The organism is Microbacterium sp. (assembly GCF_035687345.1).
In the GTDB taxonomy this organism is placed as follows: Bacteria; Actinomycetota; Actinomycetes; order Actinomycetales; family Microbacteriaceae; genus Microbacterium.
This window is the reverse complement of sequence record NZ_DASRXZ010000035.1, coordinates 1-53,882: the sequence shown is the minus strand read 5'-3', so window position 1 is coordinate 53,882 and position 53,882 is coordinate 1. Positions and strand designations below refer to the sequence as shown.

Genomic DNA, 53,882 nt, shown 5'->3' with positions numbered 1-53,882 from the left:
GACGGCGGCGTGGTGCCTCTCGCGACCCGCGCTGCGCGACATCGCGCTCGTGGGGTGGACCGCCGGACCACAGCGGGGCGACGAGGCGCTCGCCGCGCAGCTGCGGTGGGAGAAGGGCGAGCCGTACCCGGCCGAGCTCGCACAGATCATGTGGGGAGAGGGCGCCCAGCCCGAGCCGCGTCGCCTGCTCGATGCGCTCGCGGTGATCCGTGCGGTGGCCGCCCTCGCGCCGGAGTCGCACCGGGCAGGGCCGCTCGCCGTGTGCGCGTGGCTGTCGTGGGCGGCGGGCCGATCGACGCACGCGGAGTCGTACGCGAAGCGGGCCGTCGAAACCGAACCGGAGCACGGTCTCGCCGAGATCGTCCTGTCGTTCGTGACCGCGGGTCACCTGCCCGACTGGGCGTTCCATCGCGGCTCTGCGCGATGAAGCGCCGATCACTTCACGAGAGGGAAGAGGATCGTCTCGCGGATTCCGAGGCCCGTCAGCGCCATGAGCAGCCGGTCGATGCCCATTCCCATGCCGCCGGTGGGCGGCATGCCGTGCTCGAGCGCACGCAGGAACTCCTCGTCGATGCGCATCGCCTCGAGGTCGCCCTTCGCCGCGAGCTTCGCCTGCTCGACGAATCGCTCACGCTGGATGACCGGGTCGACGAGCTCCGAGTATCCCGTCGCGAGCTCGAACCCGCGCGTGTAGAGGTCCCACTTCTCGACCACTCCGGGGATCGAGCGGTGCTCGCGCACGAGCGGGCTCGTGTCGAGCGGGAAGTCCATGACGAACGTGGGGCGAGTGAGGGTGGGCTTCACGAAGTGCTCCCACAGCTCCTCGACGAGCTTGCCGTGGATCGGATGCGGCGGCAGCTCGACACCCTCGGCCTCGGCGAGCGCGACGAGTTCGTCGAACGGCGTCTCGGGCGTGATGCGGCGGCCCGCGGCATCCGACAGCGAGTCGTACATCGGGAGCCGATCCCACTGGCCGCCCAGGTCGTACTCGGTGCCGTCGGCGAGGACCACCGTCGTCGAGCCGGTGACCGCGATCGCGGCGTTCTGGACGAGCTCCTGCGTGAGGTCGGCGATGCCGTTGTAGTCGGTGTACGCCTGGTACGCCTCGAGCATCGCGAACTCGGGGCTGTGCGTCGAGTCTGCGCCCTCGTTGCGGAAGTTGCGGTTGATCTCGAAGACCCGCTCGATGCCTCCGACGACGGCGCGCTTGAGGTAGAGCTCCGGCGCGATGCGCAGGTACAGGTCGGCGTCGAACGCGTTCGAGTGCGTGATGAACGGACGAGCGGATGCGCCGCCCGGCTGCACTTGGAGCATCGGGGTCTCGACCTCGAGGAAGCCGTGCTTCGCGAACGTCTCGCGCAGGCTCGCGTTGACCTTGGCGCGCGCGACGACGGTCTCGCGCGCACGCTCCCGCACGATGAGGTCGAGGTACCGGCTGCGCACGCGGCTCTCTTCGCTGAGCTCGCGGTACATGTTCGGCAGCGGCAGGATCGCCTTCGAGGCGATCTCCCACTCCGAGACCATGATCGACAGCTCGCCGCGGCGGCTCGAGACGACCTCGCCCTTGACGAAGACGTGATCGCCGAGGTCGACGAGCTCCTTCCACCGCTGGAGCGATTCCTCTCCCACGACGGCGAGCGACACCATGGCCTGGATGCGGCTTCCGTCACCGGCCTGCAGCGACGCGAAGCACAGCTTGCCGGTGTTGCGGCTGAACACGACCCGCCCCGACACCGCCGCGATCACGCCCGTCTCGGCGCCGGCCTCGAGGTCGCCGAAGCGCTCGCGCAGTTCGGGGATCGTGTCGGTGATCGGCACGGCCACCGGGTAGGCGCCGCCCGCCGCATCCGCACGCTCCGCGATCAGCCGCTCGCGCTTGCCCAGCCGCACAGCCTTCTGTTCGAAGACCTCTTCTTCGGTCGGCTCGGCGGGCGCGTCGTTCTGCGCGTTGGCGTCGGTCATGGGGGCTCCTCAGAAGGCGGACCCTCAAGTCTATCGGCGGCCTCCTGGACGCTCGATGCGGGCGAATCACACGGATGTGACTTCCTCGAGGAAGTGGGCTATGGTCTCGGGCAATCGCCAACTGTGATAGGGGAAGCGAGGACGACATGGCGAAGCAGCAGCAGAAGAAGCCCGCGAAGATGTCGCTCAAGGAGAAGCGCGAACAGAAGCGGGCGAAGGCCCAGGAGGGCATGGTCCGGGTTCGCAAGGGCTCGTAGCCGCAGCGGACCGAGCGAGCGCAACGGCGCGCTCGGCTCCCGCGCCCAGCTGCTCGCGACGCGCGCGGCTGGGCGCGGCGAGCGCGCCGCTCGCTCAGTGGATGTAGATCTCGGCGTTGTCGACGAACCGGTGTCCGCCTACGGTCGCCGCGATCAGCGCGATCGCTCGGCCCTCGTGTCCTTCGTCGACGGGAAGGAACGTCTCGGGATCCACGACGCTCAGGTAGTCGAGCGCGATGCGCGGCTCGCCCATGAGGGCGGACTGCGCTGCGGCGATGCAGGCGTCCACGCCGCGATCGGCGTTGGACGCGGCGGCGTCGAGCGCCTGCGGCAGCTTGGCGGCCGCTGCGAGGTCGGCGTCGTCGAGCATGCCGACGCGGGTCGACACGGGAAGGCCGTCATCGCCGCGCACGGTCTCGACCTCGACGACCTCGACTCCGACGAAGAGGTCGCGGATCATGCGCTTGACGAGGAACACGCGCTGGCGGTCGCGCAGCCCGTACACCGCGACGTCGGGACGCACGAGGTTCAGCAGCTTGGCTTCGACCGTCAGCAGTCCGTCGAAGTAGAACGGCCGCGAGCGCCCCTCGTACCGGAGTCCGAGATCACCGGCGCTCACCTTCGTGCCCGAGCCCGGCGGCAGGAGCTCGTCTCTCGTCGGTGCGAAGACGACGTCGACGCCGAGCGAGTCCAGGAGTGCCTCGTCTTCGTCGGGCGTACGGGGGTACGCGTCGAACTCCGCGACCGTCGCGAACCGAAGGGGGTTGACGAAGAGCGAGACGACGACGACGTCGGCGGTCTCGCGCGCCGTGTGGATGAGGTCGATGTGGCCGTCGTGCAGGGAGCCGATGGTCGAGACGAGCGCGACACGGGCCCCTTCGCCGGCTGCGACTCTGGCTTCGGCCAGTCGGGTGCGCAGTCCGTCGATGGTCGTGATCATCCATCGATGCTATCGGCGGGTCCACCCGCCAGACCGCCACCGGGAAGCCCCATGTCGGCGGACGCCCCGTCCGCGAGTGCGTGGTCGATCGTCGAGTGCACGAGCGTGCGGAGATACGACCCGGGGTCGGACACGCCCGCGTCCGAGAGCAGAGACATCGACTGGGCGACGATCGAGCGCGAGAACGCCGTCGCCGTCGCGATCGCCTCGCCGTAGGCGGCGCGATCGGACTCCGCGATCACGACGGGCTCACACCCGAGCTCGACCGCGAGCGCCTGCGCGATCGGCAGCACGGGTGCCGGGGCGGTCACGGCCGCGTATGCCCCGGAGAGCTGGCGCAGGTCCATCGACGTGCCGGTGAAGGCGATGGCCGGATGCAGCGCGAGCGGTATCGCGCCCTTCGCCACCGCGGGCGCGAGCACCGCGGTGCCGAACGCGGGATCGGTGTGCAGCACGAGCTGCCCCGGCTGCCACGCGCCGACATCGGCGAGGCCGCTCACGAGGGCGGGGAGCTGATCGTGCGGCACCGCCACCACGACGAGTTCCGCGCGGCGCGCGACCTCGACCGCGTCGAGCACCGGCAACCCGGGGAGCAGCGCCTCGACCCGCTCGGGGTCGGAGCCCTTCGTGATCCCGACGAGTGCGTGCCCCGCGCCCGCGAGGGCCGCGGCGAGCACGGGACCGACACGTCCCGCGCCGATGACGCCGACCCCGAGGCGTCCGTCGCGCGTCACGCGCTGTCCCCGTCGGCCGGTGGTGATGCGGAGGTTTTCGGTGCGACCTCGGCGCCGGACTCGACCCCGGCAGCCTCGGGCTGCGGGCGCAGCGTCGGCGAGGCATCCGCCACGTCCACACCGGCCTCGACACCACCCGCGCCCGCCTCGACCTCGGCCGCGGCGGCCTCGGCCCACCGGTGTGAGCGATCGACCTCGGCCGCGTGCACGGCTGCACGGGCGACGTCGTCGAAGAGCTCGAGGGCCCGGTCGCGGTCGACCGCCGCGACCGACGCGTACACGGGTCCGCTCACGACGTGGGCGCGGACGGAGGCCACGCGCAGCGCGCGATCGACGGGACCCTGGTTCACGCCGAAGCTCTGCATTCGGGCCAGCGGCACGAACGCGAGCTTGCGCCAGATGAAACCTCGCCGCAGCAGCAGCAGATCGTCGGTGAGGCGGAAGCCGTTGCGCCGCCACGACAGCGGCCGGATGATCCGCGCGCGCTTCGGCGTCGTCGTGAACGAGTCCTCGCCGGTCGGGCCGACGATGCCCTCGCGCACGATGAGGGCCCATTCGTCCTCGCCGACCGTCGGCTGGAGCAGGCGCAGCACTCGCTCGACGTCGAGGGCCGTGCCGACAGGGAGCGCGGTCGTGAACTGGTCGGTGTTGCCCTCGCTGGCGCTTCGGCCCGACAGGCGGTTGATGCGGATCTTCCACCAGCCGAACGGCCGCCACAGGATCGGCTGCTCGACCTCGACCGCGTGCACGCGTCCGGGAGGGACGATCTCCGTGATCGTCGTGAGGAGGCCGAACGTGATGCGCACGCCGTCGGGCGTCGGCGCGATCGAGTAGCGCAGCGAGCGGAAGATCGTGCGCACCCACAGCGCGCCGAGACCGATGAGCGCCGGCACGTACGCGAAGAGCACCCACGTGATGCCGAACGACGCCGCGACGCCCACGGCAATGAGCGCGACGATGAACGCCACCGTCGACATGCTCACGACCTGCGACAAGACGATGCGTCCGACCGGGATGCTGACGACCGACTCCGGCTCCGCGACCGGAGCCTCGTCGCCCTCGATGAGTCCCGTGATCCCGCGACTCACGGTCTCGGAGAGAGCGTGAGCACGCGAGCGCGCGCCGGACGGTCCCGCGGCGCCGGGTCCGGCATCCGTCAGTCGTCGACCCGACGCGAGCCGCAGGATGTCGGCCCGCACCGCCTCGGCGTTCGCCGTCGAAAGGTACTCGAGCTTGACGTTCGCGTCGGTGCCCGCGCCGACGACCTCGAGCTTCGCCATGCCGAGCAGCCGCGCGACCATCGGACGCACGAGGTTGACGCCCTGCACGCGGTCGAGCGGCGCGCGCCGCTGCGTACGGAAGAGCACGCCGCTGCGCACCTCGACGTCGTCCTCGGTGATGCGGAACGTGTGGAACCGCCACGAGAGGTAGAACAGCACGACGAGCAGGATGAGCACGACGAGCACGACGACGCCCGCGAGGAAGTACAGGTTGTTCGCGACGATCCAGTCGATCGGGTCGCCGGTGTCCCAGTCCTGGATCTCGGCGTCGGGCGCGAACCACGGGAGGAACAGGAACACCAGCCGGTCGCGCAGGTTCGCGACGATGACGCCGATCACGACGAGCAGGAAGATGCCGCCGCGCAGCAGCGGGGTGAGCGGATGCAGCCGGTGCCAGTCCCCGTCGCTGAGCGGCGACCGAACGGCGCCCGCGACGACCGGTCCGTCCGCGAAGGCCTGCGGTTCGGTCATAGCCCCGTGCGCCGGCTCTCGGCGACCTGGATGAGGTGGTCGCGCAGCGTCTCGGCGGTCGCCTGTTCGAGTCCGGGGATCGTGACGCCAGTCGTCGCCGCGGCCGTCACGAACTTGAGCTGCGCGATGCCGAAGCCTCGGTCGAGCGGCCCGTGCGTGATGTCGACGAGCTGCATGCGGCCGTACGGCACGGCGACGAAGCGCTGCCACAGGATGCCGCGCCGGAACACGAGATCGTCGTCGCGCAGCTGGTAGCCGATCGCGCGCGCCTGGCGCGGCATGATCGCGAGCGTCCACGCGAGGATCACCGTGAGGATGCCGCCCGGGATCCACGCCCACACCTGGTGCATCACGAGCGTGAGCACGAGGGTCGCCGCGATCACGATCAAAAGGAACGACCCCGTCGAGATGAGCTGCACCCACACGTACTTCGGCGAGATCTGGTGCCACCTGCCGCTCTCGAGCACGAGCCGGTTCTCGGACCTCGGCTCGATGAGTCGCCCGAACGTGCCGTGATCGAGGGTCTCGTCAGTGGTGGTGGGCTTCGAGTCCGGGGTCTTCGCCTCCGGGCTGTTCGTCATCGTCGTCCTTCCGGATGATGCACAGGTGCTCGGCCACGAGGCCGGCCGCGATCAGCAGCGCGCCCGCGGCGGCGGTCGCGAGGATCGTGCCCATCGAGCCTAGCGAGGGCGTGACCGGCCGCGTGACGAGGAAGAGGGCGAGGCCGAGACCGACCCCTCCGACCGCGGCACCGACGATGCTCGACGCCTTCGCGAGCATCGCGATGCGCACCGCGCGGAACGGGTTCACCGCCTGAGCGGACCTGCCGTGTATCGCACGGCGGATCGGCACGGCGAGCGCCACGACCACAGCACCGAGAAGCACGAGGAGGATCGGCAGCGTCACCGCGGGCGTGAACGTCGGCCTCCCGGCGGACGTGAGCACCTGGTCGATGAGGAAGCCCACGCCGATGCCGATGACCGCGGCGACGATGAGGATGCCGGCGCTCGTGCGCTTCACGAGGCATCCCCCGTTCGCACCCGTTCGAGGAGGGCGTCGACGCGTCCGACGCCGGGCAGGTCGGCATCCGGGTCGATTGCGAGCCAGGGCGCGAGCACGAACTCGCGCTCGGCGGCGCGCGGGTGCGGCAGCGTGAGGGCGGGGCTCGTCGACTGCACGTCGCCGTACGACACGAGGTCGAGGTCGAGGGTGCGGTCACCCCACCGCTCGCGACGCTCACGCCCGTGACGTGCCTCGATGCGGTGCAGGTACTCGAGCAGCACCGACGGCGCGAGCCGCGTGGTGAGGATCGCGACGGAGTTGAGGTAGGCCGGGGCGTCCTCGTCGGGTCCTTCCGGCTTGACCGCGACCGACTCGATCGGCGTCGCCACGCGCACCTCTGCGACCAGCGGAAGCCTCGCGAGATCCTTCACCGCGGCGTCGAGCGTCGCCTCGCGATCGCCGAGGTTGGCGCCGAGCGCGACGACGGCATCGACCCACGGCCGGTCGTGCCGCGCGGGCATCTCGTCCCGAGGCCCGTCGGCGAGTCGGCGGCTCACAGCGCCACTCCCCTGTCTCCCGCGGGCGACGCGGATGCCGCGCCCTTCGCACGCCGGATCGTCACGGCCACATCGACGAAGGTCAGGGGGATCGGGGCATCCGGCTTGTGCACCGTGACCTCGGCCGACCGCACCGGGGCGGGTTCGAGCAGGGCGTCGGCGATGCGCGCCGCGAGCGTCTCGATCAGGTCGACGGGCTCGCCCTCGACGATCGCGGCAACGCGCTCGGCGAGCTCCCCATAGTGGACGGTGTCGGCGACGTCGTCGCTGTGCGCCGCGGGGCGCGTGTCGACGCCGACCGCGAAGTCGATCACGAACCACTGCCCGTCGCGTCGCTCGTCGGGGTAGACGCCGTGACGGCCGAAGACGCGCAGGCCCGTCAGGCGGATCTCGTCGAGACCTTCCACCGGTCCTCTCCCCTCCATGCTTCGGCGATCCGCAGCGCGTCCTTCGTCGCGCCGACGTCGTGCACGCGCACCGCCCACGCGCCGGCCTCGGCCGCGAGCACGCTCGTGACGGCGGTCGCGAGGTCGCGGCGGTGCTCCGAGACGGTGTCGCCGCCGGGCTCGTCGGGGCCGAGCGTCTCGGCGAGGAACCGCTTGCGGCTCGCGCCCACGAGCACGCGCGGTCCGATGCCGACGATGCGCTCGAGGCCACGCAGCACGTCCCAGTTCTGGTCGCCCTGCTTGCCGAAGCCGATGCCCGGATCGACGATCATGCGCGCGGGCGGGATGCCCGCCTTCGCGGCGGCCTGGATGCGCGCGACGAGCTCGTCGACGACCTCGCGGATGACGTCGTCGTACCGGGCGTTCGCATACATGTCGGCGGATGCCCCGCGCCAGTGCTGCAGCACGATGTCGGCCCCCGTGGCGGCGATCGCCGGGAGCATCTCGGGGTCGGCGAGGCCGCCCGACACGTCGTTCACGATGCGGGCGCCGGCCTCGACGGCGGCGACCGCGGTCGAGGCGTTCATCGTGTCGACGCTCACGGTGACTCCCGCGGCGGCAAGGGCCTCGATCACCGGGAGGACCCGTGCTCGCTCGACCTCGGGCGACACGCGCTCCGCACCGGGGCGCGTGGACTCGCCGCCGATGTCGACGATGTCGGCCCCCTGAGCGCTGAGCGCCAGACCGTGGGCGATCGCCCGTTCGGTGTCGTCGTACCGGCCGCCGTCGCTGAAGGAATCGGGCGTCACGTTGACGATCCCCATGATGAGCGTCATTCGCGCCCCGCCGTGGTCATGAGGGTGATGAGCTCGGCTCGCGCGACCGGCTCGGTGAACTCGCCGCGCGCCGCGATCGTGACGGTCGACGCCTCGCGCTGGCGCTCGCCGCGCATGGTCACGCATCCGTGGGTCGCCTCGAGCACGACGAGCACGCCGCGCGCCTCGAGCGACTCGGAGATCGTGTCGGCGATCTGCTCGCCGAGCCGCTCCTGCACCTGCGGACGAGCGGCGAGGATCTCGACGACCTTCGCAAGCGCGCCGAGCCCGACGACCTTGTCACCCGGGAGGTACGCCACGTGCGCCTTGCCGCGGAACAGCAGCAGGTGGTGCTCGCACACCGAGCGGAACTGGATGTCGCGGAGCATCACCGCTCCGGACGGCTGCGTCTCGGGTGCCGGTCCGTGCGCGATCGAGATCGTGTGGGCGAGCGGCTCCGCGGCATCCGCCTGGACCCCCGCGAAGAACTCCGCGTAGGCGTCGGCGACGCGTCCGGGGGTCAGGCGCAGGCCGGGACGGTCCGGATCCTCCCCGATCGCGTCGAGGATCTCGCGGATCGCCGCGGCGACGCGCTCACGGTCGACAGCCATGCCGACGACCCTACGCGGTCGCGGGACGCGCCTGCCCGGTCGGGCGGCGACGCGGCTTCTTCTCGGGCGTGCCCTGCTCGGCCTCGACGCTGGCCGCCACGCCCGCGGGCTCGTCGCGTCGCGGGATCTCGACGGGGGGCAGGGCCGAGACCGGCCGCCGGGCGCTCGAGAGCCACTGCGGGCGTGGCGGGAGCTTCTTGACGTCCTTGAAGATGTCAGCGAGCTCGATGTGGTCGAGGGTCTCCTTCTCGAGCAGCGCCAGCGCGAGCCGGTCGAGGATCTCGCGGTTCGCGTTGAGCACCTCGTACGCCTCGTCGTGCGCCTGCTCGATGAGCGCGCGCACCTCCTGGTCGACACGCTCGGCGACGGTCTCGGAGTACTCGCGGCCGTGGCCCATGTCGCGGCCGAGGAACATCTCACCCGACGCGGAGCCGAGCTTGACCGGCCCGACCTCGGTGGTCATGCCGTACTCGGTCACCATCTTGCGGGCGATGTTCGTCGCCTTCTCGATGTCGTTGGATGCACCGGTGGTCGGGTCGTGGAACACGATCTCCTCGGCGACGCGCCCGCCCATCGCGTACGTGAGCTGGTCCTGCAGCTCGTTGCGCGTGACGGAGTACTTGTCGTCGAGCGGCAGCACCATCGTGTACCCGAGGGCCTTGCCGCGCGGGAGGATCGTGACCTTCGTGACGGGGTCGGTGTGGTTCATCGCCGCCGCCGCGAGCGCGTGACCGCCCTCGTGGTAGGCCGTGATGAGCTTCTCCTTGTCTTTCATCACGCGCGTGCGCCGCTGCGGACCGGCGATGACGCGGTCGATCGCCTCGTCGAGCGCACGGTTGTCGATGAGCTGCGCGTTCGAGCGCGCCGTGAGCAGAGCCGCCTCGTTGAGGACGTTCGCCAGGTCGGCGCCCGTGAAGCCCGGGGTCTTGCGCGCGACGACCTCGAGGTCGACGCCGTCGGCGAGCGGCTTGCCGCGGCCGTGCACCTCGAGGATCTTCTTGCGGCCCTGGAGGTCGGGCGCGTCCACGCCGATCTGCCGGTCGAAGCGGCCCGGACGCAGGAGCGCGGGGTCGAGGATGTCGGGGCGGTTGGTCGCCGCGATGACGATGACGTTCGCCTTGGGGTCGAAGCCGTCCATCTCGACGAGCATCTGGTTCAGCGTCTGCTCGCGCTCGTCGTGACCGCCGCCGAGGCCGGCGCCGCGGTGGCGACCCACGGCGTCGATCTCGTCGATGAAGATGATGGCCGGGGCGTTGTCCTTCGCCTGGTTGAACAGGTCGCGCACGCGGCTCGCGCCGACGCCCACGAACATCTCGACGAAGTCGGAACCCGAGATCGAGTAGAACGGTACGCCCGCCTCGCCCGCGACCGCGCGTGCGAGGAGCGTCTTGCCCGTGCCGGGAGGGCCGTACAGCAGCACGCCCTTGGGGATGCGGGCGCCGACCGCCTGGAAGCGAGCCGGGTCCTTGAGGAAGTCCTTGATCTCCTGCAGCTCCTCGATCGCCTCGTCGGCACCCGCGACGTCGGCGAACGTGACCTGCGGCATCTCCTTCGTCACGAGCTTCGCGCGCGACTTGCCGAACTGCATGACCTTGCTGCCGCCGCCCTGAGCGGACGAGAGCAGGAACCAGAACAGCACGCCCAGCAGCAGAAGCGGGAGCATGAGCGACAGGAATCCGTCGAACCACGTCGGGCGCGGCACCGCGTCGTTGAAGCCGTCCTCGGGGGCGGCGGCGTCGATCGCCTGCACGACCTCCTCGGCGCGCGCCGACACGTAGTAGAACTGCACCTCGGTCGCGCCCTCGAAGGGCTTCGACAGCGTCATGTCGACCCGCTGGTCGCCGTCGGTGTTGAGCACCTCGGTCACGGTGTCGCCTTCGAGCAGCTCGAGGCCCTGCTGGGTCGAGATCTGCTTCGCCCCGCCGAGAGTGGAGATCAGCGAGAAACCGACGATGAGGAAGACCCCGATCAGCAGAACATAGAAGAGCGGGTTGCGTGTGATCTTCTTCACGTCCATCGTTCGGGCGCGGCCCGTTACCTTTCGTCGGCGATCCGCCGCCGGGTCGTCCGGATGCCTCGGCAACGGTGGATTTCAGGGTATCGCGGCGTTGCTCGGCGCGGCCTGTGCATTCGCCCAGGGCTGAACGCACGTTCAGGCCCGAGGCATCCGCTCACACCCCGTCCTCTCGCGAGGAGACGCGGAGATCTCCCGCGTCAGGAGTAGACGTGCGGGGCGAGCACCGCGACGTCGCGCAGGTTGCGGTACCGCTCCGCGTAGTCGAGGCCGTAGCCCACGACGAAGTCGTTCGGGATGTCGAAGCCCACGTAACGGCAGTCGACCTTGACCTTCGCGGCCTCCGGCTTGCGCAGCAGTGCGAACACCTCGATCGATTCCGCTCCGCGGGATTCGAAGTTCTCGAGCAGCCAGCTCAGCGTGAGGCCGGAGTCGATGATGTCCTCGACGATGAGCACGTGCTTGCCGGTGAGGTCGGTGTCGAGGTCTTTGCGGATCTGCACGACACCGCTCGACTTCGTGCCCTTGCCGTACGACGAGACCGCCATCCAGTCAATGGGCGCCACGCGCTTGAGCGCGCGCGAGAAGTCGGCCATGACCATGATCGCGCCCTTGAGCACGCCGACGAGCAGAAGGTCCTTGTCGGCGTAGTCGGCGTCGACCTGCGCCGCGATCTCCTTCAGCCTCTCGTGGATCTGTTCCTCGGTGACGAGTACTTCGGTGATGTCACTCTGAACTTCGGCGGCGCGCATGGCTCCGAGTCTAGAGTCGGCGGGCCGTTCTCGAAGACCCTGTCGGGCGGTCGTCCCGGTCAATAGGCTGAGCGCGAGCCCCGGGGGCACCGGAGCCCCCGCGGACCGATCCGGAGGTGGCTGCGATGGCTGGACTGGACGACATCCTCAAGATGATCCCCATCGATCAACTCGCGTCGAAGCTGGGGGTCGACCCAGACACGGCCGCGCAGGCGGTCGAGCAGGGCGGAGGCGCGATCCTCACCGGCCTGCAGAAGAACGCGCAGTCGCCCGACGGCGCGGCAGCGATCCAGAAGGCGCTCGGGCAGCACCAGGGCCTCGGCGACTCCGTCGACGTCGACAGCGTCGACACCCAGGACGGCGAGAAGATCCTCCAGCACGTGTTCGGCGAGCGGGAGCAGGCCGTCAAGCAGACGCTCACCGAGGCGCCCCAGACCGCGGGCATCGACTTCGGCAAGCTCTTGCCGATGCTCGCGCCCATCGTGATGGGCCTCCTCGCGAAGAAACAGCAGCCGGCGGGCGAGGCGCAGGCCCAGGCCCAGCCGCAGGAGTCCTCGGGAGGCGGCATCGGCGACCTCATCGGCGGACTGCTCGGCGGCGGAGGCGGGCAGCAGCAGGGTGGCGGCCTCGACATCGGAGGGCTGCTGGGCGGGCTGTTCGGCGGCAACAAGTAGAGACGGATGCCTCACCCGCCGCGTGCGGACGTCAGCGTCGCGCGTTCGCGGTGAAGACGATGCGGGCGCCGGCGCGGTGGGCGCGGCATCCGGGAAGGTCGATCGGGCCCTGGCCCGACCAGTCCGTCACGAGGCGTGCGACCTCGAGGGTCTGCGTGCGCGTGAGGCTCTCGCCGAACTCCGCCGCGACGACGTGACGGATGATCCGGTTGCGCAGCGCCGCGGGGTTGGCCGCGAGCGCCGCGACCGACACCGAGATGCCGGCCTCGGCGTGCTCGACGATGTCTTCGATGATCTCGTCGATCATGTCGGCGAAGGCCTCCGCGTCTTCGCGCAGCTGCTCGGCGGTGCGCGCGAGCGCTTCGGCGATCCCCGGCCCGAGCTCCTCCTCGAGGACCGGCAGCACCCTCTCGCGCACGCGCACGCGCGCGAAGCGCGGGTCGAGGTTGTGCGGGTCGTCCCACGGCTCGAGGCCCTCCGCCGCGCATGCGGCGCGAGTCCTCGCACGGCGCACGCCGAGAAGCGGACGGAGCAGCGCGACCCCGTTCGCGAGAGCCGAGACGGGTGCCATGCCCTGCAGGCTCGCGGCGCCCGACCCGCGGGCGAGTCCGAGGAGGACGGTCTCGGCCTGGTCGTCGAGGGTGTGGCCGGTGACGACGGCGATGCTTCCGGTGGCGCGGGCCTCGGCTGCGAGAGCCTCGTACCGCGCGGCGCGAGCCGCCGCCTCGGGGCCGTCGCCGCCCGAGACCTCGACCCTGACGACGCGGGCGTCGAGCCCGAGCGCACGCGCCCTGCCGGCCGCGCCGGTCGCGGCATCCGCCGAACCGTCTTGCAGACCGTGGTCGACGGTCACCGCCGTCGCCCGCAGGCCGATCTTCGGAGCCTCGAACGCGACGGCGGACGCGAGCGCGAGGGAGTCGGCCCCGCCCGAGAGCGCGACGACGACCGCCGAACCCGGCGCGAGGTCGCCGAGTGCGCGGCGCACGGCGAGGCGCACCTCCGCGACGGCGGGGTCGAGGCCGGGTCGGTGTTCCACGCGCCCACCGTACCGCCGTGCCGAGCGCCGAAACCGCCGTGCAGAGCGCCGGAACCGCCGTGCCGAGCGCCGAAACCGCTGTGCAGAACTCCGGAGATTCGGGCTCTTCGGCGCCTGATCGGCCGCATCGGGGCGTCGAACGGCCGGAATCTCCGGAGTTCTGCACGCGCGACGCCCGCGACTAGGCTTGTCCGCGGCATTCCCGCAGTCTTCAGAAGGAGCACCACATGGGCGCTTACGACGCCGTCATCGAGATCCCGCGCGGCAGCCGCGTGAAGTACGAGGTCGACCACGGCACCGGCCGCGTCTTCCTCGACCGGGTGCTCTTCACCCCGATGGGCTACCCCGCCAACTACGGCTTCTTCGAAGACACGCTCGGCGAGGACGGCGACCCGCTCGACGTGCTGCTGCTGCTCGACCGCGACCTCTACCCCGGCATCCTCGCGAAGGTGCGCCCCGTCGGCGTCCTCAAGATGAGCGATGAGGCCGGCGGCGACGACAAGGTCGTCGCGGTGCTCGCGAAGGACCCGCGTTGGGACCACATCCAGGACGTCGACGACATCGACGAGTGGACCAAGTCCGAGATCGGCCACTTCTTCGAGCACTACAAGGACCTCGAGCCCGGCAAGTGGGTCAAGGTCGACGAGTGGGCCAACGCCGCCGAGGCCGAGCGGCTCGTGTCGGAGGCGTTCGACCGCTTCCACGAGAACGAGGGCCAGACCGCGACCCAGGGCGCGGGCGAGGCACCGAAGACGATCTGACTTCCTTCTTCAGACGGGCGGATGCTTCGGCATCCGCCCTTCGTCTGAGAACCGGCCCGAGGTCAGACGGAGATGCCTCGCGCCGCCATGAAGCCGATGGGGTTCACCGGCGATCCGTTGACGTACGTCTCGAAGTGCAGGTGGCAGCCGAACGAGTTGCCGGTGTTGCCTTCGCCGGCGATGAGCTGGCCGGCGTTGACCCACTGGCCGTAGCTCACGTAGATGTGACCGGTCGCGATGTGACCGTAGCCGGTGCCGATGCCGCCGCCGTGGTCGATCTTGATGTAGTTGCCGTAGCCGCCGTTGTAGCCGGCGTAGACGACACGACCGGATGCCGCGGCGAAGATGCCCGAGTAGCAGCCGGCGGCGAGGTCGACGCCGTAGTGGAAGCCCGACGAGCAGTAGCTGTTGCCGCACTGCACCGTGCGGGGGCCGTATCCCGAGCTGCGCCATCCGGAGGACGGGCGCGCCCAGCCGGACCCGACGACTCCACCTCCACCGCCGCCACCGCCGCCGCCCGACGCGGCCTGCTCACGGGCACGGCGCTCGGCCTCTTCGCGAGCCCGACGCTCGCGCTCCTCGCGCGCCTTGCGCTCGGCTTCGACGCCGGCCTTGTAGCCGGCGAGCGTCTTGGCGGTCGTGTCCTTGAGCGCGGCGAGCTGTGCGTCGAGCTCGACCTTGCGGGACTTCTGCTCGGCGAGGGCGGCCTCTGCGGCATCCGCAGCCTGCTGGGCCTCGATCATCTTCTGCTCGGCGATCTTCTGCAGCCGATCGCGCTCGTCGCGCGCGACGGCGGCCTGGTCGCTGAGGCTCTGTGCGGAGTCGCGCGCCGTGATCGCGTCGGCGTACACCGCCTGGTTGCGCTCGAGGAGCTTGTCCATCGTTCCGAGCCGCGCGAGGAGGTCGTCGGCGGTCGCGGCCGACCCGGAGAAGAACAGCTCGAGCGATGTGTCGTCGCCGCCCTTGCGGTACAGCTGCGCGGCGACGCGTCCGGCTTTGGCGGCCGCTTCGTCGGCCTTCGCGGCCTCGGCGTCAGCCTGCTCCTGGAGCTGCTCGGCATAGAGGGCGGCCTCGAAGTAGGCCTGCTGCGCTTCGTAGAACTCGTCGGACGTGCGCTTGGCCTCGGCCTGCGTGCGCGCCACCTCGTTCTGGAGGTTGCGGATGAGGCCCTCGATCTTGGAGACCTCGGCGGCCTTGGCGGCTTGGTTCGCGCGCGCCTTCTCGACTTCCTCCCACGTGGGGTACTGCGCAGCGAAGGCAGCCGGCGCAGCGGAGAAGGCGCCGCCGATGGAGCCGAGGGCTATGACCCCGAGAGCACCCAGGCCGAGCACGCCGCGCCGCGATACCGACTCGGGCCAGAGCAGGCTGCGCTCACGCGGCGTGGGCGCACAGCCGCAGTCGTCGTACGCCTCCTCGGTCTGCACGCGCACCCCTCCTTGCGGTCGTCGACGCACATCACACTAGCAACATCAGTCACACGCGCAACAGGTAGGACCACACTGTGCCTCCCATATTGCGCCCAGAGCCGCGAGAACGCATCAGTTTCCTTACGGCGGGTCGGTTTCCGAGGCCCGGCCGCGCGCCCTCGATTTGGCGGATCGGCGGTCTCCTGCGTATGCTGGATCGTCGGTAAGCGTGAGCCCCCGGGTTCACCCGGCCCCATCGTTTAGCGGCCTAGGACGCCGCCCTTTCACGGCGGTAGCACGGGTTCGAATCCCGTTGGGGTCACTCAGCCCAAACCCACAACTGAACAAGCATGGCCCTGTAGCGCAGTTGGTTAGCGTGCCGCCCTGTCACGGCGGAGGTCGCGGGTTCAAGTCCCGTCAGGGTCGCTCCGAGCGACGGGCCCTTTTCTCGAAGAGGGCCTTTCGTCTAGGACGTGGCATCGCGTCGAGCAATCGAAACGGATGCCGCGCGGCTCTGTAGCTCAGTTGGTAGAGCGTTCGACTGAAAATCGAAAGGTCACCGGATCGATGCCGGTCGGAGCCACAAGGGTGACCGTTACATCACCCCAGAAACCCCCGCGTAGCTTCTACATCGCGGGGGTTTTGCTTTCCACGAGGAAACGTGCGCCGCATCCTTCGTTCACGCGCTTGCGCTCCGCACGCGACGACACCTCTGGTGCGCCCCCTCGCGCAGCCGCTAGATTTCGCGTCACAGGCCTCCCCAGGGCCGGCTCCCCGCACGACGTTGTGCGCGCAGTTCCCCTGCCGGAGGCGACAGAACCAACGCGCAAATGAGAGGGAACATCGATGAAGACGACCCGCCCATCCGCGCGGTGGCGGAGCAGGACCCTCGCCCTCGCGGGAGCCATCCTGCTCGGGGCATCGCTCCTGACCGCCAACGCCGCCTCCGCGCAGAACGATCCACGTGAGGGACTCGAGCCCGGCTACTTCGACGCCGGTGTGGCCGCGAGCGGCATCGAAGTGCTCGCGAACCTGCCCCGTTCCGGACCGTTCGACGCGAACCCGGGCAACTTCGGGTTCGTGAACTCGGATCTCGCGTTCACCGGCGACCACGCGATCGTGGGCAACTTCAACGGCTTCCAGATCTACGACGTCTCCGACCCGGCGGCGCCGCAGTTGCGCACGCAGGTCGTGTGTCCCGGCGGGCAGGGCGACGTCTCGGTCTACGGCGACCTCCTCTTCATGTCGGTCGAGGAGACCCGCGGCCGCATCGACTGCGGAACGCAGGGGGCATCGGGAGCCGTGAACCCCGAACGGTTCCGCGGCGTGCGCATCTTCGACATCTCGGACCTCGACAATCCGGTGCAGATCGGCGGCGTGCAGACATGCAAGGGCTCGCATACGCACACGCTCGTCACCGACCCGGATGACCCGGCGAACATCTACGTCTACAACTCGGGCACGTCGAGCATCCGTCCGGCGGCCGAGCTGGCCGACTGCAACAACGGCGGCGCGACGACCGAGAATCCGACGCACTGGCGCATCGACGTCATCAAGGTGCCACTGGCCGACCCGGCGTCCGCCGCGATCGTCAGCCAGCCGCGCATCTTCGCCGACCCGGTGACGGGCGCGGTGAACGGCCTGCAGAACGGGCCGACGCAGCCGACGCATCCGTCGGGCGGCGCCTACTCGCCGAGCCCCAACACGACGACGTGCCATGACATCACGGCGTACCCCGAGATCGGGCTCGCGGCGGGCGCGTGCCAGGGCAACGGCATCCTGCTCGACATCAGCGACCCGGCCAACCCCGTCCGCCTCGACGCGGTAGCCGACGTGAACTACTCGTACTGGCACTCCGCGACGTTCAACAACGACGGCACGAAGGTCGTGTTCACGGACGAGTGGGGCGGCGGCACGTCGGCTCGCTGCCGGGTGACGGATGCGCCGGAGTGGGGCGCCGACGCGCTGTTCGACATCGTCGACACCCCGGACGGCAAGAAGCTCGAGTTCCGGAGCTACTACAAGATCCCGGCCGCGCAGACCACGCAGGAGAACTGCGTGGCCCACAACGGGTCGATCGTGCCGGTGCCCGGCCGCGACATCATGGTGCAGGCCTGGTACCAGGGCGGCGTCTCGGTGATCGACTTCACCGACACGGCGAACCCGGTCGAGATCGCGTATCTCGACCGCGGTCCGATCGACTTCCCGAACCCGACCGGCCTGAACCTCGGCGGGTACTGGTCGACGTACTGGTACAACGGCAACGTCCTCGGCAGCGAGATCGCGCGCGGGTTCGACACGCTCGCGTTCACGCCGACGGCGATGCTGTCGGCGAATGAGATCGCGGCCGCGGCCGAAGTGCGGATGGACGAGTTCAACGCCCAGCTGCAGTCGAAGATCGTCAACCAGCCGAGCTTCGCGGTGACACGGTCGTTCGTCGACCAGGCCGAGCGCGACGGCTCGCTCGCGGGCAAGGCGCTGACCGAGGTGCGCAAGCACGTCGACCAGGCCGAGAAGCTCGCGGCGGGTCCGGCGAACAGCCGCGCGGTCCAGGCGCAGCTCGACAACGCGGCACGCAAGTCCGGCCTGCCGGCGGACTCCGCGGTCGTGCAGGCGATCAAGGCTCTCGCCGCGGCGCTCAGCTAGCCCGCCCGAGGCGAAGCCTCCCCACGAGGACGGAATGCCCGGTGGCCTCGGCCGCCGGGCATTCCGGCGTCTGCACTCCCGCGCGCGGCGGGCGACGGCGGCGTCAGGTCAGTCGTACTGCGCGAGCAGCTGCTGCATCCGTGCGATCTCGATTCCCTGGTCAGCCTCGACGTGACGTGCGAACAGGCCGATCTCCGTCTCCTGCCCGCCACCTGCTCCGTCGAGGTCGATGACCATCTGAATCGCACCTTCGTGGTGCTTGATCATGAACTCGAGGAAGAGCCGCTCGAACTCGGTCCCCGTCGCCGCTTCGAGCCGCGCGATCTCCTCGTCGGTGAGCAGACCCGGCATGTCCGCGTGGGCGTCGTGCGCGGCATCCGGATCGCGTATCGGCTCGGCACGATCGCGCAGCCACTTCTCGAGCTGCGCGATCTCGTCAGTCTGGCTGATCTCCATCCGTTCGGCGAGCAGGCGGATGTCGCGGTTCGTCGTGCGATCGTCCACGTAGCCGGTCATCACGAGCGCCTGCGCGTGGTGGTGCAGCATGTCGCGCACGAAGCGCACGTCCTCCTCGGTGTACGGCGGGCTGCTCAGGGCGTCGGCGGCCTCCTCCGGCGACAGCGTGCGGTTCGGCTCGCCGGGCGCCCCGGGCTGGATCACCGGGACGGTCGACACGGGTGTGGGCGGCTGCGGATCGGCCGTGCAGGCGGTGAGGACGAACGCCAGGGCCGCAGCCGCGCCGAGGGGCGCGAGTCGCCGGGGTGTCGTCACGTGCGGTCGCCTCTCTCCGATGAGTTGCTTCGTCCATCATGCGGCGTGATGGCCGAAAGTCCAGCGCCGGGGCGCTCCCCGCGCGTTGACACCGCGCCCGCGCCTCTGCGAGCGTGAAGTCGACCGAGGCGAAGGGGCATGAGACGTGGCGCAGGCGAACGAGAGCTTCCCCGACCTCGACATCGGCACGGTGATCGACGTCGAGATCGTGAGCATCACGGATGCCTCGGGCGCCCCGCCCTCCGTCGCACCGGCGCCCGGCCACCTCCCGGGTGAGCGCGTCGAGAATCCGTTTCCCGCTCCGAAGCTCGAGGACGTGCTGTCGGCGCTGCGCGCCGGCGAGACGACCGTGCACGCGACAGGACCCCACCGGGGCGTCGCGATCGTCGGACCACATCAGGTCGAGCTCGAGCTGTATCCCGCCGAGACGCACGCCGGTACGGGGACGGTGGCCGAGCACTTCACGGTGACCCAGATCGACCCCGGCTCGCTGTCGCTCGCACCGGTGGGTGACGATGGCGACTGAGCAGGAGCCGCAGCCGGCCGAGCGCCCCGCCGGCCCCGCGCTCATGCACCTGTTCGAGCAGGAGCTCGCCGCCGCCGACACCACCCGCGAGGCACTGCAGGCACGCGCGAACACCGTCATCACGACCTCCGTCGCGCTCGCCACTCTGTTCCTCGCGTTCGCCGGGCTCGTGCAGGGCCCCGAGGAGCCGCTGGCTCCCGCCGCGCTCGCGCTGCTCGTCGCCGCGGCCGCGACCCTGCTCGCGAGCAGCGTGACCGCGTTCCGACTGCAGGCGTTCAGACGCCTCCCGCGGCTGAGCGACGAGACGCTGGCGCAGTACACGCACCCCGAGCTGGCCGCCGCGAGCGCGCTCGACCTCGAGACGCGCATCCTGCCGACGCTCGCGGTGCGCATCCGCTCCGCGCGGGAGCTCAACGAACGGCTCCACGTGCTCCTGCTGCGCGCGCTGGCCCTCGAGGTCGGCGCGGTCGTGCTCGCTGCGATCGGCGTGGTCGTCCTGCTGACGGTTGCGACGGATGCCGCATCCGCCGTCTGGCCGCTCATCGCCGGCCTCGCTGTGGCGGTCGCGGTCGTGTTCGCAGTGCTCGCGTGGAGAGGGCGCCCGCTCACGGCGCGGTGAGCCCCGCTCAGCGGGCGATCGCCGGCGGGACAGTGATGCGCATGACGGTCTTGCTCTTGCCGATGTGACGCTCGAACGTGAAGCCCGCCTTCTCGAACATGGCCCGCGTGCCGTTGTGGAGGAACGACGCCGACGTCTTCTTGCCGGGCTCGAGCTCGTTGGGGAACGAGACGACCTCTCCCCCGCCGGCCTGCGCGATCAGCTCGAGTGCGCCGTCGAGTGCTTCCCGTGCGACGCCGGAGCGCCGGTGGTCGCGGTCGACGAAGAAGCACGTGATGCGCCACGGTGCCGGGTTCGCCTCGCCCGCGTCGTACTGCTTGCGGTGGTAGATGCGCGGCAGCTGCGCGGGGCTCCCGTACTCGCACCACGCGATCGCCCGATCGCCCTCGAACACGAGGGCGGCGTGCGCGACCCCCTCCTCGACGAGGCGCCGCTTGAACTCCGGGTTCTTGTACTCGGCGCGCGTCGTGGTCTCAGTGTCGTCGTGGAAGTACGTGCAGTAGCAGCCGCCCCAAACCCCGTTGTGCTTCTCAGCGAGCGCCAGCCACGCCGGAAAGGTCTCGGGCGTGAGCGGCTTGATCACGTGACGACCATCAGCCATGGCGCACTCCTCGCGTCGGTGGGGCCAGTGTCGCGCGGGGGTCGGACATCGACGAGGTCAGATGTCGCTGAAGTCGTTCATCGGCGCACTGATCCGGCTGACGACGTCGTCCTCTACGGCGAGCTCGACGAAGAGGATGCCGACCTCGCCCGTGACGAGCGACGTCGTGCCGGGCACCTCGTGACGACCGAGCCGCAGGTGGTCGGCGATGCCGTCCCCGTCTTCGTCCCAGAGGTCCGACGCCCCGGCGGCGACGGCATCCGCTCGTGTCGAGCCCACCGCGATCCCCTCGACCGTCCGGAACGGCACTCCGTCGATCTCCGGCGCGCTCACAGTGATCCATACGCGGGACTGATCTTCCGCGGACATGAGGACACGCACATGAGGCCATTCGTATTCGACCAGCCCACGGCTGTACCACTCGTCGAGCTCGACCGGCGTCGGCACGTGACCGGTGATCTCTTCGAGCGCGGCGAGGATGCGCGCGCCGTCGTCCAAGGAGATCGTCTCGGTCACGCCGTCGCGCGTGTACACGAAGGTCTCCATGGAGAGGACGACCTCTTCCTCGGACCGCGACTCCGTCGGGGCGGGGATGGGAGTCGACGGGGTGGTGGCCGGTGCCGAGGCGGCATCCGTGGACGGCGTCGCGGACGGCGTCTGCGAACAGCCGCTCGCGAGAAGGGTGACGGTCAGAACGAACGGCGCCAGGGCAGGTGATCGCATCCGGGGGAGGGCCTCTCATGATCGCCGACTCGCTCACGCGGGTGGGCGATCGGGGGTTTGCGCGGACAGCGCCGCTGCCCCGACCATTCTCACAGGCGCGACGAACCGGCGACGCACCATCCACAGGGGCACCGCATCTCCAGGCAGAATGGCCGCATGCCCCGCTTCTTCCGGGCCGTTCTGCGGTATCCCGTGATCCTCGTCACACTCGTCGTGCTCATAGCCGTGCTCGTGCTGGAGAGCGCAGGGGCGACGAGCACGGCGAAGTGGATCTCGATCGTCTACGTGTCGGCGATCATCGCCTGGACGCTGGTCGGCATGGTGCGCGACGTGCTGCGCGGGCATGTCGGACTCGACGTGCTCGCGGTCGTCGCGATGGTCGCGACGCTCGCGGTCGGAGAGTACATCGCGTCGCTCATCATCGTGCTGATGCTCACCGGCGGCGAGGCGCTCGAGGACTACGCCGGCCGCCGCGCGCGGCGCGAGCTGACGAACCTCCTCGACCGGTCGCCGCAGATCGCGCACGTGATCGTGCACCCGTCCGACGAGTCATCGGGCGACGTGCAGGACATCTCGGCCGACGACGTGCGCGTGGGCGACGTGCTGCTCGTGCGGCCGTCCGAGATCGTCCCGGTCGACGGCGAGCTGCTCACCGAGTCGGGCTCGTTCGACGAGTCGTCGATCACGGGCGAGAGCCTGCCCGTGACGAGGCGAGCCGGCGACGAAGTGCTGTCCGGCGCGATCAACGGCTCGCGCGCGGTGCGCATCCGCGCGGTGCGCCGAAGCGGCGACAGTCAGTACCAGCAGATCGTCGCACTCGTGCGCGAGGCGCAGGATTCGCGAGCCCCCGTCGTACGGCTCGCCGACCGGTTCGCGATCCCGTTCACGGCGGTCTCGCTCGTGATCGCGGGCGCCGCGTGGGGGATCTCGGGCGACCCGACCCGGTTCGCCGAGGTGCTCGTGCTCGCGACCCCGTGCCCGCTGCTCATCGCGGCTCCGGTCGCCTTCCTCGGCGGGCTGTCGCGCGCCGCCAAGGCGGGAGTCATCGTCAAGGGCGGCGCCGTGATCGAGCAGCTCGCGCGCGTGAGGTCGGCCGCGTTCGACAAGACGGGCACGCTCACGCAGGGCCGCCCCGACCTCGTCGAGGTGCGGCCCGCCCCCGGCTTCGACGCCGACCGCGTGCTCGCGCTCGCGGCATCCGCGGAGCAGTACTCGAGCCACGTGCTCGCCGACGGCATCCGTCGTGCCGCGGTCGCGCGCGGCCTCACGATCGAGCGCGCGGAGCGCGCGAGCGAAGCCGCGACGAACGGCGTCACGGCGACCATCGCGGGGCAGACGGTCGTCGTGGGCAAGCCCGCGTACGTGAGCTCGCTCGCGCCCGACGCCGAGCGCACGCCGCTCGCTCCGGGGCAGGCGGCCGCGTACGTCGCGATCGACGGACGCTACGCGGGAGCCCTCGTGCTCGCCGACGACCCACGCCCCGAGTCGCCGGCCGTCGTGTCGTGGCTGCGGGCGCACGGCGTCGAGCGCATCGCGATGCTCACCGGGGACGCCGCCCCCACCGCCGAGACCATCGCGGCGTCGGTCGGCATCGACGAGGTGCACGCCGAGCTGCTGCCCGCCGAGAAGGTGCACCTCGCGGCACAGCTTCGGCCGCGGCCCGTGCTCATGGTGGGCGACGGCGTCAACGACGCTCCCGTCCTCGCGGCCGCGGATGTGGGCATCGCGATGGGCGCCAAGGGCGCGACCGCCGCCGGTGACGCCGCGGCCGCCGTCGTGCTGCAGGACTCGCTCGCGCGCGTCGCGGACGCGGTCGCGATCGGGCGGCACACGCTCCGCGTCGCGTACGCCGCGATCTGGATCGGCATCGCGCTGAGCATCGGCCTCATGCTCGTCGCGACCACGGGCGTCATCCCGGCCGTCGTGGGTGCGCTCGTGCAAGAGCTCGTCGACCTCGCGACGATCCTCTACGCGCTGCGGGCGCTCGCGGGCCCGGTCGCCGAGCTCGACACGCGGACGAAGACGGATGCCCCGACCGGCGCGACCGCCCCGAGCACCGTCGACCGCGCGACGCCCGCCTGACGCGGCGGGGCTCCACAGTGGTGGCCTTGGGGCGCTACTCCACCGGGATCCTCCGCGCGAAGCAACCGACTAGATTAGGCCGACCTCAACAGCTCGCTCTCGGCAAAGTAGCGAGCGTGGGTCTTCATAAGCGTGTCGATCGAATCGCTGTTGAGTGAGGCGATCTCCCAGTCCTCATCTACACGCTCTGCCTCAAGCTTCAAACGGCACAGCATTGCTTCTCGGTGCCCGTCCGGGCCCAGGAACTCGTGGACCCTGCGGGCGCCGGTGGGGCGATGGTACTCGATCACGAAACCTGGCATGCTCACACCTTCCCACGTATCGCTCGAAACTGGTCATGGATCGCACGAAGATCCTCGCGCAGTTTGAGTTCGGCATCTCGATGGGAGGCCGCCTCCGCCTCAAGCCTAACCCTCAATTGCTCGTCGAAGACTGGGGTCGCAGCGCCTGCGTTCTCCCGCATCCGCAACAGTTCGCGTTCACGGGCATTCCGCGCTTCCTCAGACGCGGAAATCGTGTGGAGGGAGATGGACTGCAAGGCCTCTACTATTCCGCGCTGCAGTTCGTCGTTGGGCATCGTGCCGTATCGGATGTCACGCCCAATGACATCCGCCGCGGCTTCGTATGCGTTCGCCCATGCACTCTGCATGTGTGTACGGACCTGGACCTCAACTCTCACGGGTAGCCGAAGCCACACGTGAACGGCGCGATAGCCGCTGTGCGGAGTGGCTCGGAGATCTTTAATGCACGACGGATCATGGTCGTACAGGCCAGCGATGGCGAGTGCAACCGCGTCCTGCTCGTCGAGCGACATCTCAGCTTCGAACCGCACACCTGCGACATCTTGGACAGACGGAAGCGGGGTCCCAGGGTCACGTTGCAGCTTCTGCCTCAGAGTGTCGATCGTCTTTGGGCGGGATGACACCTCGAAAGCTCGCTCGCCGAGCAGCGGCGTCCAGTCCAACTTGTTGATGTCTTGTTGAACCGATGCCGCAACATCGTTGTACCAGAGCATCACGTCGCTGTAGGCAGGCAGGTGCGGCGGCGGTGCTGTTCCGTCCCGAATGTGCCGGCTCAGGCTTTTCAACTGGTTAGTTGACCACGGGCACGCCAGCATGACGAGATCGTACCCGCCACATGGCTCATGCCAGTTCGTTAGCTCTTCTATTCGAGAACCCGCGTACGGACGGGCACACGATGGGTCGCCGCGGCCGATCCCCGGCCGACGGCCGCGTGACGCGGCATCCGTCTCATATCCGTTCCGGTCGGAATCCGTATCCGACGAGCCGCGCCATGAGCGGCCGCGCGATCGGGATGGCGACGCGCATGACGATCCGCTGCATCCGCGTCGGAGGATTGTCGAGCAGCCGGACACCCCGGCCGGTCGCGATCGTGCGGTGGACGCCGCGCTGGATCCGCTGCATGAGCAACGTGGGCAGCTCGCGGCGCCGCTGCACCGCGACGCACGCTGCGTCGATCTCGGCGGGGTCGCCCGACTTCAGGGCGGGCACGAGAACGCGGGCGGCGGCCACCGCGTCCTGGATCGCGTAGTTGACGCCGACGCCGAACGCGGGTGACATCGCATGCGCGGCGTCGCCGATGAGCAGAACGCCGGGAGACCACCACCGCTCGAGGCGATCGATCTGCACCGACAGGAGGCTCACGTCGGCGAGCGAGCCGAGCTGATCGACGACCGGCCGCAGCGGCGGCACGGCGCGAGCCAGCCGCTCGCGGAACGCGACGAGCCCCTCCTCGCGCATCTCGTCGAACGACCCCTTCGGGATGATCATGCCGCACTGCAGGTAGTCCGGCCGAGGGATCGTGATGACCATGCCCTCCTCCGAGATCCACGCGAGCGTGTCGGGCAGGTCGGTGTCGGGGTAGGGCAGGCGGAACCACAGCACATCGCACGGCACGCCCTGAGCACGCGGGGTGAAGCCGAGCACGTCGCGCACGGTCGAATGGCGGCCGTCGGCGGCCACCACGAGGTCGGCCGCGATCTCGTCCTCGCCTCCGTCGCGCCTCCGCACGCGCACCCCGTTCACGCGGCCGTCCGCCGCGCGCGTCACATCGACGGCTTCGGCTCGCATGCGCAGATCGAACGTCGGATGCTGCTTGCCCGTCGCCGCGAGCAGATCGAGCAGGTCCCACTGCGGCATGAGCGTGAGCATGCGGTTCGGCGGAGGCAGCGTCGTGAAGTCGATCGCGTGCACGCGCACGCCGTTCGCCACGACGTCGAGGCGTGGCAGCGGCTTGTGCGGAACAGCGTCGAACTTCTCGCGGATGCCGAGCGCGTCGAGGATGTTGAGCGTCGACGGATGCACCGTGTCGCCGCGGAAGTCGCGGAAGAAGTCCTCGTGCTTCTCGAGCACGGTGACCTCGACACCCGCGCGCGCCAGGAGCAGACCGAGCATCACTCCGGCGGGTCCTCCGCCGGCGATGCACACCTTTGCCGAGGGGGTCACGTCGGGTCACGTTAGCGCACGACGGGGCGACCGCGGGCAAGGCATCCGCAGTTCGGAAGAATCCTCCGCGGACGAGCTAGGAGGACGAGCGACGCCTCCGCGCGAGCCGCACCACGGAACGGTACGCGGCGCCCACCGCCAGCACGATGACGCCCGCCACGATCGACGGCACGGGAAGTGTGGCGACGAGCACGAGGCATCCGATCATTCCGGTCACCGCGAGCCACCGGGGGAAGCGACGCTCCTCGCGGGGCTGCGTGAAGGCCGACGCGTTCGCGATGAAGTAGTAGAGGAGGACGCCGAACGACGAGAAGCCGATCGCACCGCGCAGGTCGAACGCGAACACGAGCGCGATGACGACGAGGCCGAGCACGATCGTCGCGCGGTGCGGCACGCGATACCGCGGATGGACGCCCGCGAGCCACGACGGCAGGTCGTCTTTGCGGGCCATCGCGAGGGCTGTGCGGCCGACGCCCGCGATGAGGGCGAGCAGCGCGCCGAGCGCGGCGAGCGCCGCTCCGACGCCGACCACGACGACCGCCCAGCTCCAGCCGCCGACCGTGGCGACATCGGCGAGCGGCGAGGTCGACTCCGCGAGGGCGTCGGGTCCGAGCACCGCGAGCGCGACGACCCCGAGCACCCCGTACACGACGAGGGTGCCCGAGAGTGCGAGCACGATCGCCCGTGGGATCGTGCGCTGCGGCTCGCGCACCTCCTCGCCCATCGTCGCGATGCGCGCGTAGCCGGCGAACGCGAAGAAGATGAGGCCCGCCGACTGCAGCACGCCGTACCACCCGGCGTCCGCCCAGCCGTCGGTGAGCCGCGACGGGTCCGCGTCGCCGGACGCGAGCCCCGCGACCACGACGAACGCGAGCACCGCGAGCACGACCGTGACGACGACCCTCGTCACGCCCGCCGTGCGCGTCACGCCGAAGCAGCTGACTGCTGTGAGGGCGGCGACCGCGAGGGCCGCGACCGGCTTGTGCCACTCGGGCGGCACGGCGTACGCGGCGAACGTGATGGCCATCGCTGCGCAGCTCGCGGTCTTGCCGATGACGAAGCTCCATCCGGCGAGGAACCCCGGCCACTCCCCCAGGCGCTCGCGTCCGTAGATGTACGTCCCGCCCGAAGTCGGGTACCGCGCCGCGAGCTGGGCGGAGGACGTCGCGTTGCAGAAGGCGACCGCCGCCGCGAGCACGAGGCCGATGAGCAGGCCCGCTCCCGCCGCCTGGGCAGCGGGAGCCCACACCGCGAACACACCCGCGCCGATCATCGCGCCGAGGCCGATCGCGACGGCGTCGCCGAGCCCGAGGCGGCGGGCGAGGGCACCGGGTCCGGTCATCCGGACGCCCCGTCGGCGAGGAGGCGCACGGCCGGGACATCCGGCTCGGCCCAATCGAGCGCGGCGAGCTCGGCGCGCGCGACCCAGCGCAGCTCGTCGTGGTCGGTGCTCTCGACGGGTTCCGGCCCGTCGAGGCTCGCATGCAGGCAGATGAGACGGATGCCGCCGCCCCCGCTCGGCTCGACGGTGACGAGCTCGCCCGTCACCGAGATCGGCACGCCGAGCTCTTCGCGGATCTCGCGCACGAGCGCGTCGGCGGGCGATTCGGATGCCTCGACCTTCCCGCCCGGGAACTCCCACTTGCCCGCGGCGGCCTTGCCCCGAGCCCGCCGGCACGCGAGGAACGTGCCGTCGCGCTCGACGATTGCGGCGACGACGTCGATCGTCGGGAGGGCGTCTGGCACGCGCCCATCGTCGCATGCCGGGCCGTTCGGGGACGGGCGGCACGAGCCTTTTGTGTATCACTCGGAGAATTGAGCAACTCTGCAGTGAACAACAGGTGAAAACAGGGTTTCGGTTGACCGCAACCGGGAGTAGAGTGACGTTGCGCGCTAGCGATGCTGGGAAACATCGCGCGGGACACCCGAAAGCAAGACCCGGCGCGCATCTGGGGATATCGACCGTCTGACTCGGGCTGACGGGCGAGCACATTTGTCTGGGGACGAAATGCGTGCTGGGGGCACCTCGCACGAGAGTGTCAAGGCGGTCGTCGCATGACGACCTTCGCCGACGACGCTCTCAGTCGACCGATTGCGGCACCTCGCCATGCCGAGGCACCGCTGCGAACACTGATCACGCCTCGCGTGGCGCCGGCCGTCGAGCGCCGGCAGCTCTGGGAACGCCGTTACCGGCGACGCCTGTGGGCCGCCGACACGTTCATCGTCATGGCGTCCGCAGGCCTTGCCGCGTGGATCCAGATCGAGATGGCGAACGTCACGATCTCGGATGCCCCGTGGCAGTACGGTCGCGTGTTCCTGATCACCGTGGCGATCTGGATGAGCCTGCTGGCGATGTTCCAGACGCGCGACCGCCGCATCGTGGGGCACGGCACGACGGAGTACCGTCGCGTCGCCCACGCGACGGGCATGGCTTTCGGGATCCTCGCGATCGGATTCGTCCTGCTGCAGTCGGCGGGCATCCGCATGCAGCTGCTCGTGGCGCTGCCGCTCGGCATGGCGGGCATCGTCTTCGGCCGGTGGGTCTGCCGCCAGTGGCTGAGCGACCAGCGCGCGCAGGGCGACTTCATCTCGCGGGCGGTCGTCATCGGCAACCGGGCGGATGTCGAGTACGTGGTCCGCTCGGTCCACAACGACTCGCTGCTCGGCTACCGCGTGGTGGGCGTGACGCTCGACGACGACCCCGCCGATTCGCTGAACGTCGAGGGTGAGACGATCCGCGCGACGGGCTCGATGCACACGGCGGCGACCGTGGCGGCCCAGCTCGGCGCCGACGCCGTCATCGTCGCGAGCACCCCCGAGGGCGACACCGACTTCCTCAAGCGGCTGAGCTGGCAGCTCGAGGGCACGGCGGCCGAGCTCGTGCTGTCGAACCCGCTCGCCGACGTGGTCGGCCCGCGCATGTCGCTCAAGCCCGTCGAAGGCCTGCCGCTCATCCAGGTCGAGATCCCGACGTTCGAGGGCGGCCGCTACCTGACCAAGCGGCTCATGGACATCGCGATCTCGGCGATCGCGCTCGTGGTCATCGGGCTGCTGACCCCGTTCATCGCGCTCGCGATCAAACTCGAGGGCCCTGGCCCGGTGTTCTTCCACCAGGAGCGCGTCGGTCGCGACGGCCGCATCTTCCGCATGCACAAGTTCCGCTCGATGACGACCGACGCCGAAGACGCGCGCGGCACGCTCGACGCGATCAACGAGGCATCCGGCCCGCTCTTCAAGATGAAGCAGGACCCGCGCGTGACGCGCGTCGGAGCGATCCTGCGCAAGTTCTCGCTCGACGAGCTGCCGCAGTTCTGGAACGTTCTGGTCGGCGAGATGAGCGTCGTCGGGCCGCGGCCGCCGCTGCCGCGCGAGGTCATGTCGTACGACGGCAAGGTCTACCGCCGGCTCTACATCAAGCCGGGGATCACGGGGCTGTGGCAGATCAGCGGCCGCAGCGACCTCTCGTGGGACGACACCGTCCGCCTCGACCTGCGCTACGTCGAGAACTGGTCGGTCATCGGCGACCTGGTCATCGTCTGGCGCACGATCGGCTCCGTCATCAAGGCGCGCGGTGCCTACTGATCGCCGCTCTTGATGCGTCGCGGCGAAGTTCCGCGACCACCAGGCCGGGCGGGCGTTGTGTCCCCAAGAGACGCCCGTCCGGCCGCCAAACGGGGGTGGATCAGCGGCGCTGAGCCGCGTTCGAGGCGGATGCCGCGGCATCCGCGAACAGCGGTTCGAGCACGTCCGCGTACTGCGCGACCCGGTCGGACCAGTCGGGCACGTTGTCGACGGTGAGCGTCGGAGCGTTCTCGCGCAGGGCGGCCGCGACAGCGAGCGGGAAGTCGGCCGGCGACGCGAGCACGATTCCCTCCTCCTCGAGGTCGCGGAACCCGGCGACCGGCGTGCTGACGATCGGTCGCCCGACCGCGCGGTACTCGTACAGCTTGATCGGATCGAGGCTGTCGGTGAACGCATCGACGATGTGCGGGACGATGAGCACCGTCGCGTGCTGCAGGTACGCGGGGATGTCGCGGAAACCGCGCGGCCCGAGGACGCGGACATCCGGATGCGACGTCAACCGCTCGGTGTTGTGCGGGGCGAGCGCGTCGGGCCCCACGAGCACGATCGAGCTGCCGTCGGCCGCGATCGCCTCGGCGGTGCGCACGACGAGCTCGACGTCGAGTCGGTCCTCGTGGAGCGTGCCGACGTAGACGGCCGTCGGCCCGGAGGGAAGGTCGGCGGGGCGCGGCAGCGGCGTGCGATACCGGGCGGTGTCGACGGCGTTCGGGATGAGGACCACGTCCCGCTCCGAGCCTCTCGTGCGCTCGAGACCTGTCGAGCACACGACAACGGCGGCGCACAGGTTCATGAGGATCGCCTCGTTCGCGACGATGCGCCGCCGTTCGCGTCCCGGGCGGTCGGCGGCGAGCCAGTCGTCTGTCATGTCGTACACGGCGGGCAGCCCCGTGTGCGCGACGAGCTTCGCCCACCCGGGGTCGTTCACCCACAGCACCGGGCTCGTCATGCCGAGCGTGCGCATCGCGCGCCGCGCCGCCCGCCGCAGGGCCGCATCTGCGGCAGGACCCACAACGCGCGGGAGGAGCTTGTCGGGCTGGAAAAGCGACAGCCGCCCTTCGTAGCCGTCCGCGGTGCGCAGGCCGCGTCCCCGACGGACGCCCCGCCCCGAGAGCGCGGAGTGCAGCAGGTCGTTCGACGGCTCGACGAACAGCACGCGCAGGTCGGGGTCGCGCCGGAGCAGGCCGTCGATGAGGTACTGGTTCCTGCGCCACACGTCGTCCCACGCCTCGAGCGAGAACACGACGAGATCGCGACCCCTCACGACACCACCAGCACGTGCTCGTAGACGCGGCGCGTCTGGGCGACCTGACGCTCGACGGAGAACTGGCGACGCTGCAGCTCGCGCAGCGCCGCGCCCGCGGACTCGCGCCGCGCGGGATCGCGCAGCAGGTCGTCGAGCACGCGCGCGGCATCGGCCGGATCGCCCGGCGCGAAGAGCAGGTCGGGCCGGGCGGCACCGACCGTCTCGAGGTGCCCGCCGCCCGCGGCCGCGACGGTCGGTGCACCCGCCGCCATGGCCTCGAGCACGAGGATTCCGAGCCCCTCGCGAGGGGTCGGCGCGATGACGATGCCCGCCTCGGCGAGCAGCGCGGGCACGTCGCTGCGGTGCCCGAGGAACTCGACGCTGCCCGCGACACCCCGGTCGCGCGCGAGCGCCTCGAGGTCGCGCCGTTCGGACCCGTCGCCCGCGATGCGGAGCTTCCAGCCCGCGGCGGGTCCGCGCGAGAGCGCCCACGCCTCGATGACGTCGGCGGTGTGCTTCTCGGCCTCGAGCCGCTGCGCGGCGAGCACGTACGGCCGGCGCTCGGCCGCGGCATCCGTCGATTCGACGCCGGAGTGGACCACCTCGACGGGAGGCTCGACGTTCTCGGCCACGAACCGCGAGATCGCGATCTGCGCGGCGAGCGACCTGCCCACCGGCCGGAACATGAGACGCGAGAGCGGGTTGCTGCCGCGCCGACCGGCGAAGTGCCGCGTGCTGACGTGCTGCGGCTTCCGGTGGCGGCGCCGGTGCAGCCAGCCCACCAGGTCGGCCTGCGACATGTGCGTGTGGAGGATGTCGGGAGGCTCGATGGACCGCAGCGACGAGAGCGCCTCGCCCATGTCGTCGCCCGGAAGCCACTGCACCGAGGTTTCGGCGAGGGCGTGCTGCATGTGATCGGCGTCGCCTCCGATCACGACGACGTCGTCGCCGGACGAGGCGAGGCCGGATGCCACGGTCACGATGTACCGTTCCACGCCGGCGAAGCCGGTCGAGCACACGAGGTGCACCACCCGCATCTCTCTCCCCCCGATTCGCGGTCCCCGCGTGAAGTCTATGAGCACGCGCGTCGGCTGTGGTGCCTGCGGCGGTCTGTAGCATGGCGACGTGCGTGTGGCGATGTCGTCGTTCCGATTCAACAACGAAGGCGGCATCGAGCGCGCGTCGTACGAGCTCGCGCAGCGGATGAGCGATCGCGTCGACCTCACGCTCGTGGCGACCGACGTGAGTCCGCCGCCCCCCGAGCCGCTGTCGTGGCTGCGTGTCGAGGCGCGCAGCTCGCCGGGCTTCGTCGTGCCGGTGACCTATTCGGCCGCCGCGACCAAGGCGCTCGAGGGCATGGGCTTCGACATCGTCCACAACCAGGGCGGCTGTGCGGCGCGGCGGCAGGACGTCATCACGGCGCACAGCTGCCACAAGGCGTGGTGGGCGATGAAGTTCCGCAACCGCGAGGTGCTGCGCGCCCTCGCGAACCCCTTCCATCACGCGGTGCTGCAGGTCGAGCAGCGCAACTACCGGCCCGATCGCTTCCACCGTGCGATCGCCGTGTCGCCGACCGTCGCGCGCGAGCTCACGCACTATTACAAGGTCGACCCGGAGCGCATCACGGTGATCCCGAACGCCGTCGACGTGACGCGATTCCAACCGGCGGATGCCGCGCCCCGCCGCGCGCGCATCCGCGCGCAGCACGGGTACACGGACGACGACGTGGTGCTGCTGTTCGTCGGCAAGGAGTTCCGCCGCAAGGGACTGCGCGCCATCGTCGACGCGCTGCCCCACCTCCCCGAGGCATCGCGCCTGCTCGTCGTGGGCGGCGACGACGCGGCGCCGTTCCAGGCCAGGGCGCGCGAGCTCGGCGTGGCCGACCGCGTGACGTTCGTCGGACACTCGCCGGCCGTCGAGGACTACTTCCAGGCGGGGGACGTGTTCGTGTTCCCCACGATCTACGAGCCGTTCGGCCTCGTGCTGCTGGAGGCCGCGGCATCCGGTCTGCCCCTCGTGACGACCCCGCTGGGGGTCGCCGAGGAGTTCGTGCGGGTCGGCGAGAACGGCGCGCTCATCGAGCGCGACGGCGCGTCGATCGCGCGAGCGGTGCGCCCTCTCGTGGAGGACCGCGACCTGCGCCGCCGCATGGGAGAGCAGGCGCGGCGCGACGCGGCGGGCTACACCTCGTGGGAGTCGGTCGCCGACCAGACGATCGCGCTGTACGAGCGCGTGCACGAGGAGAAGAACGCCGGGCACCTGCTCGGCTGACGGGCCGCGGAGTCGGACTCAGCCGGCCGGCGTCACCTCGGTGTCGTACACCCGCACCCAATCGACCTGGAGCGCTGCGGGGAAGGGAGTGTCGACGTTCGGCTCTCCGGGCCAGTCGCCGCCGACGGCGAGGTTCAGGACGATGTTGACCGGTCGTGTGACGGCCCACTCCCACCCGTCCTCCATGTCGGCTCGCGTGACGCGGCCCGTCTCCTGATCGTCGATGAAGAACGTCACGCCGTCGGGGTCCCATTCGGCGGCGAACACGTGCCAGTCGTCCGCCCACGAGCCGTCGTCTGCGGGCGTCTCGATCTTGAGCGACCACGCCTCGTCGTGGCCTGCCCAGTTGCCCCACACCGTGGAGTGCGCCGTGTCGCCTTCGCGCACGAGCTCGACGATGTCGATCTCGCCCACATCGGGCCATCGCGTCTGGTCGTCGTAGACGCCGAGCAGCCAGAATGCCGACCACAGGCCGCCGCCCGACGGAGCTTTGATGCGCGCCTCGAACCGCCCGTACAGGAACGCGTCGCGGCTCACGAGACGCGCCGATGTGTAGTCCGCCGAGCGACCCTGATCGTCCGTGCCCTGCTCGGCACGGGCGACGATCGAGAGGACGCCGTCCTGTACGAACGCGTTCGTGTCGCGGTCGGTGTAGAACACGATCGAGCCGACGCCCCAGTCCCCCGCGCCCGTGCTGTGCCGCCACGCGGCGAGTCCGTCGTCGAACTCGTCGGCCCAGTCGAGCCCCGACTCGTCTCCGACGACGGGTCCTGTGGGAGTCGGAGTCGGTGCGGGGGTGACGGATGCCTCGCCGCCCGGTCCCGGCTCGGCGGCGCACCCCGACGCGAGCGCCACAGCCGACGCGAGCGCGAGCGCAGACGCAGCGCGCACGGCAGAGCGCACGGCGCGATCGACCGGTCGGCGCGTGTGCCTGCGACGTGATGTGCTCACGCGTGCCCTCCTTCTCGCGGTGGGCGTGCGTCCCCGCATCCGACGATAACCCGCGATCAGCCGACGCGATCTGAGTATCTGATGGGACCTTCGAGGAAGATCGCGCGACGGCGCCGGGCCTCGGCCGCTGTGCTCCCGCGCGCGACGAGCGCCCGCACGGTCGCGCCCGCGATGACACCCGCGCGGAAGACCTGCCACCCGAGTGCGCCGAAGTGCTTGCGCTGGTACTTCTCGCCGCTTGCGAAGAACAGCGCTTCGCGTCGCGTGCTGTCGCCGCCGGTGCCCGCGCCGATGTGGGTCGAGTCGACCTCGGCGACCGCGATGTCCCATCCCGCGTCGCGTGCGCGCTTCTGCCAGTCGACCTCTTCGGCGTAGAGGAAGAACTGCTCGTCCATGAGTCCGATCTCGGCGATCGCCTCGGCCCGCAGCAGCAGCACCGACCCGATCGCGAAGTCGCGGGCGCGGTCGAAGCGCCCGAGGCCGAGCGCATCGATCCACGCGCGCAGCGGCGAAGGGAAGGGCCACCACACGCGCACCGGCGCACCCGTGTCGGGCTCGGTCTGCGTCGCGCCGACGGCCGCGCGACGCGGGCGCGCGTGGAGCGTCTCGTGCATCGCCCGGATGCCGTCCGGCCCGATGCGCGCATCGGGGTTGAGCAGAAGCACGTCGTCGCCGGCGAGACCCCGCTCGGCGAGCGAGCGGAGCGCGGCGTTCACGCCCGCGCCGAACCCGAGGTTGCGACCCGGGTCGATGTAGTGCGCCCCGCGACGCACGGCGAGCTCGGTCGTCACGGGTGACGAGGAGTTGTCGACGATCGTGAGGGGGAACTCGCCCCCGAGCATCTCCAGCGCGCCGTCGAGCAGCGCGGGGTCGCCGTAGGCGACGGCGACCACCTGCGGCGGACGACGCCGGCCGGAGTCGTTCGCCGGCAGCACTTCCCGGTAGAGCTCGTCCTGCAGCTCGGCGACGCGCTCCCAGGTGAACTCCGCGGCTCGGCGCAGACCGGCGACGCGCAACTCGGCCCACCGCGAAGGCTCGAGGGCGTCAGCGAGCCCGGCGGCGAGTGCCTCGGGGGCTCCGGGTTCGACGAGGATTCCGGCATCCGCGACGACATCGGGGATCGCGCCCGACCGGCTGGCGACGACCGGCACGCCCGACGCCATCGCCTCGACGGCGACGCGGCAGAACTGCTCGAGCCACCCCGGCCACGGGATCGACGGGACCGCGATCGCGTCGACGCGGCGGTAGCGGTCGGCGAGGTCGTCTCCCTGCGCGAAGTCGAGGAACGCGACACGCGACGTCACGCCGAGCTCGTCCGCGAGCGCGACGAGCTCCGCCTTCTGCGGACCGTCACCCGTGATCTCGAGGCGCCAGTCGGGATGCAACGCGATCGCCCGCAGCAGCGTGTCGACGCCCTTGTAGGGCTCGAGGCGGCCGACGTAGCCGATCGTGGGCGGGTCGGCGGGTGCCTCACGCTCGGCGGGCCGGAACTGCGCCGTGTCGACGCCGAGCGGGATGAGACGCACCGGTCCCCTGAGGCCCTTGCGCACGAGGATCTCGCCGGCCTCGGTGTTGCACACGTACGCGGCGGCCGCACCTCGCAGCGCCCACCGCTCGAACCACCGGAACGGGATCGGATAGCGCTTCTCGAGGTTCTGCGCCGAGTAGAGCACGTACGGAGCGCGCGAACGGCGCAGCAGGCGAAGCAGGAGGATCTCCGCTGTCGCGAGCGAGAACGGCTCCTCGTGCAGGTCGATGAGGTCGGGGCGAGCGCCCAGGGCGCGCCACAGCGGCCCCGGGGCGTAGAGGAACGCGTTCGGATGCGAGCCGATCGTCGCGGCGACGCGCACGAACCGGTCGCCCTCGGTCTCGAGCGGCACGAGCCGCCCGCCCTCGTTCCACCGCTTCGCCGACACGAGGGCGACGTCCACCCCGCGGCGACGCAGCGCGCGCTCGCGTTCGCGCCACGCCGACACCACGCCGTGATGCGCGACCCGCAGTACTCTCACGTCTCCCCCAAAGCCGTCTCGCGTGCGCGGAGCACGCCGTCAGTCGCGGATTCCCCGCAGCCGTCGCACGACACCGTCGGCGAGGCCGAGCGGCGCGGTGCGCAGCGCCCACCACACCTCCGATACTGCCCGCAACGGATGACGCTCGCCCAATGCGCGCCGAGCCGCGCGCCCCGCGCTCCACCACGCGAAGCGGTCGTTCTTGCGTGCGCTGTCGCGCAGCGCGGCGACGAGTTCGTCGTCCCCGTCGGCTCGGGCTGCCTTCTCGTGCCGCCGCACGACCTCGTCGATCGACGCCACGAGCGCGCGATGGCGGCCCGTCGAGTTCTCGCCGTAGGCGCGGTAGTCGACGAGGGCACCCGGCACGAAGAGGAATCGCCCGTGCCGCGCGAGCCGCAGAATGAGGTCGTAGTCCTCGGCGAGGCGCAGCCCTTCGTCGAACCCGCCGACCTCGACGAACCGGTCGCGCCGCATCACGAGATTGCCGAGCAGGATGCCCGTGCGGCGGCGGGCGATGTCGGCGCTCGACCCGACCGCGATCTGGTCGGCGGGGGCGAGCACACGGTCGCCCGTGGCGTCGATCGTCTGGATTCCGCAGTAGCTCGCGACCGCATCCGCATCTTCCGCGTGCGCGGCGACGTGACGTGCGAGCCGCTCCGGATGCCACCGGTCGTCGTCGTCGAGGAAGGCGAGCAGCTCGCCGTGCGCCTCCCCCGCGCCCCGGTTGCGGGCGGCACTCACACCGGTCGGCGGCTGGCGCAGCAGGCGGGCGTTCTCGGCCCGCGACACGATCGCCGCTACCGCATCCGGATCGGGCGATCCGTCGTCGACGACGATGAGCTCGACGGCCGGATGCGTCTGCGCCGCGACCGAGTCGAGAGCCTCACCCAGGTGCTCTCCGGCGCGGTTGGTCGCGACGACGACGCTGACCAGCGGCGGGCGGGCGGGCATAGGCGAATGCTACCGACTTCACGCGCGGCCCCTGCCGCGCGCTTCAGTACAATCGGCACGACTCGGGGCGGACGGAGACGGTGATGGGGGACGACGGGCCGGTCGTGAGCGTCGTCATCGCCGCGCGCAACGCCGCCGCGACGATCGGCGACCAGCTCGACGCGCTCGCACGCCAGAGCGTGGACGTGCCATGGGAGGTCGTCGTGTGCGACAACGGCTCGACGGATGCCACGGCCGCCGTCGCCGAATCGCACGCGTCCGCCCTGCCGAGCCTGCGGGTCGTCGACGCATCGGCCGCACGCGGCGCGGGCGGAGCACGAAATGTCGGCGTCGAGGCGGCCCGCGGGTCGATCGTCGCGTTCTGCGATGCGGACGACGTCGTCGACGACGGCTGGCTCGCCGGGATCGTCGGTGCGATGCGCGCGCACGACTTCGTCGGGTGCACGTGGGGCATGTCGCGCCTGAACCCCGAGCACCCCGAGGGCCTCACGATGGGCCCGACGTTCCGGCTCGAGACGCTCCCCCACCTCGCGTTCGCGGGTGCCGGCGCAATGGCCGTGCGCCGCGACGTCTTCCTCGCCGTGGGCGGTTTCGACACCTCGCTCCCGATCGGCGAGGACACCGACCTGAGTTGGCGGATCCAGCTCGCGGGCACGCCGCTCGGGGAGGCGCCGGATGCGATCGTGCACATCCGCGAGCGCTCCGAGCTCGGCGCGACGCTGCGGCAGTGGTACCGCTACGGGCGCGCCGAACGCCAGCTGCGGGCGAAGTTCGCCCATGTGCCCGTCCCCGCCGACGCCACGCCGCAGGAGCACGAGTCGTCGGGTGGCCAGGCAGCCGAGCTCGCCGACAGCGCGAAGCGCAAGCTGCGCCGGCTCTTCCATCTGCGCGGCTGGCGCGATGTCGCGCCGTTCCTGCAGCGCCAGGCACGCAGAGCGGGCCTTCGGTGCGGCCGCATCGACCGGAGCGTGCGACCGTACGACGGTCCGGGCTCGACCCACGCGGAACGGGCGACGGCGTGAGCGCCCCCGAGGTGTCGGTGATCGTCCCCGCGTACAACGCGGCGGCGACACTCGGCGACCAGCTCGCGGCACTGCTCTCCCAGCCCGCCGCACACGAGATCGAAGTGCTCGTGTGCGACAACCGCTCGACCGACGACACGTCCGCACTGGTGCGGCGGTGGGCCGAGCGCGACGCGCGTGTGCGGCTCGTCGACGCGTCCGCGCGGCGCGGGCCGGCGGCGGCGCGCAACATCGGCGCCGCGGCCGCGCGCGGGCGCGTGCTGCTGTTCTGCGACGCGGACGACATCGTGGGCGACGGGTGGCTCGAGCGCATGGCATCCGCCCTCCTCGACGACGTCGAGGTCGCTGCGGGCACGCTCGAAGGTCGCTCGCTCAACACCGGCAACCGCTTCTCGGTGAGCTGGGAGGTCTCGGGCGACATCCGCCTCGCGTTCTGGCCGCGCTTCCGCGCGACGGCGTCGAGCAACCTCGGTGTGCGCAAGGACGTGTTCGACGAGGCGGGCGGCTTCGACGAGCTCCTGCTCACGTGCGAGGACCTCGACTTCTGCTGGCGCGTTCAGCTCGCGGGGCATCCGCTCGTGTACCTGACGGATGCCGTCGTCCACTCCCGCCAGCGCGACGGGCTGCGGGCGGTCTTCCGTCAGGCGCGCTCGTACGCGGCGGGGACGCGTGCGCTGCGATACAAGTACTCGGCGATCGCGGCGGCCGACACCGACCCGCCGGCACCGGCGGCCGTCGCTCCGCCCGAAGGCGACGAGGGAGGACGCGGCGCGGGCGCCGCCGCATCCGGTCGCGTCGCTCGCGTTCTCGGTCGCCTCGGGCGGATCTTCACGCGAACCGGCCAGGCCAACATCGCGTGGCGACTCGGCGAGGCCCTCGGCAAGCGATTCGGCCGGATCGATCCCCGCATCCGTCCGCTGCCGCCATCGCTCCTGGAGCAGTACCTTGCGGGCGATCGTCAGTAGCGGATGTGCGTGCGCACGTTGACGTGCTTGGCCAGCAGGTCCTTGACGGTCAGCGTCTCGTAGTCGCGCTCGTCGAGCCCGTCGAGGATGCGGCGCAGCACGCCCGCACGGTCGAACGCCGGAAGGCGCTGGCCCTCCTCGAGCTTCTCGGGGTCGCCGCGATGGTCGTGCAGCAGGAGGATCGCGCCCGGGAACACGCCCGCGAGCGATCGCTCGGCCACCGCCGACTCCTCGTCGTCGATCCAGTCGACGGCGTCGCCCGACCAGTTCACGAGACGCAGGCCGAGAGCGCGGATGCCGAACGCCTGCGCGAGCGTGTGCTCGCCGTAGGGCGGGCGGTAGGTGCGCAGCCGCGTGCCCGCCGTGTCCTCGACGAGCGCCTTGGCATCGCGGATGCGGCGGACGGCCGTGCGCGTGCTCATCGTGAGGAGCGAATCGTGGGTGTCGCCGTGCAGCGCGAGCTCGTGACCCTCGTCGACGATGCGACGGACGATCTGCGGATGCCGCTTCACCTGCTGCCCGAGCACGTAGAACGTCGCCGTGCGACCGCGCTCGGCGAGCAGGTCGAGGATGCGCGGGGTGTCGTCGGGATTGGGCCCGTCGTCGTACGTCAGCGAGAGCGTGCGGTCGGTCGTGTCGACGCAGTAGGTGCCCAGCGGCGAGCTCGCGAACGACGGCACGAAGCGCGGAAGCGCGCTCTGCGCGGAGAACTCTCCGCCCACCAGCTCGCGGCCGCCCCACACGACCACCGGTCGAACGACGACCGCCTTCATCGCATCACCCCTGCGTCGCCGCCCGAGCCCCACGGACGGTCGAACGCATCCTAGCCGCCGCGGACCCGTCGTCGGCGGCAAGCTCGTCGTAGACGGCGAGGTAGCCGTCGACCACGCGGTCCCACGTGAACTCATCGACGCGGGCCCTGCCCGCGGCGGCGATCCGCTCCGCCTCGTCGCGATCGTGCACCGCGCGCTCGAGCGCCGCCGCGAGCGCGCGCTCGTCGAACGGGTCGGCCAGCCACCCGTCCACTCCGTCGTGGACGAGTTCCGCCGGACCGGCGTGCGATGTCGCGATGACCGGCACCCCACCCCGCCAACCCTCGAGCACGACGATCCCGAACGCCTCGGTGCGGCTCGGCACGACGAGGGCGAGGGACTGCGCGACCGTGGGGCCGACGCTCTCGCGTGCGAGACGCCCGGGCAGGTGCACGCGGTCGGCGACGCCTCGCTTCGCGGCGAGCGACAGCAGGGCGTCGCGCTCGGGGCCCTCGCCCCCGATCACGAGGTGCACGTCCTCCGGCAGATCGGCCGACGCGAACGCCCGCACGAGCAGGTCGAACCCCTTGGTGCCGACGAGGCGTCCGAGGGCGACGAAGTACCGCGCGGGGAGAGGCGGAGCATCCGCCCCCTCCTCATCGAGATCGACGCCGTTCATCACGATCGCGGCGCGCCCCGGCTCGAGCCCGAACCGCTCCTCGAGATCCCGCGCGGTGAACGCCGAGACCGCGGTGACGGCGGCGGCACGACGGATGCCCCGCCGCAGCGCCCATCGCATGAGCGCCGACCCGCCGAAGACGTCGTCGGCGTCTCCGAACGTCTCACCGTGGCTCGTGATGACCAGCGGCAGTCGCGCGAAGCGCGCGACCTCGGTCGCCCACGCCCCGTTCGGACCGAAGCAGTGCACGTGGATGGCCGCCGGTCGATCGGCGCGGAGCGCGCGTCTCCAGCGGAGCGCCGCGCGCGGCGCGTGCCATACGAACGACAGCAGCGCGCGCAGCGAGCGGGCGGGCATCGGTGTGGGCAGCACGCGGATAGGGATGCCGTCGAGATCGGGTGGCACGTCGTCGCCGCGGTCGACCGTCCAGATCGCGACCTCGACCCCGCGCTCGCGCAGCCCCTCGGCAACGTGCCGCACGTGCTCCTCGACCCCGCCGATGCGAGGCAGGAACGAACTCGTGACGAGTGCGATCTCCGCCATGGCGTCTTCCCTCGCTACGCTCTCAACGACGCGCGTCACCGCGCGGAAGCCCGACGGAGGTCCTGCACCATTCGCATCACATTCGCCACGATAGCCGTCGGCGCGCCCATGGGTCAGCAGGTGTACGAGGAAGAGATCGTCGCCCGCGCCGCCGCGGCCGCCGGTGAGGGCACGGTCGTGCGGCGCGAGATCGCCCGCTCGCTCCGGTCGGAGCTGCCCGGCACCGTGCGGCTTCCGAACTGGATCACCGGCCGCGCCCCTTCCGGCGTGCGGTCAGCCGTCGGGGCGATGCTCTACCGCGGCGCCGACGTGGTCCACCGGATGGGGCTCGGCATGCCGCCCGCGCGCGTGCCCGAGGTCATCACGATCCACGACACGGTCGCGTGGCGGTTCGACGACGAATCGCCGCCCGAGCCGTTCGCCGCGCACGAGCTCCACCGCGCCGCGGCGGTCATCGCTCCATCGCAGTACGCCGCCGACGACGCGGCCGAGTTCCTCGGGCTCGAGCACGTGCACGCGATCTACAACGGCGTCGACCCGGTGTTCCTCGACGCCGAGCCGCTCGACGCGGAGTCGCGCGCGGTGCTCGGCATCACGGGACCGTACGTCCTGCACGCCGGAGGCGCGTCGCGGCGCAAGAACCTCGAAGCGCTCGCGGAAGCGTGGGAGGTGGTGTCCGCCGCGCGACCCGACCTGACGCTCGTGCTGTCGGGCCCGCCGCATCCGCGCCGCACCGCGCTGTTCTCGAAGCTCCCCCGCACGCGGCTCGTCGGACGCGTGCCCGCAGCCCTCGTGCCCGGACTGTTCGCGGGCGCGACGGCGGTCGTCGTGCCCTCGCTCTACGAGGGCTTCGGGCTGCCCGCGCTCGAGGGCCTGGCCGCCGGCGCGCCCGTCGTCGCGGCGAGCACGAGCGCGTTACCCGAGGTCGTCGGCGACGCCGGCGTGCTCGTGGAGCCGACGGGAGCGGATGTCGCGGAGGGCATCCTGTTCGCGGCATCCGGTGACCCCGCCGTCTCGACGATGGCGGCGCGCGGACGCGAGCGCGCGCGGGAGTTCACGTGGGAGCGCAGCGCGCGCGAGCACGCCGCCGTGTGGCACCGCGTCTTCAGCGGATCCTGAGGGTCTTCGAGGGATCCTGAGCCGCGGCGGGCCGTCGCCGTCTGACCAGGTAGATTCTTCTCTCGTGACGGTTCTTGGGGAGGCCGCGATCTCGGTCGCGGGGTTGGGGAAGACGTATCGCCTCGGGGCGCTCGGCGAACGTCCGTCGACGGCGGCGGCTGCCGCGATCCAGTGGCTGCGCTCGACGGGCAAGGCGAAGTACACGCTGTTCGACGCGCTCGACGACGTGACCTTCGACGTGCCGCAGGGTGAGGCCCTCGGCATCGTGGGGCGCAACGGCGCGGGCAAGTCCACGCTGCTGAAGCTGCTCACGCGCGTGACCGCGCCGACGCGCGGCCGCATCGAGCTGCGCGGGCGCGTCGGGTCGCTCCTCGAGGTGGGCACCGGCTTCCACCCCGAGCTGACCGGCCGCGAGAACATCTTCCTCAACGGCGCGATCCTCGGCATGACGCGCAAGGAGATCCTGCGGCGCTACGACGAGATCGTCGAGTTCTCGGGCATCGAGAAGTTCCTCGCGACACCCGTCAAGCGCTACTCGTCGGGCATGTACGTGCGCCTCGCGTTCTCGGTCGCGGCTCACCTCGACACCGAGATCCTCGCGATCGACGAAGTGCTCGCGGTCGGCGACGCGGAGTTCCAGCGCCGGTCGATCGCCAAGATGCGCGAAGCCGCGCGCGGCGGCCGCACGGTGCTCTACGTCAGCCACCAGCTGCAGACCGTGCAGGCGCTGTGCACCTCGGCGATGCTGCTCGACCGCGGCAAGCTCGTCTACTCGGGAACCGTCGACGGCACGCTCCAGGCGTATCGCGACAGCTTCGAGAGCTTCGCGCTCGCGCAGTCCGACCCGAAGAACCGGCCCGGCAACGGCATGGTGCGCCTGTCGCGCGTCTCGATGGAGGACGAGTTCATCAAGTCCGGCGACGACATCGCCGTCGAGTTCGAGCTGCCGCCGTCGAAGAAGCTCATCGGCACGTACTTCGTCTCGATGCACATCAACAACGACCAGGGCTCCGTGATCGCGCAGTGCGACTCGCGTCTGGTCGGCAAGTGGTTCGACCCCACCGAGGAGAACCGAGGGCGGCTCGTGATCCGCGATCTGTGGCTCAAGCCCGGCGTCTACACGGTCGACGCCTACGTGTGCCAGGCCGGCGTGCTCGACGCGTGGGAGGGCGCGTGGAAGTTCGAAGTGCTGCCCGACCTCCCCTACCCCGAGTTCGCCGAGTCCTCGAGCATCGAGAAGGGCCTTGTGTTCGTCGACTTCGAGTACGGGAAGGCGTGACATGGAACACCAGCCTCAGGTCACCGTCATCACGCCCCCCGGGCGTCTCAACATGCCCGACTGGCGCGAGGTGTGGCGCGCACGCGAGGTCGCGGTGCGGCTCGCGCAGCGCGACATCATCGTGCGCTACCGCCAGACGATCCTCGGCTTCACGTGGGTGCTGCTGCAGCCCCTCGTGAGTGCGGGCGTCTTCACGATCGTCTTCAGCTACATCGCCGGCCTGTCCACGGGTCCGACGCCCGCGTTCCTGTTCACGCTCGTGGGCATGCTCGCGTGGAACCTCTTCAACGGTGCGCTGGGCCGCTCCTCCAGCTCGATGGTGAGCAACCAGTCGCTCGTGCAGAAGGTGTTCTTCCCGCGCCTGCTCGTGCCCGTGTCGAGCCTGGCATCGGTGCTCCTCGACTTCGCGGTCGGGCTCGTGCTGGCGATCGTGCTCATCTTCGTGTTCGGGATCGTCCCCGGCTGGGGCGTGCTGCTGCTGCCGGTGTGGGCGCTGCTCATCGGCATCCTCGGAACCGGATTCGGCCTGACGGCGGCCGCGTACCTCGTGAAGTACCGCGACGTCGGCTACGTCCTCCCGTGGGCGCTCCAGGTGCTGCTCTACGCGAGCCCGGTGGCCTACTCGGTCTCGGAGGTGCCGGAAGGCATCCGCTGGCTCTTCGACATCAACCCGGTCACGTGGTTCCTCGAGATCATGCGGTGGTCGCTGCTCGGCACGGCCCAGCCGCCCGTCTGGCAGATCGTCGCCCTCATCATCGCCGCGCCGCTCGTGTTCCTGCTCGGCACGATCGTCTTCCAGAAGAACGAGCGCGAGTTCGCGGACTTCATCTGAGATGCGCGTCTCCGCCTACATCCTCGTGGGGGACCCCAACCACCTCCGCGAGAGCGTGGCGTCGTACTACGACCACGTCGACCGGATCGTGCTGTCGTACGACGAGACGCGCACGTCATGGACGGGGACTCCCCTGCCGGTCGACGAATGCCTCGCGACGATCCGCGAGCTCGACCGCGACGGCAAGTGCGTCGATGTGCCGGGGCGCTTCGCGCGGCTCGACGAGAACCCCCTCGACAACGACACCTTCCAGCGGCAGAACGCGCTCGACGCGGCATCCGACGGCGCCGACTGGGTGATCCAGCTCGACACCGACGAGGTCATGCTCGACCCGGCCCAGTTCTTCGCGTCGCTGCGGCGGGCCGACACCACCGGCACGTCGGGCATGCACTATCCGGCGCGCTGGCTGTACTCACGCGTTGCGCCGGGGCGCTACCTCGAAGGCTCCACACGTTTCTGGCGACCGGCGGCGTCGTACCCGGGACCCCTCGCCGTGCGGGCGGGAACGCGTCTGCGGCAGGCGCGTCAGGCTGATGTGCCCCTCTACCGGGTCGACCTGCGCCCGTGGAACACCGACCCGTTCCACCCGAAGAAGACCGTCGTGCACGAGGTGATCCGGCCCGAGAGCGCCGTGCTCCACTACTCGTGGGTGCGCGACCACGACACCATCCGGCGCAAGTTCGGCTGGTCGGGGCACACCCACGACTATTCGCGCCCCGTCGTGTACCGGCGTTGGGCGTCGCGCCAGCGGCATCCGGTGCGCACCGTCCTGCTCAATCCCCTGCGCCGTCGCGACTGGTACCGGCTCGTCGACGTCGATGAATCGAAGGCGGATGCGTCATGACCCTCTCCGTCAGCGTCATCGTGATCACCTACGCGCGCCCGCAGTTCGTGCGCACGTGCCTCGAGCACCTCGGCCGGCTCGACTCCGCGCCGCACGAGATCATCGTGGTCGACGCGTCACCCGACGACCGCACGAAGAAGCTCATGGCCGACGAGTTCCCGCACGTGACGCTGCTGCGCAACGACCTCGGCCCCGGCACGATGCCCGAGTCACGGCAGATCGGGTTCGCCGCAGCGACCGGCGACATCGTCGCGTTCATCGACGACGACGCGTACGTCGACCCCGACTGGCTCGACGAGCTGCGCAAGCCGTATGCCGACCCCGCCGTCGTGGGCGTCGGCGGCCGCGCGTCGAACGGCATCGAGGGCGAGGAGACCAAAGGGCTCGGCGAGATCGGGCGACTGCTGCCCGATGGTCGCCTGACGGGCAACTTCGGCGCGAACCCCGGCCGGGTGATCGAGGTCGACCACCTGCTGGGCGCCAACATGTCGTTCCGCCGCTCCGCGCTCGAGGCGATCGGCGGCATCCGCGGCAACTACCCGGGCACGTGCCTGTGCGAGGAGTCCGACATCTCGCTGCGGCTCAAGCGCGCGGGCGGCACGCTCGTGTTCCAGCCCGCGGCGCTCGTGCGCCACGTCGCCGCCCCGTACACGAGCGGCGGCAAGCGCTTCGACCGCCGCTACCTGTACTACGCCCGGCGTAACCACATCGTGCTGCTCGCGCGCGTCTACGGCTGGCGGCATCCGCTCGTACGCCGCTACGTGTGGTCGACGATCCGCGCGCAGAGCGACTACGTGTGGGAGATGCTCGTCCGCTTCGGCCCTCGCATGGCCGACGGCTCGCGTCGCCCGCTCGTGCGGCGGATCACGTCGCCCGTCATCCTGACTCGCGCCGTCGCCGAGCTCACGGGTCTCGTCGCCGGCTTCCCGGCCGGCTGGATCGCGCGCCGCCGGGATCGGGCCATGGGAGTGAGCTGAGCCGGACGGTATCTTTGTCGCATGTCCGATGGCACGGGCAGATCGCTGGGGGGATCAATGACCGCTGTTGACGCAGACACGGCGCGCGCACCGCGCGCCGCGGCGCAGGTGGGCGCGGTGCCGGTGCGCACCTTCACGCCGTCCGACCTGCGCTTCACGTTCGACGAGACGGTCGAGGGGTTCCGGCACCAGTACGACCGGGACTTCCAGCTCTTCGTCGTGTGGCACAAGGCGCGCGAGCACGACGACGCGATCCTCGACATCATCCGCGAGCACTTCGACGTGCTCGGCGAGTTCGAGATCACGTGGTCGGACGAGCGCATCATCCGCAACTTCGAGCGCCTGTACGGCGACCCCCTGTGGGGCGTCTCGACGAAGCACGAAGACGTCGGCACGGGCACGTTCCTGCTCGTGATCGCCGAGGACCCGGCGCCGATCTACCGCTACCGCCGCAACGTGTCGGGCTTCGTCGAGCTCACGAACGTGCACGCCGCGAGCGCCAAGAAGGCGGCGCGCGCCCTCGCCGGCGGTTACACCGTGCACTCCAGCAACAACATCCGCGAGTTCTTCCGCGACGCCGCCCTCCTGATCGGAACCGAGCGGCTCGAGGAGGTCCTCCACCCCGAGACGCCGCGCGACGACGTCGTGCGCGAGGAGATCCGCTCCGACCTCGTCGGCGACGACGGCTGGGCGAGCCTCGACGAGCTGTGGGCTGTGCTCAAGCTCGCGTGCGAGTACGTCGTCCTGCGCAACTTCGAGGACATCCCCGGCATCATCGCGACCGACCCCGAGATCGACGTGCTCGCGCGCGAGCAGCGCGACTTCGCGGCGGTGGTCGGCGCCCGCCCGCGCCACGGCGAGGTCGCGGGGGCGGCGTTCGCGACGTCCGTCGACGGCCGCGAGGTCATCTTCGACATCCGTTGGGTGGGCGACGGCTACATGGACGCGCTCTGGCAGAACGACCTGCTCAAGCGCCGCGCGTGGCTCGACGAGAAGGTCGCGATCCCGCGCATCGACGACCATTTCTTCTCGCTGCTGTACCACGCCAAGCTCCAGAAGGCCGACGTCAAGCCCGCGTACGTGCCTCGACTGCAGGGCCTCGCGCGCGAGCTCGACCTGCCCGACGACCTCGTCGCGCACGTCACCGACGACGACGCCGCGCTGCGACTGCTCGACGGGTTCCTGTCGGGTCACGGATACTCCGTGCCGCGCGCAGTCGACCGCGCCGTCTACCGCAACGACGCCCTCATCGACCGGCTGACCCGCACGACGATCCAGCCGACCCCGTACGCGGCCGCCAAGCGCGAGCTGTACGTGTCGACGCGGTTCTCCCGCACGGGCGAGCGCGCCGCCAACTCGCGCATCCTGCGCGGCGGGTACCACCTGCTGCGACGCATCCGAAACCTGCTCCGCCCGAAGAGATCATGACCGCCGACATCGAAGAACCGCCCCGCCCGCGCACGCTCGCGCCGCTCGGCCGCACCGTCTACGAGGACCCGGGGGTCCGCCGGACGCTCGTCAGCCGCGTCATCGGGCGCGCCAAGATGGTCCGGCTGTACGGCACGCCGGTCACCTGCACGTTCATCAAGAGCGCCGACCACTCGGTCACGGTGTTCTCGAAGATCCGCGGCCAGGAGGTCGTCGGCAAGTACTTCCTGCGCACCGACATCGGGCGGTCCAACCTCGCCGCGGAGCGTCGCAGCTACGAGCTCTTCGGAGATCGCCCGTGGCGGATGCCCGTCGTCAAGTGGCATCGCCAGGGCTTCTCGGTGCCCCGCCTGCCCGACTCCGCGCGCCTCGACGTCGCGAGCGAGCACATGACCCGCGAGGAGCGCCTCGACATGAGCGCGACGGCGCTCGAGGTGCTGCTCGAGATGTACATGGCGGGATACCTCCACGGCGACCTTCAGCCGCACAACATCTGGCTGCTCGACGGGCGGCCCGTCGTGACGGACTTCGAGACCTCAGGCCCCCGCACCCCCGGCATCCCGTTCCTCGAGTCGGGCGACATCACGGGGCACGACCCCGCGCCGCGGCGCCGCGGCATCGACCGCGCGTTCGACCCCGACGACCACTGGTCCTTCAACTTCGTGCTGGGCGTCACGCTCGAACAGGCGCTCGAGGCTCTGCGCGCGCGGCTCGACAAGGCGGGCACGCCGGATGCCCGGCGCAAGCTCGCCGTGATCGACGGCGCCCTCCCCGAGCAGGACGAGGCGTGACGAGCCTGCTCGTGCGGCGGCGCGACCTCGAGGCCGTCCCCCCGCCCGCTGGAGAGTTCCGAAGCGTGCGCTACGGCAAGGGCTTCCTGCCGTCGTGGCTGTTCGCCGCGTTCGGCACCCACTGCGTCGACACGCATGAGCGGGTCGTCTCGCTGACCTACGACGACGGACCCAACCCGCGCGACACCCCCCGCATCCTCGACCTCCTCGCCGAGCGCCGGGCGACGGCGACGTTCTTCGTGCTCGCGGAGCCGGCGGCGCAGCATCCGGACATCGTCCGTCGCATCGTCGTCGAGGGTCACGAGGTGGCCCTCCACGGACCGAACCACCGCGCTCTCACCGACATGTCCGACCGCGAGGCGCTCGACGGCATCCGCCGTTCGCGCGCGACGATCGAAGACATCGCGGGTGTGCCGATCCGCCTCTACCGCCCGCCGTACGGCACGCACACGCTGCGGCAGGCGTGGGGCATCCGCCGCCTCGGCCTCGAGCTCATCATCTGGTCGGGCGACGCCCTCGACTGGCTGCACGACACCGAGGAGGCGGTCGCCGAGCGGGCGGTGGCGGGGATCTTCCCCGGCGCGATCCTGCTGCTGCACGACGCGCGCGCCGACCCCGAGCGACTCGCGCCGGGCGAGCGACTGCCCGAGTTCGACCGCGCCGACGTGCTGCGCCGCGTGCTTGCCGCGATCGACGAGCGGGGCTACACGACGGCGACGACGAGCGAGCTGCTGCGCGCGCATCCGCACGTCAAGAGCATGTCGCGCGAAGCGCTGTTCCGGTCTTGACGAGACGGCGGCGGATGCCGCGTCCGCCCGCTCGTCACTGCTTCGGCGACGCCCACGAGCGCCCGTCCGGCGCGAGCTGCGGCGCGTTCGGATCGCGGCGGCTCATGATGCGACCGACGCTGAGGCCGAGGCGGCGCGCATAAGGGGCGAGCTCGATCGGCGAGCGGACGATGCGCCGGATCTTGCGCGGGATGCGCCCGGCGCGGCGGAGGATCCTGCGGGCCCTGCCCTCGGGAGGGGAAGGCGCGGGCGCTGCGGCGGGTGGGGCATCCGTCGTCTCGTCCGGCGCGTCGACCTCGGGATCGCGCCACGCGGGTGTCGGCGGCAACTCGACGCCGGGATGGGGCGGACCGGGCGGATGCGCCGCGAACACGTGCTCGTACTTGTGGTGGAGGCACCGGTGGAGGCTCCCCCAACCGTACGCCTGGCGGTAGACACCGCGGAGCGTCGGGCGGTGGCGCACGTGCACGATCGCGTTCGGGTTGCCGATGAGGCGGTGCCCGGCGAGCTGGAGACGCCAGCTCAGATCGAGGTCCTCGGCGGTGCTCATGGACTCGTCGAAACCGCCGACCTCTTCGAATGCGGCCTTGCGCACGCCCATGTGCCCCGACCCGACCATCGGGAACTGCGGCAGCCGCGACGTCGGATACATCATGCCCTCCGCCGCGCGGAACTCCTCGGGGAACTGCGGGTTGAGCCGGCGGTGCTCGATGCGCGACGCGACGAACGGCGCCTCGCGCAGGGACGAGTGCATCTGCGCGATCCAGTCGTCGGCGATCACGTCGTCGGCGTCGCAGAACACGAGGAACTCCCCTCGCGCATGTGTCACGCCGATGTTGCGCGCCGCGCCAGGACCTCGACGAGCGGATGCGTCGATCACGCGCATCATCGGCAGCCGCTCCGCCCACGCGTGCGCGAGCGCGCGCGTTCCGTCGGTCGAGCCGTTGTCGCACAGGAGGATCTCGAAGTCGACATCGCCCACCTGCCGCTCGAGCGCGGCGAACTGCTCGGCGAGAGTCGCCTCGGCGTTGTACGCCGCGATCACGACGCTCACCGCCGGTCGATCGCTCGACATACGCGTCTCCGCTCCCCAGATCCGGTTCCCGCGCTACGGGCCTCGCGCCCGTGAGGTCACTGTACCGGGCGCGTCACGCGGCGCAAGGGCCTCATCCACAGGGCCGGTATTGTGGGTCGAGCGTGAGGAACGCGCAAAGTCGGACGGGGTGCTGGGGGCTGCGTGACATCGGATGACGTCGCACCGCGCGTGTCGGTCATCATCGCGGCCTACAACGCCGAGGAGACCCTCGATGCGCAGCTTGACGCGCTGGAGCGTCAGACCGCCGACTTCTCGTTCGAGGTGCTCGTGTGCGACAACGGGTCGACCGACGGCACGGCCGCTCTGACACGGCGACGGATGCAGCGGACGCCCCACCTGCGGCTCATCGACGCGTCCGCGAGACGCGGCCCCGGTGCGGCCCGCAACGCCGGCGCGCGCGCCGCGCGGGCACCGTTCCTCGTGTTCTGCGACGCCGACGACGTCGTGGCCGACGATTGGCTCGCACTCATGCACGGCTCGCTGTCCGAGGCTCCGTTCGTGAGCGGCACCTCTCGCCGCCCCGAGCTCAATTCACGACCCGAGAACCCCACCTATTTCGATTGGTCGCTCTACCGGATGCCGTTCTTCCCGTACCTCGCCGGAGCGGGAGCCGGCAACATGGGCATCCACAAGGCGGTCTTCGACGAGGTCGGCGGCTTCGACGAGACCCTTCGCACCGGCGAGGACCTCGACCTGTGCTGGCGCGTCCAGCTCGCCGGCTACCCGCTCATCGCGAACGACTCGGCGATCGTGAACGTCAGCAACCGGACGGGACTGCGCGCGACGATGCGCCAGGGCTTCGGGTACGGCGTGGGCGACAAGATGCTCGCGTACAAGTTCGCGCGGGTCGCCGAGGCGTACAACGCGCGTCCACCGGCGACTGCGGATGCCGCGCCGGAGGCCGCGGGTGAAGCATCCGGCTCTCCGGTCGACGGCGACGCCGGGACCGAATCCCCTGGACGGCTGAGCCGCATCGGGGCGCTCGTCTCGCGCGTGCTGCGCAAGTTCCGGCGCGTGCCGCGGGCGTCCGACTTCACCGAGATCACGCTTGAAGTCGCGACCGCGCTCGGGTTCCGGTTCGGCCGCATCGACAGGTCCGTGCCGCAGGTCGAGCCGCCCGCGACGCTTCCGTCGTGACCTCGCGAGCGGCAGCGGCGCTCATTCCTGGAACGGTGGAGGCGGCATCCGTTCCTCGATGACCCGCGCCACGCGGCGCAGGCGCTCCGCGCTCGGTGCGTCGACGGGGTTCTGAAGCGCGGTCACCTCGTGCAGCAGCAGCCACGCGGATGCCTCGGCGCGATCGAGCCCGGCCGAGCGCTCATCGGCGAGTGTCGCGAGCGGTCCGGCGACCTCCCCGTCGATGAACGCGGCGACCGCGTGTGCCAGGTCGCCCCCGCGCTCGCGCTGGTGGATGCTCAGCACCGCCTGCAGCGGATCGATGAACAGGGGGCTGCGCTGCTCGAACCTGATCCAGTCGATGACGTGTCCTCGGCCTTCCGCGTCGAGCAGTGCGTTGTCGACGATGAGATCGCCGTGCGTCGGACCCACCGGCACGCGAACCTCTCGGTGTCGCCGCAGGAGCAGGTCGCGCAGGGCATCGCACCCGCCCTCGGTCACGTTGCCGGGAAGGCGCGGATGCAGAACCCGAGCGAAGAGGTCGGTGTCGCCCATCGAGTCGCATTCCGAAACGGGAATGGACTCCAGGATCCTGGCCAGGACTCCACCCAACGCCGCCGGCGCGGGCGGTTCGACGTTGATACGTGGCGTACGGGCCGCCACCGCTGGACCGACCCGGAGTCCTGTGAAGCTCTCCGGTACGAGGTTCGCGAGCGCGCTTCCGGAGGCCGCCTCGGTGCGCGCGATCTCCGTCGCGACGCTCTCATCCTGTCCTGCGCTGAGAGCGAGCTTCGCGAAGCTGTGCTCTCCGAGGAGGGCCACTCGCCATGTCTCGCGAGGGATGATCTCCGCCCCTTCTCCGACGAGGCGGTCCGCGAGGGTCACCGTGGGCTCGCCCTCGGGATGCGCGACGACGACCGCGCGCGGCGCGAGCCCCGTCACGACGCCCGCGCGGGCGGCGAGGCGACGGATGCGTTCGCGCGCGTCGCGCGGCACGAGGTCGCGCAACGCATCGCGGGCCGGCGCGGGCGCCATGAGCCTCGGGAGCACGGCGGAGTCGCGGGCCGGAACCAGCAGCCGCTGCGGGCGCAGGCCCGCGCGGCGCAGCCCGGGGTCCCACGGCGTACGAAGATCGCGCAGACGCAGCTCGCGGAGCGCGTTCCGCAGGCGCTCCGCGCGTCCGCGGCCGGCGTGGCGGTCGATGGCGGCGAAGACCGGGTGCCGCAGCCCGATCACCACCGCAGCGCGCGGTGCCGCGACGCGCGCGATCTCGGCGAGGCGGCGCTGCACGGCTTCGCGGTCGCCGCGCGCGTCGAAGTCGGACATGTCGTAGAACACCGTGCCGAACGCGCGATCGGGGAACGGGAGCGGAGCATCCGCCTCGAGATGAATGCCCCGCCGCGATGTCGCCGCGCGAAGCAGCGTCGCCGCATGTACGCGCGCGTATACCTCGTCCACGATCGTGACGCGTCCGCCGAGGTGCTCGACGGCTGCCGGGAGGGTCGCCCACGTCGCCCCCACGAGCAGCACGTCCGTACCGGCGAGGCCGCCGATCGTGTCGGCTTCGGGGTCCTCCGCCTCGTCGTTCGGAACGCTCGCGAGCGCGACGAGGGCAGCGGGTCGGGCGTCGAGCAGAGTCGCCGCGGCGCCGCTCTGCGATGCGCGCAGGACCGCCTCGAGCTCGTCAGGCGAAGTCGATGCCGCGATCGCGTCGACGAGCTGCCGCGGCGCGTTCGCCCACTCCGCGTCTTGTGCCGCGACGAGCTCGATGCCGCCGTGACCGGCGTGCGGATGCGAGTCCACGAAACCCCCGTCCGTTCCCCCAGGATGATGCCGGGCGTCACCCGGCACCATCTCAGGGTACGGCGAGAGCGGCGATCTCCTGCGCGGTCAGCGCCCGGTCATCGAGGAAGACCTCGTCGACGGCGCCGAGCAGCGGGTAGCCACCGCCGGGCTGATCTCCGAACGCGAGCGCCGACGTGTTGGACGCCACGGCGGAGGGACCGGGCGCCGACGCCTGCAGAGCGCCGTTGACGTAGATGCGGATCGTCGCGCCGTCGTACGTCGCGGCGAGGTGCACCCAGGTCGACCCGGAGGTCGGGTAGGCCGTCGTGGCGTTCACGCGGTACGTGTTCCCTGAGGTCGCCTCGTTGAGGCGGAAGAACGCGAACCCGTTGCTCGCGAGCGCGAGCTCGTAGCCGTCGACAGATCCGATGACCGACTTCTTCGCGATGTACTGCGTTCCCTGACGCTCGGGCTTCACCCACGCGGCGATCGTGAGCGCGCCCGTCAGGTTGATCGCCTGCGAGTGCGGAACGGTGACGCGGCCGTTCGTGCCGTCGAAGCGCAGTGCGCCGCCCTTCGCACCGGCGACGCGCGTCACCCCGCCGCTCGCGGTGCCGGTGATCCCCGTCGTGCTGGTGACGGTCGTGCCGGACGCCTCTTCGAACGACCACAGCGCGACCTCGTCACCGACCGGGACCGTCGGAGTCGGAGTGGGCGTCGGAGTCGGCGTTGGCGTCGGCGTTGGCGTCGGCGTCGGCGTCGGAGTCG

General features: G+C 70.9%; 50 protein-coding genes, 3 tRNA genes and 1 pseudogene. 23 read left to right on the top strand and 31 right to left on the bottom strand.

The window, feature by feature from the left end; translation table 11 throughout:
- A pseudogene (locus tag VFF97_RS04590) lies at positions 1 to 427 on the top strand (DUF4192 family protein); the annotation flags it as partial.
- A gap of 8 nt (positions 428 to 435) precedes the next feature.
- Here the strand turns inward: VFF97_RS04590 and lysS are convergent.
- The 12 genes from lysS to hpt form a co-directional block, all read right to left on the bottom strand.
- A complete protein-coding gene (gene lysS / locus VFF97_RS04585) occupies positions 436 to 1,962 on the bottom strand; it encodes a lysine--tRNA ligase (protein ID WP_325032317.1) in 1,527 nt (508 codons plus the stop codon).
- A 351-nt stretch (positions 1,963 to 2,313) separates the two neighbouring features.
- Positions 2,314 to 3,159: a pantoate--beta-alanine ligase gene (panC, locus tag VFF97_RS04580; protein ID WP_325032316.1), complete on the bottom strand. Its 846-nt coding sequence runs from the start codon at positions 3,157 to 3,159 to the stop codon at positions 2,314 to 2,316.
- The gene (locus VFF97_RS04575; protein WP_325032315.1) at positions 3,156 to 3,893 is read right to left on the bottom strand and encodes a Rossmann-like and DUF2520 domain-containing protein; all 738 of its coding nucleotides are present in this window, start codon (positions 3,891 to 3,893) and stop codon (positions 3,156 to 3,158) included. Before VFF97_RS04575 ends, panC begins: the two co-directional genes overlap by 4 nt.
- A complete protein-coding gene (locus VFF97_RS04570; protein ID WP_325032314.1) occupies positions 3,890 to 5,644 on the bottom strand; it encodes a PH domain-containing protein in 1,755 nt (584 codons plus the stop codon). The genes VFF97_RS04575 and VFF97_RS04570 overlap by 4 nt, the downstream gene beginning before the upstream one ends.
- A complete protein-coding gene (locus VFF97_RS04565) occupies positions 5,641 to 6,225 on the bottom strand; it encodes a PH domain-containing protein (protein WP_325032313.1) in 585 nt (194 codons plus the stop codon). The genes VFF97_RS04570 and VFF97_RS04565 overlap by 4 nt, the downstream gene beginning before the upstream one ends.
- Positions 6,173 to 6,664, bottom strand: a complete 492-nt coding sequence (locus tag VFF97_RS04560) for a DUF3180 family protein (protein ID WP_325032312.1) — start codon at positions 6,662 to 6,664, stop codon at positions 6,173 to 6,175. The genes VFF97_RS04565 and VFF97_RS04560 overlap by 53 nt, the downstream gene beginning before the upstream one ends.
- The gene (gene folK / locus VFF97_RS04555) at positions 6,661 to 7,203 is read right to left on the bottom strand and encodes a 2-amino-4-hydroxy-6-hydroxymethyldihydropteridine diphosphokinase (protein WP_325032311.1); all 543 of its coding nucleotides are present in this window, start codon (positions 7,201 to 7,203) and stop codon (positions 6,661 to 6,663) included. The genes VFF97_RS04560 and folK overlap by 4 nt, the downstream gene beginning before the upstream one ends.
- Positions 7,200 to 7,610, bottom strand: coding sequence for a dihydroneopterin aldolase (gene folB, locus VFF97_RS04550; RefSeq protein ID WP_325032310.1), 411 nt, complete (start codon positions 7,608 to 7,610; stop codon positions 7,200 to 7,202). Before folB ends, folK begins: the two co-directional genes overlap by 4 nt.
- Entirely contained in the window at positions 7,583 to 8,425 is an 843-nt protein-coding gene (gene folP, locus VFF97_RS04545) for a dihydropteroate synthase (RefSeq protein ID WP_325032309.1), read from the bottom strand. The genes folB and folP overlap by 28 nt, the downstream gene beginning before the upstream one ends.
- Complete coding sequence (folE, locus tag VFF97_RS04540; protein ID WP_325032308.1) at positions 8,422 to 9,015, bottom strand: GTP cyclohydrolase I FolE; 594 nt, start codon at positions 9,013 to 9,015, stop codon at positions 8,422 to 8,424. The genes folP and folE overlap by 4 nt, the downstream gene beginning before the upstream one ends.
- 10 nt (positions 9,016 to 9,025) lie before the next feature.
- Positions 9,026 to 11,032, bottom strand: a complete 2,007-nt coding sequence (gene ftsH / locus VFF97_RS04535) for an ATP-dependent zinc metalloprotease FtsH (protein ID WP_325032307.1) — start codon at positions 11,030 to 11,032, stop codon at positions 9,026 to 9,028.
- Positions 11,033 to 11,229: 197 nt separating this feature from the next.
- Positions 11,230 to 11,781 (bottom strand): hypoxanthine phosphoribosyltransferase, encoded by a 552-nt coding sequence (gene hpt, locus VFF97_RS04530; protein WP_325032306.1) that lies wholly within the window; start codon positions 11,779 to 11,781, stop codon positions 11,230 to 11,232.
- 125 nt (positions 11,782 to 11,906) lie between these two features.
- Between hpt and VFF97_RS04525 the strand changes: the two genes are divergently transcribed.
- The gene (locus VFF97_RS04525) at positions 11,907 to 12,455 is read left to right on the top strand and encodes a DUF937 domain-containing protein (protein WP_325032305.1); all 549 of its coding nucleotides are present in this window, start codon (positions 11,907 to 11,909) and stop codon (positions 12,453 to 12,455) included.
- A gap of 31 nt (positions 12,456 to 12,486) precedes the next feature.
- Here the strand turns inward: VFF97_RS04525 and tilS are convergent, their stop codons facing one another.
- Complete coding sequence (tilS, locus tag VFF97_RS04520) at positions 12,487 to 13,491, bottom strand: tRNA lysidine(34) synthetase TilS (RefSeq protein WP_325032304.1); 1,005 nt, start codon at positions 13,489 to 13,491, stop codon at positions 12,487 to 12,489.
- A gap of 227 nt (positions 13,492 to 13,718) precedes the next feature.
- Here tilS and VFF97_RS04515 point away from each other — a divergent pair, with 227 nt between their 5' ends.
- Positions 13,719 to 14,252, top strand: coding sequence for an inorganic diphosphatase (locus VFF97_RS04515; RefSeq protein ID WP_325032303.1), 534 nt, complete (start codon positions 13,719 to 13,721; stop codon positions 14,250 to 14,252).
- A 62-nt stretch (positions 14,253 to 14,314) separates the two neighbouring features.
- Here the strand turns inward: VFF97_RS04515 and VFF97_RS04510 are convergent, their stop codons facing one another.
- Positions 14,315 to 15,676, bottom strand: a complete 1,362-nt coding sequence (locus tag VFF97_RS04510; RefSeq protein WP_325032302.1) for a M23 family metallopeptidase — start codon at positions 15,674 to 15,676, stop codon at positions 14,315 to 14,317.
- Between the two features lie 231 nt (positions 15,677 to 15,907).
- Between VFF97_RS04510 and VFF97_RS04505 the strand changes: the two genes are divergently transcribed.
- The 4 genes from VFF97_RS04505 to VFF97_RS04490 all read left to right on the top strand — a co-directional run bounded on the left by VFF97_RS04505 (position 15,908) and on the right by VFF97_RS04490 (position 18,304).
- Positions 15,908 to 15,980, top strand: a tRNA-Glu gene (locus VFF97_RS04505).
- A 30-nt stretch (positions 15,981 to 16,010) separates the two neighbouring features.
- A tRNA-Asp gene (locus VFF97_RS04500) sits at positions 16,011 to 16,084 on the top strand.
- Between the two features lie 84 nt (positions 16,085 to 16,168).
- A tRNA-Phe gene (locus tag VFF97_RS04495) sits at positions 16,169 to 16,241 on the top strand.
- 263 nt (positions 16,242 to 16,504) lie between these two features.
- The gene (locus VFF97_RS04490; protein ID WP_325032301.1) at positions 16,505 to 18,304 is read left to right on the top strand and encodes a hypothetical protein; all 1,800 of its coding nucleotides are present in this window, start codon (positions 16,505 to 16,507) and stop codon (positions 18,302 to 18,304) included.
- A 108-nt stretch (positions 18,305 to 18,412) separates the two neighbouring features.
- On the opposite strand, the gene VFF97_RS04485 is transcribed toward VFF97_RS04490, so the two are convergent.
- Positions 18,413 to 19,075, bottom strand: coding sequence for a DUF305 domain-containing protein (locus VFF97_RS04485; protein WP_325032300.1), 663 nt, complete (start codon positions 19,073 to 19,075; stop codon positions 18,413 to 18,415).
- A gap of 145 nt (positions 19,076 to 19,220) precedes the next feature.
- Between VFF97_RS04485 and VFF97_RS04480 the strand changes: the two genes are divergently transcribed.
- On the top strand, positions 19,221 to 19,601 hold the full coding sequence (locus VFF97_RS04480; protein ID WP_325032299.1) for a hypothetical protein: 381 nt from the start codon (positions 19,221 to 19,223) through the stop codon (positions 19,599 to 19,601).
- A complete protein-coding gene (locus VFF97_RS04475; protein WP_325032298.1) occupies positions 19,585 to 20,220 on the top strand; it encodes a hypothetical protein in 636 nt (211 codons plus the stop codon). The genes VFF97_RS04480 and VFF97_RS04475 overlap by 17 nt, the downstream gene beginning before the upstream one ends.
- A gap of 7 nt (positions 20,221 to 20,227) precedes the next feature.
- Here the strand turns inward: VFF97_RS04475 and VFF97_RS04470 are convergent, their stop codons facing one another.
- Both VFF97_RS04470 and VFF97_RS04465 read right to left on the bottom strand, forming a co-directional pair.
- The gene (locus VFF97_RS04470; protein ID WP_325032297.1) at positions 20,228 to 20,821 is read right to left on the bottom strand and encodes a GNAT family N-acetyltransferase; all 594 of its coding nucleotides are present in this window, start codon (positions 20,819 to 20,821) and stop codon (positions 20,228 to 20,230) included.
- Positions 20,822 to 20,878: 57 nt separating this feature from the next.
- Positions 20,879 to 21,544, bottom strand: coding sequence for a hypothetical protein (locus VFF97_RS04465; RefSeq protein ID WP_325032296.1), 666 nt, complete (start codon positions 21,542 to 21,544; stop codon positions 20,879 to 20,881).
- Between the two features lie 156 nt (positions 21,545 to 21,700).
- Here VFF97_RS04465 and VFF97_RS04460 point away from each other — a divergent pair, with 156 nt between their 5' ends.
- Positions 21,701 to 23,626 carry a heavy metal translocating P-type ATPase gene (locus VFF97_RS04460; RefSeq protein ID WP_325032295.1) on the top strand — a complete coding sequence of 642 codons (1,926 nt, stop codon included), beginning with the start codon at positions 21,701 to 21,703 and terminating at the stop codon, positions 23,624 to 23,626.
- A gap of 304 nt (positions 23,627 to 23,930) precedes the next feature.
- Here the strand turns inward: VFF97_RS04460 and VFF97_RS04455 are convergent, their stop codons facing one another.
- The 4 genes from VFF97_RS04455 to VFF97_RS04440 all read right to left on the bottom strand — a co-directional run bounded on the left by VFF97_RS04455 (position 23,931) and on the right by VFF97_RS04440 (position 27,837).
- A complete protein-coding gene (locus tag VFF97_RS04455) occupies positions 23,931 to 24,743 on the bottom strand; it encodes a hypothetical protein (protein ID WP_325032294.1) in 813 nt (270 codons plus the stop codon).
- Between the two features lie 133 nt (positions 24,744 to 24,876).
- A complete protein-coding gene (locus tag VFF97_RS04450; RefSeq protein ID WP_325032293.1) occupies positions 24,877 to 26,091 on the bottom strand; it encodes an FAD-dependent oxidoreductase in 1,215 nt (404 codons plus the stop codon).
- Positions 26,092 to 26,167: 76 nt separating this feature from the next.
- Positions 26,168 to 27,433 carry an APC family permease gene (locus tag VFF97_RS04445; RefSeq protein WP_325032292.1) on the bottom strand — a complete coding sequence of 422 codons (1,266 nt, stop codon included), beginning with the start codon at positions 27,431 to 27,433 and terminating at the stop codon, positions 26,168 to 26,170.
- Positions 27,430 to 27,837 (bottom strand): (deoxy)nucleoside triphosphate pyrophosphohydrolase, encoded by a 408-nt coding sequence (locus VFF97_RS04440; protein ID WP_325032291.1) that lies wholly within the window; start codon positions 27,835 to 27,837, stop codon positions 27,430 to 27,432. The genes VFF97_RS04445 and VFF97_RS04440 overlap by 4 nt, the downstream gene beginning before the upstream one ends.
- A gap of 309 nt (positions 27,838 to 28,146) precedes the next feature.
- On the opposite strand from VFF97_RS04440, the gene VFF97_RS04435 reads away from it, so the two are divergent.
- Positions 28,147 to 29,673, top strand: a complete 1,527-nt coding sequence (locus VFF97_RS04435; protein WP_325032290.1) for a sugar transferase — start codon at positions 28,147 to 28,149, stop codon at positions 29,671 to 29,673.
- Positions 29,674 to 29,773: 100 nt separating this feature from the next.
- Here the strand turns inward: VFF97_RS04435 and VFF97_RS04430 are convergent, their stop codons facing one another.
- Both VFF97_RS04430 and VFF97_RS04425 read right to left on the bottom strand, forming a co-directional pair.
- The gene (locus VFF97_RS04430) at positions 29,774 to 30,934 is read right to left on the bottom strand and encodes a glycosyltransferase (RefSeq protein WP_325032289.1); all 1,161 of its coding nucleotides are present in this window, start codon (positions 30,932 to 30,934) and stop codon (positions 29,774 to 29,776) included.
- Positions 30,931 to 31,953, bottom strand: a complete 1,023-nt coding sequence (locus tag VFF97_RS04425; protein WP_325032288.1) for a glycosyltransferase family 4 protein — start codon at positions 31,951 to 31,953, stop codon at positions 30,931 to 30,933. The genes VFF97_RS04430 and VFF97_RS04425 overlap by 4 nt, the downstream gene beginning before the upstream one ends.
- Positions 31,954 to 32,041: 88 nt before the next feature.
- Here VFF97_RS04425 and VFF97_RS04420 point away from each other — a divergent pair, with 88 nt between their 5' ends.
- The gene (locus VFF97_RS04420; RefSeq protein ID WP_325032287.1) at positions 32,042 to 33,187 is read left to right on the top strand and encodes a glycosyltransferase family 4 protein; all 1,146 of its coding nucleotides are present in this window, start codon (positions 32,042 to 32,044) and stop codon (positions 33,185 to 33,187) included.
- A gap of 18 nt (positions 33,188 to 33,205) precedes the next feature.
- Here the strand turns inward: VFF97_RS04420 and VFF97_RS04415 are convergent, their stop codons facing one another.
- The 3 genes from VFF97_RS04415 to VFF97_RS04405 are packed head-to-tail and all read right to left on the bottom strand — an operon-like array spanning position 33,206 to position 37,098.
- A complete protein-coding gene (locus VFF97_RS04415) occupies positions 33,206 to 34,138 on the bottom strand; it encodes a glycoside hydrolase family 16 protein (RefSeq protein ID WP_325032286.1) in 933 nt (310 codons plus the stop codon).
- Positions 34,139 to 34,194: 56 nt separating this feature from the next.
- Positions 34,195 to 36,147 carry a glycosyltransferase gene (locus VFF97_RS04410; RefSeq protein WP_325032285.1) on the bottom strand — a complete coding sequence of 651 codons (1,953 nt, stop codon included), beginning with the start codon at positions 36,145 to 36,147 and terminating at the stop codon, positions 34,195 to 34,197.
- A 39-nt stretch (positions 36,148 to 36,186) separates the two neighbouring features.
- Positions 36,187 to 37,098 (bottom strand): glycosyltransferase family 2 protein, encoded by a 912-nt coding sequence (locus tag VFF97_RS04405; protein ID WP_325032284.1) that lies wholly within the window; start codon positions 37,096 to 37,098, stop codon positions 36,187 to 36,189.
- An 83-nt stretch (positions 37,099 to 37,181) separates the two neighbouring features.
- Between VFF97_RS04405 and VFF97_RS04400 the strand changes: the two genes are divergently transcribed.
- Positions 37,182 to 38,120 (top strand): glycosyltransferase, encoded by a 939-nt coding sequence (locus VFF97_RS04400; RefSeq protein ID WP_325032283.1) that lies wholly within the window; start codon positions 37,182 to 37,184, stop codon positions 38,118 to 38,120.
- A complete protein-coding gene (locus tag VFF97_RS04395; RefSeq protein WP_325032282.1) occupies positions 38,117 to 39,085 on the top strand; it encodes a glycosyltransferase in 969 nt (322 codons plus the stop codon). The genes VFF97_RS04400 and VFF97_RS04395 overlap by 4 nt, the downstream gene beginning before the upstream one ends.
- On the opposite strand, the gene VFF97_RS04390 is transcribed toward VFF97_RS04395, so the two are convergent.
- Both VFF97_RS04390 and VFF97_RS04385 read right to left on the bottom strand, forming a co-directional pair.
- The gene (locus tag VFF97_RS04390; protein ID WP_325032281.1) at positions 39,079 to 39,858 is read right to left on the bottom strand and encodes a polysaccharide deacetylase family protein; all 780 of its coding nucleotides are present in this window, start codon (positions 39,856 to 39,858) and stop codon (positions 39,079 to 39,081) included. The two genes, VFF97_RS04395 and VFF97_RS04390, sit on opposite strands and share 7 nt — an antisense overlap.
- Before the next feature lie 4 nt (positions 39,859 to 39,862).
- A complete protein-coding gene (locus VFF97_RS04385; RefSeq protein ID WP_325032280.1) occupies positions 39,863 to 41,059 on the bottom strand; it encodes a glycosyltransferase family 4 protein in 1,197 nt (398 codons plus the stop codon).
- 108 nt (positions 41,060 to 41,167) lie between these two features.
- Between VFF97_RS04385 and VFF97_RS04380 the strand changes: the two genes are divergently transcribed.
- From VFF97_RS04380 to VFF97_RS04345, 8 genes are all read left to right on the top strand, one after another.
- Positions 41,168 to 42,178, top strand: a complete 1,011-nt coding sequence (locus VFF97_RS04380; protein WP_325032279.1) for a glycosyltransferase family 1 protein — start codon at positions 41,168 to 41,170, stop codon at positions 42,176 to 42,178.
- 64 nt (positions 42,179 to 42,242) lie between these two features.
- The gene (locus tag VFF97_RS04375; RefSeq protein WP_325032278.1) at positions 42,243 to 43,457 is read left to right on the top strand and encodes an ABC transporter ATP-binding protein; all 1,215 of its coding nucleotides are present in this window, start codon (positions 42,243 to 42,245) and stop codon (positions 43,455 to 43,457) included.
- A gap of 1 nt (position 43,458) precedes the next feature.
- On the top strand, positions 43,459 to 44,289 hold the full coding sequence (locus VFF97_RS04370; protein WP_325032277.1) for an ABC transporter permease: 831 nt from the start codon (positions 43,459 to 43,461) through the stop codon (positions 44,287 to 44,289).
- Between the two features lies 1 nt (position 44,290).
- The gene (locus VFF97_RS04365; protein ID WP_325032276.1) at positions 44,291 to 45,133 is read left to right on the top strand and encodes a hypothetical protein; all 843 of its coding nucleotides are present in this window, start codon (positions 44,291 to 44,293) and stop codon (positions 45,131 to 45,133) included.
- Positions 45,130 to 46,110 carry a glycosyltransferase family 2 protein gene (locus tag VFF97_RS04360; RefSeq protein WP_325032275.1) on the top strand — a complete coding sequence of 327 codons (981 nt, stop codon included), beginning with the start codon at positions 45,130 to 45,132 and terminating at the stop codon, positions 46,108 to 46,110. The genes VFF97_RS04365 and VFF97_RS04360 overlap by 4 nt, the downstream gene beginning before the upstream one ends.
- Positions 46,111 to 46,167: 57 nt before the next feature.
- Positions 46,168 to 47,538, top strand: a complete 1,371-nt coding sequence (locus VFF97_RS04355) for a hypothetical protein (RefSeq protein ID WP_325032274.1) — start codon at positions 46,168 to 46,170, stop codon at positions 47,536 to 47,538.
- Positions 47,535 to 48,329: a hypothetical protein gene (locus VFF97_RS04350; RefSeq protein ID WP_325032273.1), complete on the top strand. Its 795-nt coding sequence runs from the start codon at positions 47,535 to 47,537 to the stop codon at positions 48,327 to 48,329. The genes VFF97_RS04355 and VFF97_RS04350 overlap by 4 nt, the downstream gene beginning before the upstream one ends.
- Complete coding sequence (locus tag VFF97_RS04345) at positions 48,326 to 49,117, top strand: polysaccharide deacetylase family protein (RefSeq protein WP_325032272.1); 792 nt, start codon at positions 48,326 to 48,328, stop codon at positions 49,115 to 49,117. Before VFF97_RS04350 ends, VFF97_RS04345 begins: the two co-directional genes overlap by 4 nt.
- 34 nt (positions 49,118 to 49,151) lie before the next feature.
- Here the strand turns inward: VFF97_RS04345 and VFF97_RS04340 are convergent, their stop codons facing one another.
- Positions 49,152 to 50,192, bottom strand: coding sequence for a glycosyltransferase (locus VFF97_RS04340; RefSeq protein WP_325032271.1), 1,041 nt, complete (start codon positions 50,190 to 50,192; stop codon positions 49,152 to 49,154).
- 162 nt (positions 50,193 to 50,354) lie between these two features.
- Here VFF97_RS04340 and VFF97_RS04335 point away from each other — a divergent pair, with 162 nt between their 5' ends.
- Positions 50,355 to 51,350 (top strand): glycosyltransferase, encoded by a 996-nt coding sequence (locus VFF97_RS04335; RefSeq protein WP_325032270.1) that lies wholly within the window; start codon positions 50,355 to 50,357, stop codon positions 51,348 to 51,350.
- A 21-nt stretch (positions 51,351 to 51,371) separates the two neighbouring features.
- Here VFF97_RS04335 and VFF97_RS04330 read toward each other — a convergent pair whose 3' ends face one another.
- Positions 51,372 to 53,132 carry a hypothetical protein gene (locus VFF97_RS04330; protein ID WP_325032269.1) on the bottom strand — a complete coding sequence of 587 codons (1,761 nt, stop codon included), beginning with the start codon at positions 53,130 to 53,132 and terminating at the stop codon, positions 51,372 to 51,374.
- Between the two features lie 52 nt (positions 53,133 to 53,184).
- Positions 53,185 to 53,882: LamG domain-containing protein (locus VFF97_RS04325; protein WP_325032268.1), on the bottom strand; the 698-nt coding region annotated here is incomplete at its 5' end.

Bases quoted from the DNA above. Each gene is read 5' to 3' on its own strand.
- lysS (WP_325032317.1), bottom strand. From the start codon at position 1,962: ATGACCGACGCCAACGCGCAGAACGACGCGCCCGCCGAGCCGACCGAA.
- panC (WP_325032316.1), bottom strand. From the start codon at position 3,159: ATGATCACGACCATCGACGGACTGCGCACCCGACTGGCCGAAGCCAGA.
- VFF97_RS04570 (WP_325032314.1), bottom strand. From the start codon at position 5,644: ATGACCGAACCGCAGGCCTTCGCGGACGGACCGGTCGTCGCGGGCGCC.
- VFF97_RS04565 (WP_325032313.1), bottom strand. From the start codon at position 6,225: ATGACGAACAGCCCGGAGGCGAAGACCCCGGACTCGAAGCCCACCACC.
- folP (WP_325032309.1), bottom strand. From the start codon at position 8,425: ATGACGCTCATCATGGGGATCGTCAACGTGACGCCCGATTCCTTCAGC.
- folE (WP_325032308.1), bottom strand. From the start codon at position 9,015: ATGGCTGTCGACCGTGAGCGCGTCGCCGCGGCGATCCGCGAGATCCTC.
- ftsH (WP_325032307.1), bottom strand. From the start codon at position 11,032: ATGGACGTGAAGAAGATCACACGCAACCCGCTCTTCTATGTTCTGCTG.
- hpt (WP_325032306.1), bottom strand. From the start codon at position 11,781: ATGCGCGCCGCCGAAGTTCAGAGTGACATCACCGAAGTACTCGTCACC.
- VFF97_RS04525 (WP_325032305.1), top strand. From the start codon at position 11,907: ATGGCTGGACTGGACGACATCCTCAAGATGATCCCCATCGATCAACTC.
- VFF97_RS04515 (WP_325032303.1), top strand. From the start codon at position 13,719: ATGGGCGCTTACGACGCCGTCATCGAGATCCCGCGCGGCAGCCGCGTG.
- VFF97_RS04490 (WP_325032301.1), top strand. From the start codon at position 16,505: ATGAAGACGACCCGCCCATCCGCGCGGTGGCGGAGCAGGACCCTCGCC.
- VFF97_RS04470 (WP_325032297.1), bottom strand. From the start codon at position 20,821: ATGGCTGATGGTCGTCACGTGATCAAGCCGCTCACGCCCGAGACCTTT.
- VFF97_RS04465 (WP_325032296.1), bottom strand. From the start codon at position 21,544: ATGCGATCACCTGCCCTGGCGCCGTTCGTTCTGACCGTCACCCTTCTC.
- VFF97_RS04460 (WP_325032295.1), top strand. From the start codon at position 21,701: ATGCCCCGCTTCTTCCGGGCCGTTCTGCGGTATCCCGTGATCCTCGTC.
- VFF97_RS04455 (WP_325032294.1), bottom strand. From the start codon at position 24,743: ATGCTGGCGTGCCCGTGGTCAACTAACCAGTTGAAAAGCCTGAGCCGG.
- VFF97_RS04445 (WP_325032292.1), bottom strand. From the start codon at position 27,433: ATGACCGGACCCGGTGCCCTCGCCCGCCGCCTCGGGCTCGGCGACGCC.
- VFF97_RS04435 (WP_325032290.1), top strand. From the start codon at position 28,147: ATGACGACCTTCGCCGACGACGCTCTCAGTCGACCGATTGCGGCACCT.
- VFF97_RS04425 (WP_325032288.1), bottom strand. From the start codon at position 31,953: ATGCGGGTGGTGCACCTCGTGTGCTCGACCGGCTTCGCCGGCGTGGAA.
- VFF97_RS04405 (WP_325032284.1), bottom strand. From the start codon at position 37,098: ATGCCCGCCCGCCCGCCGCTGGTCAGCGTCGTCGTCGCGACCAACCGC.
- VFF97_RS04400 (WP_325032283.1), top strand. From the start codon at position 37,182: ATGGGGGACGACGGGCCGGTCGTGAGCGTCGTCATCGCCGCGCGCAAC.
- VFF97_RS04390 (WP_325032281.1), bottom strand. From the start codon at position 39,858: ATGAAGGCGGTCGTCGTTCGACCGGTGGTCGTGTGGGGCGGCCGCGAG.
- VFF97_RS04385 (WP_325032280.1), bottom strand. From the start codon at position 41,059: ATGGCGGAGATCGCACTCGTCACGAGTTCGTTCCTGCCTCGCATCGGC.
- VFF97_RS04380 (WP_325032279.1), top strand. From the start codon at position 41,168: ATGGGTCAGCAGGTGTACGAGGAAGAGATCGTCGCCCGCGCCGCCGCG.
- VFF97_RS04370 (WP_325032277.1), top strand. From the start codon at position 43,459: ATGGAACACCAGCCTCAGGTCACCGTCATCACGCCCCCCGGGCGTCTC.
- VFF97_RS04365 (WP_325032276.1), top strand. From the start codon at position 44,291: ATGCGCGTCTCCGCCTACATCCTCGTGGGGGACCCCAACCACCTCCGC.
- VFF97_RS04360 (WP_325032275.1), top strand. From the start codon at position 45,130: ATGACCCTCTCCGTCAGCGTCATCGTGATCACCTACGCGCGCCCGCAG.
- VFF97_RS04355 (WP_325032274.1), top strand. From the start codon at position 46,168: ATGACCGCTGTTGACGCAGACACGGCGCGCGCACCGCGCGCCGCGGCG.
- VFF97_RS04350 (WP_325032273.1), top strand. From the start codon at position 47,535: ATGACCGCCGACATCGAAGAACCGCCCCGCCCGCGCACGCTCGCGCCG.
- VFF97_RS04340 (WP_325032271.1), bottom strand. From the start codon at position 50,192: ATGTCGAGCGATCGACCGGCGGTGAGCGTCGTGATCGCGGCGTACAAC.